Annotated in this window: 59 protein-coding genes and 13 pseudogenes (1 of these 72 only partly in view); 17 read left to right on the top strand and 55 right to left on the bottom strand. The window is 45.4% G+C overall.

All coding sequences use genetic code 11. The annotated features are described in order from the left end of the window. A protein-coding gene (locus AAC853_RS15930) for a LysR family transcriptional regulator (protein ID WP_340615132.1) crosses the window boundary here: on the top strand, window positions 1–634 show its 3' portion. 302 nt of this gene lie to the left of the window's left edge; 634 of the gene's 936 nt are visible here — the last part of the coding sequence; its start codon lies beyond the left edge, outside the window; the stop codon is at window positions 632–634. A 102-nt stretch (window positions 635–736) separates the two neighbouring features. Then, entirely contained in the window at window positions 737–1,381 is a 645-nt protein-coding gene (locus AAC853_RS15925; protein ID WP_340615131.1) for a LysE family translocator, read from the top strand. A gap of 111 nt (window positions 1,382–1,492) precedes the next feature. Here the strand turns inward: AAC853_RS15925 and AAC853_RS15920 are convergent, their stop codons facing one another. From AAC853_RS15920 to AAC853_RS15910, 3 genes are all read right to left on the bottom strand, one after another. Next, window positions 1,493–1,954: a hypothetical protein gene (locus AAC853_RS15920; protein ID WP_340615130.1), complete on the bottom strand. Its 462-nt coding sequence runs from the start codon at window positions 1,952–1,954 to the stop codon at window positions 1,493–1,495. Between the two features lie 217 nt (window positions 1,955–2,171). After that, window positions 2,172–2,471, bottom strand: a complete 300-nt coding sequence (locus AAC853_RS15915) for a hypothetical protein (RefSeq protein WP_340615129.1) — start codon at window positions 2,469–2,471, stop codon at window positions 2,172–2,174. Between the two features lie 10 nt (window positions 2,472–2,481). Then, entirely contained in the window at window positions 2,482–2,913 is a 432-nt protein-coding gene (locus tag AAC853_RS15910; protein ID WP_340615128.1) for a hypothetical protein, read from the bottom strand. A gap of 257 nt (window positions 2,914–3,170) precedes the next feature. Here AAC853_RS15910 and AAC853_RS15905 point away from each other — a divergent pair, with 257 nt between their 5' ends. Genes AAC853_RS15905 through AAC853_RS15895 form a run of 3 tightly spaced genes read left to right on the top strand, consistent with a single transcriptional unit; the run spans window position 3,171 to window position 5,432 of the window. Continuing rightward, a complete protein-coding gene (locus AAC853_RS15905; protein ID WP_340614201.1) occupies window positions 3,171–4,070 on the top strand; it encodes an IS982 family transposase in 900 nt (299 codons plus the stop codon). A gap of 55 nt (window positions 4,071–4,125) precedes the next feature. Beyond that, window positions 4,126–4,914, top strand: coding sequence for a PhzF family phenazine biosynthesis protein (locus AAC853_RS15900; protein ID WP_340615127.1), 789 nt, complete (start codon window positions 4,126–4,128; stop codon window positions 4,912–4,914). Window positions 4,915–4,925: 11 nt separating this feature from the next. After that, a complete protein-coding gene (locus AAC853_RS15895) occupies window positions 4,926–5,432 on the top strand; it encodes a DUF1543 domain-containing protein (RefSeq protein ID WP_338885194.1) in 507 nt (168 codons plus the stop codon). 60 nt (window positions 5,433–5,492) lie between these two features. On the opposite strand, the gene lldD is transcribed toward AAC853_RS15895, so the two are convergent. From lldD to AAC853_RS15860, 7 genes are all read right to left on the bottom strand, one after another. Then, window positions 5,493–6,635: an FMN-dependent L-lactate dehydrogenase LldD gene (lldD, locus tag AAC853_RS15890; protein WP_340615126.1), complete on the bottom strand. Its 1,143-nt coding sequence runs from the start codon at window positions 6,633–6,635 to the stop codon at window positions 5,493–5,495. A gap of 39 nt (window positions 6,636–6,674) precedes the next feature. Further along, complete coding sequence (locus AAC853_RS15885; protein ID WP_338885192.1) at window positions 6,675–8,258, bottom strand: L-lactate permease; 1,584 nt, start codon at window positions 8,256–8,258, stop codon at window positions 6,675–6,677. 315 nt (window positions 8,259–8,573) lie between these two features. Beyond that, window positions 8,574–9,494, bottom strand: a complete 921-nt coding sequence (locus AAC853_RS15880) for a LysR family transcriptional regulator (protein WP_340615125.1) — start codon at window positions 9,492–9,494, stop codon at window positions 8,574–8,576. 441 nt (window positions 9,495–9,935) lie between these two features. Further along, on the bottom strand, window positions 9,936–10,538 hold the full coding sequence (locus tag AAC853_RS15875; RefSeq protein ID WP_340615124.1) for an RBBP9/YdeN family alpha/beta hydrolase: 603 nt from the start codon (window positions 10,536–10,538) through the stop codon (window positions 9,936–9,938). A gap of 93 nt (window positions 10,539–10,631) precedes the next feature. After that, window positions 10,632–11,387: a thioesterase II family protein gene (locus AAC853_RS15870; protein WP_340615123.1), complete on the bottom strand. Its 756-nt coding sequence runs from the start codon at window positions 11,385–11,387 to the stop codon at window positions 10,632–10,634. A gap of 289 nt (window positions 11,388–11,676) precedes the next feature. Beyond that, complete coding sequence (locus AAC853_RS15865; RefSeq protein WP_338885188.1) at window positions 11,677–12,129, bottom strand: DUF2335 domain-containing protein; 453 nt, start codon at window positions 12,127–12,129, stop codon at window positions 11,677–11,679. A 122-nt stretch (window positions 12,130–12,251) separates the two neighbouring features. Beyond that, window positions 12,252–12,437 carry a Cro/CI family transcriptional regulator gene (locus tag AAC853_RS15860; protein ID WP_338885187.1) on the bottom strand — a complete coding sequence of 62 codons (186 nt, stop codon included), beginning with the start codon at window positions 12,435–12,437 and terminating at the stop codon, window positions 12,252–12,254. 97 nt (window positions 12,438–12,534) lie between these two features. Here AAC853_RS15860 and AAC853_RS15855 point away from each other — a divergent pair, with 97 nt between their 5' ends. After that, a complete protein-coding gene (locus AAC853_RS15855; RefSeq protein WP_338885186.1) occupies window positions 12,535–13,248 on the top strand; it encodes a LexA family protein in 714 nt (237 codons plus the stop codon). A gap of 224 nt (window positions 13,249–13,472) precedes the next feature. Here AAC853_RS15855 and AAC853_RS15850 read toward each other — a convergent pair whose 3' ends face one another. Further along, complete coding sequence (locus AAC853_RS15850) at window positions 13,473–13,691, bottom strand: hypothetical protein (RefSeq protein WP_340615122.1); 219 nt, start codon at window positions 13,689–13,691, stop codon at window positions 13,473–13,475. 90 nt (window positions 13,692–13,781) lie between these two features. Here AAC853_RS15850 and nqrE point away from each other — a divergent pair, with 90 nt between their 5' ends. After that, window positions 13,782–14,381, top strand: coding sequence for an NADH:ubiquinone reductase (Na(+)-transporting) subunit E (gene nqrE, locus AAC853_RS15845; RefSeq protein ID WP_340615121.1), 600 nt, complete (start codon window positions 13,782–13,784; stop codon window positions 14,379–14,381). Window positions 14,382–14,447: 66 nt separating this feature from the next. Here the strand turns inward: nqrE and cml are convergent, their stop codons facing one another. The 3 genes and pseudogenes from cml to AAC853_RS15830 form a co-directional block, all read right to left on the bottom strand. Then, window positions 14,448–15,662 carry a CmlA/FloR family chloramphenicol efflux MFS transporter gene (gene cml, locus AAC853_RS15840; RefSeq protein WP_422824233.1) on the bottom strand — a complete coding sequence of 405 codons (1,215 nt, stop codon included), beginning with the start codon at window positions 15,660–15,662 and terminating at the stop codon, window positions 14,448–14,450. Window positions 15,663–16,763: 1,101 nt separating this feature from the next. Beyond that, window positions 16,764–17,186 (bottom strand): fascin domain-containing protein, encoded by a 423-nt coding sequence (locus tag AAC853_RS15835; protein ID WP_340615120.1) that lies wholly within the window; start codon window positions 17,184–17,186, stop codon window positions 16,764–16,766. A 386-nt stretch (window positions 17,187–17,572) separates the two neighbouring features. Continuing rightward, window positions 17,573–17,887, bottom strand: a pseudogene (locus AAC853_RS15830) (IS630 family transposase); the annotation flags it as partial. Between the two features lie 65 nt (window positions 17,888–17,952). On the opposite strand from AAC853_RS15830, the gene AAC853_RS15825 reads away from it, so the two are divergent. Continuing rightward, window positions 17,953–18,719 (top strand): IS5 family transposase gene (locus AAC853_RS15825; RefSeq protein WP_340614504.1). Its coding sequence is split into 2 segments (ribosomal slippage): window positions 17,953–18,328 and window positions 18,328–18,719, totalling 768 coding nucleotides; the frame shifts between segments, so codons are not numbered across the junction. Here AAC853_RS15825 and AAC853_RS15820 read toward each other — a convergent pair. Further along, window positions 18,709–19,456 (bottom strand): annotated as a pseudogene (locus AAC853_RS15820) (IS630 family transposase); the annotation flags it as partial. The gene AAC853_RS15825 and the pseudogene AAC853_RS15820 sit on opposite strands and share 11 nt — an antisense overlap. A gap of 477 nt (window positions 19,457–19,933) precedes the next feature. On the opposite strand from AAC853_RS15820, the gene AAC853_RS15815 reads away from it, so the two are divergent. After that, window positions 19,934–20,632, top strand: a complete 699-nt coding sequence (locus tag AAC853_RS15815) for a gp53-like domain-containing protein (RefSeq protein ID WP_340615119.1) — start codon at window positions 19,934–19,936, stop codon at window positions 20,630–20,632. 2 nt (window positions 20,633–20,634) lie between these two features. Then, window positions 20,635–21,075 (top strand): tail fiber assembly protein, encoded by a 441-nt coding sequence (locus AAC853_RS15810; RefSeq protein WP_340615118.1) that lies wholly within the window; start codon window positions 20,635–20,637, stop codon window positions 21,073–21,075. Here the strand turns inward: AAC853_RS15810 and AAC853_RS15805 are convergent. Continuing rightward, window positions 20,972–21,753, bottom strand: a pseudogene (locus AAC853_RS15805) (IS5 family transposase). The gene AAC853_RS15810 and the pseudogene AAC853_RS15805 overlap by 104 nt on opposite strands. A gap of 81 nt (window positions 21,754–21,834) precedes the next feature. Next, window positions 21,835–22,289 (bottom strand): annotated as a pseudogene (locus AAC853_RS15800) (IS5 family transposase); the annotation flags it as partial. Here AAC853_RS15800 and AAC853_RS15795 point away from each other — a divergent pair. After that, window positions 22,261–22,464, top strand: coding sequence for a hypothetical protein (locus AAC853_RS15795; RefSeq protein ID WP_340615196.1), 204 nt, complete (start codon window positions 22,261–22,263; stop codon window positions 22,462–22,464). The pseudogene AAC853_RS15800 and the gene AAC853_RS15795 overlap by 29 nt on opposite strands. 422 nt (window positions 22,465–22,886) lie before the next feature. Here the strand turns inward: AAC853_RS15795 and AAC853_RS15790 are convergent. Further along, window positions 22,887–23,453, bottom strand: a pseudogene (locus tag AAC853_RS15790) (conjugative transfer ATPase); the annotation flags it as partial. An 11-nt stretch (window positions 23,454–23,464) separates the two neighbouring features. Between AAC853_RS15790 and AAC853_RS15785 the strand changes: the two are divergent. After that, window positions 23,465–23,716, top strand: a pseudogene (locus AAC853_RS15785) (integrase domain-containing protein); the annotation flags it as partial. 192 nt (window positions 23,717–23,908) lie between these two features. After that, window positions 23,909–24,202: pseudogene (locus tag AAC853_RS15780) on the top strand (transposase); the annotation flags it as partial. Between the two features lie 185 nt (window positions 24,203–24,387). Here the strand turns inward: AAC853_RS15780 and AAC853_RS15775 are convergent. The 5 genes from AAC853_RS15775 to AAC853_RS15755 all read right to left on the bottom strand — a co-directional run bounded on the left by AAC853_RS15775 (window position 24,388) and on the right by AAC853_RS15755 (window position 30,816). Continuing rightward, window positions 24,388–25,632, bottom strand: coding sequence for an aromatic amino acid transporter (locus tag AAC853_RS15775; RefSeq protein ID WP_340615116.1), 1,245 nt, complete (start codon window positions 25,630–25,632; stop codon window positions 24,388–24,390). A gap of 24 nt (window positions 25,633–25,656) precedes the next feature. Continuing rightward, complete coding sequence (locus tag AAC853_RS15770; RefSeq protein WP_340615115.1) at window positions 25,657–26,997, bottom strand: amidase family protein; 1,341 nt, start codon at window positions 26,995–26,997, stop codon at window positions 25,657–25,659. Between the two features lie 17 nt (window positions 26,998–27,014). Continuing rightward, window positions 27,015–28,715, bottom strand: a complete 1,701-nt coding sequence (locus AAC853_RS15765) for an NAD(P)/FAD-dependent oxidoreductase (protein ID WP_340615114.1) — start codon at window positions 28,713–28,715, stop codon at window positions 27,015–27,017. A 269-nt stretch (window positions 28,716–28,984) separates the two neighbouring features. Beyond that, window positions 28,985–29,377, bottom strand: a complete 393-nt coding sequence (locus tag AAC853_RS15760) for a DUF4440 domain-containing protein (RefSeq protein WP_340615113.1) — start codon at window positions 29,375–29,377, stop codon at window positions 28,985–28,987. After that, window positions 29,377–30,816, bottom strand: a complete 1,440-nt coding sequence (locus tag AAC853_RS15755) for an MFS transporter (protein ID WP_340615194.1) — start codon at window positions 30,814–30,816, stop codon at window positions 29,377–29,379. The genes AAC853_RS15760 and AAC853_RS15755 overlap by 1 nt, the downstream gene beginning before the upstream one ends. Before the next feature lie 64 nt (window positions 30,817–30,880). Here AAC853_RS15755 and AAC853_RS15750 point away from each other — a divergent pair, with 64 nt between their 5' ends. The 3 genes from AAC853_RS15750 (at window position 30,881) to AAC853_RS15740 (ending at window position 34,106) form a co-directional block, all read left to right on the top strand. Further along, window positions 30,881–31,795, top strand: coding sequence for a LysR family transcriptional regulator (locus tag AAC853_RS15750; RefSeq protein WP_340615193.1), 915 nt, complete (start codon window positions 30,881–30,883; stop codon window positions 31,793–31,795). Window positions 31,796–32,352: 557 nt separating this feature from the next. After that, a complete protein-coding gene (locus AAC853_RS15745) occupies window positions 32,353–33,531 on the top strand; it encodes an acyl-CoA dehydrogenase family protein (RefSeq protein ID WP_340615112.1) in 1,179 nt (392 codons plus the stop codon). A 62-nt stretch (window positions 33,532–33,593) separates the two neighbouring features. Next, window positions 33,594–34,106, top strand: coding sequence for a flavin reductase (locus AAC853_RS15740; RefSeq protein ID WP_340615111.1), 513 nt, complete (start codon window positions 33,594–33,596; stop codon window positions 34,104–34,106). Between the two features lie 48 nt (window positions 34,107–34,154). Here the strand turns inward: AAC853_RS15740 and AAC853_RS15735 are convergent, their stop codons facing one another. The 3 genes and pseudogenes from AAC853_RS15735 to AAC853_RS15725 form a co-directional block, all read right to left on the bottom strand. Beyond that, on the bottom strand, window positions 34,155–34,631 hold the full coding sequence (locus AAC853_RS15735) for a MarR family winged helix-turn-helix transcriptional regulator (RefSeq protein ID WP_340615110.1): 477 nt from the start codon (window positions 34,629–34,631) through the stop codon (window positions 34,155–34,157). A gap of 325 nt (window positions 34,632–34,956) precedes the next feature. Continuing rightward, window positions 34,957–36,513 (bottom strand): gp53 minor capsid family protein, encoded by a 1,557-nt coding sequence (locus AAC853_RS15730; protein WP_340615109.1) that lies wholly within the window; start codon window positions 36,511–36,513, stop codon window positions 34,957–34,959. After that, a pseudogene (locus AAC853_RS15725) lies at window positions 36,510–36,803 on the bottom strand (phage minor head protein); the annotation flags it as partial. The pseudogene AAC853_RS15725 and the gene AAC853_RS15730, both read right to left, overlap by 4 nt. A 112-nt stretch (window positions 36,804–36,915) precedes the next feature. Between AAC853_RS15725 and AAC853_RS15720 the strand changes: the two are divergent. Beyond that, a pseudogene (locus AAC853_RS15720) lies at window positions 36,916–38,247 on the top strand (IS4 family transposase). A gap of 79 nt (window positions 38,248–38,326) precedes the next feature. Here AAC853_RS15720 and AAC853_RS15715 read toward each other — a convergent pair. The 29 genes and pseudogenes from AAC853_RS15715 to AAC853_RS15575 form a co-directional block, all read right to left on the bottom strand. Further along, window positions 38,327–38,698, bottom strand: coding sequence for a hypothetical protein (locus AAC853_RS15715; protein WP_340615107.1), 372 nt, complete (start codon window positions 38,696–38,698; stop codon window positions 38,327–38,329). Window positions 38,699–38,708: 10 nt separating this feature from the next. Next, complete coding sequence (locus tag AAC853_RS15710) at window positions 38,709–39,110, bottom strand: hypothetical protein (RefSeq protein ID WP_340615106.1); 402 nt, start codon at window positions 39,108–39,110, stop codon at window positions 38,709–38,711. 36 nt (window positions 39,111–39,146) lie between these two features. Continuing rightward, window positions 39,147–39,278: an Rz1 family lipoprotein gene (locus tag AAC853_RS15705; protein WP_340615192.1), complete on the bottom strand. Its 132-nt coding sequence runs from the start codon at window positions 39,276–39,278 to the stop codon at window positions 39,147–39,149. Next, window positions 39,247–39,408 (bottom strand): annotated as a pseudogene (locus tag AAC853_RS15700) (lysis system i-spanin subunit Rz); the annotation flags it as partial. The pseudogene AAC853_RS15700 and the gene AAC853_RS15705, both read right to left, overlap by 32 nt. 17 nt (window positions 39,409–39,425) lie before the next feature. Next, a complete protein-coding gene (locus AAC853_RS15695; RefSeq protein ID WP_340615105.1) occupies window positions 39,426–39,578 on the bottom strand; it encodes a hypothetical protein in 153 nt (50 codons plus the stop codon). Next, window positions 39,575–40,114 carry a lysozyme gene (locus AAC853_RS15690; RefSeq protein WP_340615104.1) on the bottom strand — a complete coding sequence of 180 codons (540 nt, stop codon included), beginning with the start codon at window positions 40,112–40,114 and terminating at the stop codon, window positions 39,575–39,577. Before AAC853_RS15690 ends, AAC853_RS15695 begins: the two co-directional genes overlap by 4 nt. After that, window positions 40,095–40,279, bottom strand: a pseudogene (locus AAC853_RS15685) (phage holin family protein). The gene AAC853_RS15690 and the pseudogene AAC853_RS15685 overlap by 20 nt, the downstream one beginning before the upstream one ends. 255 nt (window positions 40,280–40,534) lie before the next feature. Continuing rightward, on the bottom strand, window positions 40,535–40,699 hold the full coding sequence (locus AAC853_RS15680; protein ID WP_340615103.1) for a hypothetical protein: 165 nt from the start codon (window positions 40,697–40,699) through the stop codon (window positions 40,535–40,537). A gap of 3 nt (window positions 40,700–40,702) precedes the next feature. Continuing rightward, window positions 40,703–41,464: an IS5 family transposase gene (locus tag AAC853_RS15675; protein WP_340615102.1), complete on the bottom strand. Its 762-nt coding sequence runs from the start codon at window positions 41,462–41,464 to the stop codon at window positions 40,703–40,705. Window positions 41,465–41,534: 70 nt separating this feature from the next. Then, a pseudogene (locus AAC853_RS15670) lies at window positions 41,535–42,266 on the bottom strand (ISAs1 family transposase); the annotation flags it as partial. Window positions 42,267–42,506: 240 nt separating this feature from the next. Continuing rightward, entirely contained in the window at window positions 42,507–43,088 is a 582-nt protein-coding gene (locus tag AAC853_RS15665) for a YmfQ family protein (RefSeq protein ID WP_074020625.1), read from the bottom strand. Then, window positions 43,079–44,152 (bottom strand): baseplate J/gp47 family protein, encoded by a 1,074-nt coding sequence (locus AAC853_RS15660; protein ID WP_340615101.1) that lies wholly within the window; start codon window positions 44,150–44,152, stop codon window positions 43,079–43,081. Before AAC853_RS15660 ends, AAC853_RS15665 begins: the two co-directional genes overlap by 10 nt. Beyond that, a complete protein-coding gene (locus AAC853_RS15655; RefSeq protein WP_340615100.1) occupies window positions 44,153–44,602 on the bottom strand; it encodes a phage GP46 family protein in 450 nt (149 codons plus the stop codon). Continuing rightward, window positions 44,599–45,150 carry a phage baseplate assembly protein V gene (locus tag AAC853_RS15650; protein ID WP_340615099.1) on the bottom strand — a complete coding sequence of 184 codons (552 nt, stop codon included), beginning with the start codon at window positions 45,148–45,150 and terminating at the stop codon, window positions 44,599–44,601. The genes AAC853_RS15655 and AAC853_RS15650 overlap by 4 nt, the downstream gene beginning before the upstream one ends. Then, complete coding sequence (locus AAC853_RS15645; protein WP_340615098.1) at window positions 45,147–46,238, bottom strand: phage baseplate assembly protein; 1,092 nt, start codon at window positions 46,236–46,238, stop codon at window positions 45,147–45,149. Before AAC853_RS15645 ends, AAC853_RS15650 begins: the two co-directional genes overlap by 4 nt. Beyond that, window positions 46,231–46,506: a hypothetical protein gene (locus tag AAC853_RS15640; RefSeq protein ID WP_340615097.1), complete on the bottom strand. Its 276-nt coding sequence runs from the start codon at window positions 46,504–46,506 to the stop codon at window positions 46,231–46,233. The genes AAC853_RS15645 and AAC853_RS15640 overlap by 8 nt, the downstream gene beginning before the upstream one ends. After that, window positions 46,497–47,750, bottom strand: a complete 1,254-nt coding sequence (locus AAC853_RS15635) for a DNA circularization protein (RefSeq protein WP_340615096.1) — start codon at window positions 47,748–47,750, stop codon at window positions 46,497–46,499. The genes AAC853_RS15640 and AAC853_RS15635 overlap by 10 nt, the downstream gene beginning before the upstream one ends. After that, a complete protein-coding gene (locus tag AAC853_RS15630) occupies window positions 47,750–49,831 on the bottom strand; it encodes a hypothetical protein (RefSeq protein ID WP_340615095.1) in 2,082 nt (693 codons plus the stop codon). Before AAC853_RS15630 ends, AAC853_RS15635 begins: the two co-directional genes overlap by 1 nt. Next, window positions 49,831–49,962 carry a hypothetical protein gene (locus AAC853_RS15625; protein WP_279625093.1) on the bottom strand — a complete coding sequence of 44 codons (132 nt, stop codon included), beginning with the start codon at window positions 49,960–49,962 and terminating at the stop codon, window positions 49,831–49,833. The genes AAC853_RS15630 and AAC853_RS15625 overlap by 1 nt, the downstream gene beginning before the upstream one ends. Before the next feature lies 1 nt (window position 49,963). Beyond that, window positions 49,964–50,317 carry a phage tail assembly protein gene (locus AAC853_RS15620; RefSeq protein ID WP_340615094.1) on the bottom strand — a complete coding sequence of 118 codons (354 nt, stop codon included), beginning with the start codon at window positions 50,315–50,317 and terminating at the stop codon, window positions 49,964–49,966. Window positions 50,318–50,320: 3 nt separating this feature from the next. Continuing rightward, window positions 50,321–50,680: a phage tail tube protein gene (locus tag AAC853_RS15615; RefSeq protein ID WP_074020617.1), complete on the bottom strand. Its 360-nt coding sequence runs from the start codon at window positions 50,678–50,680 to the stop codon at window positions 50,321–50,323. A gap of 14 nt (window positions 50,681–50,694) precedes the next feature. Continuing rightward, complete coding sequence (locus tag AAC853_RS15610) at window positions 50,695–52,167, bottom strand: phage tail sheath subtilisin-like domain-containing protein (RefSeq protein ID WP_340615093.1); 1,473 nt, start codon at window positions 52,165–52,167, stop codon at window positions 50,695–50,697. After that, window positions 52,167–52,343, bottom strand: a complete 177-nt coding sequence (locus AAC853_RS15605) for a DUF2635 domain-containing protein (protein WP_340615092.1) — start codon at window positions 52,341–52,343, stop codon at window positions 52,167–52,169. Before AAC853_RS15605 ends, AAC853_RS15610 begins: the two co-directional genes overlap by 1 nt. Next, window positions 52,336–52,887 (bottom strand): DUF1834 family protein, encoded by a 552-nt coding sequence (locus tag AAC853_RS15600; RefSeq protein ID WP_074020614.1) that lies wholly within the window; start codon window positions 52,885–52,887, stop codon window positions 52,336–52,338. Before AAC853_RS15600 ends, AAC853_RS15605 begins: the two co-directional genes overlap by 8 nt. Continuing rightward, window positions 52,887–53,339: a gp436 family protein gene (locus tag AAC853_RS15595; protein WP_340615091.1), complete on the bottom strand. Its 453-nt coding sequence runs from the start codon at window positions 53,337–53,339 to the stop codon at window positions 52,887–52,889. The genes AAC853_RS15600 and AAC853_RS15595 overlap by 1 nt, the downstream gene beginning before the upstream one ends. Beyond that, on the bottom strand, window positions 53,336–53,659 hold the full coding sequence (locus tag AAC853_RS15590) for an HI1506-related protein (RefSeq protein ID WP_340615090.1): 324 nt from the start codon (window positions 53,657–53,659) through the stop codon (window positions 53,336–53,338). Before AAC853_RS15590 ends, AAC853_RS15595 begins: the two co-directional genes overlap by 4 nt. A 57-nt stretch (window positions 53,660–53,716) precedes the next feature. Then, window positions 53,717–54,640, bottom strand: coding sequence for a Mu-like prophage major head subunit gpT family protein (locus AAC853_RS15585; protein WP_340615089.1), 924 nt, complete (start codon window positions 54,638–54,640; stop codon window positions 53,717–53,719). Then, entirely contained in the window at window positions 54,640–55,854 is a 1,215-nt protein-coding gene (locus AAC853_RS15580; protein ID WP_340615088.1) for a phage protease, read from the bottom strand. The genes AAC853_RS15585 and AAC853_RS15580 overlap by 1 nt, the downstream gene beginning before the upstream one ends. 386 nt (window positions 55,855–56,240) lie before the next feature. Next, window positions 56,241–56,420, bottom strand: a pseudogene (locus AAC853_RS15575) (phage virion morphogenesis family protein); the annotation flags it as partial. Window positions 56,421–56,571 lie beyond the last annotated feature (151 nt).

The following is a 56,571-nucleotide window of genomic DNA, read 5'->3' as shown; positions in this document are numbered from 1 at the left end:
TGTCGCCCAAGCCATCTTACCCTCTATAATTTCTAACATTGAAGTTGATGCGCCTAACGTGAGTATTGAATATAAATTGTGGCACAAAGACAAATTAAATAAGTTTGCTGAGCAACATATTGATTTAGTCGCAACCATTGCCGACACGATACCTGATAATTTATACGGTAAAATGATGGCTGAAGATCAGCTTGTTATCGCATTTAGAGATACACACTCCAAAGCTAATAGCGATATAACTATTAACGACTATATAGAAGGCCGACATATTCTGATTAGTGGTGGGGGAGATAAAGACAGTTCTGTCGATCACACGTTAGCAGAGATGAACCTAAATCGCCACATTTACGCTACAGTTCCCTTTTTCCAAGCGGCTATTGAATTATTGTTAAAAACAGACACCATGCTAACCATACCACTGCATATTGCGGCTGATTTTGCTCAAGACTATGATTTACAAATAAGACGCTTACCTATTGATATTAAAACACAACAATACTATTTGCTATGGCATGCAAAACATCACCAAGATCCAGAGCATAGATGGTTTAGGGATATCTGTTTTCCTCTGATCAAAACGCATCTTGAAAGAACTATCGAACATGGTATGAAATTAATTCATACCCGCAAGTAGATTTTTCGTCTTTTATAGATGACTTTGTTACAGTAATATAATCAACACTTTTTCATATAGATGGTAACATCAATTACTTTTGATTTTATAATGGCAATAAATATGCTTTCCATAGAAACACTTGTTACATTCATCAGTCTTTCAACCTTCCTATGCTTCTTGCCAGGCTCTGATAATCTGTTAGTTTTAAGTCAGTCTGCAATAAATGGATGCAAATATGGAATATTAATTACCATTGGTTTATGTATTGGATTAGTAATACATACCTTTTTAGTTTCATTAGGCATTGCAGCAATAATACAAGCCAATACGCTGGCCTTTGAAATTATCAGGCTATTGGGTGTATTTTATTTAACCTATCTGGCTTGGGGAGCCTTCAAGGCAAAGCCTATTCACCTCAAAAGCAACACCAAAAGTTTTAATGACACAAAAAAACTCATTAAGAAAGGTTTGTTTATGAATCTATCAAATCCAAAAGTAATTATTTTCTTTTTGGCTTTTCTGCCTCAGTTTACTACTGACAATACAATCGCTATTCCAGTATCGCTTCAATTATTATATCTAGGTTTAATATTTGTCGTAATTGCGTTTACTGTATTTACGTTCATATCCTATCTGTCCGGATTTTTAAATAAAATGATATCCAGTAAACCATCCGTACAAACTATTCTTAATAGGATCACCAGTTTGATATTTATAGCATTAGCCATCAACTTATGTATTGATCAGCGCCTGCCAATCGTTTAATACCTTTTGCTGCTAAATTTACGAATCCTTTCGCTATTTTTAGCATCCTTGCACACTATTTCTTAGTTTTTGTTACATTCAAGCCACAAGTTTAAGCCTGTGTTAACTCACTTAATAGTAAGAAGAGCAGGCGTCGGCAATATCAGCATAAGAATAGCCATTCCCCTGCTCTTTCTCTAATTTCTGCCTTGTTTCCCTATAGCAACGACGTTTACCCTGCTCTCTGAAATGATGCATAATGTCGTCTTGTGGCTTATGGGCAAATTTAAGCTGTTGATCATTCCAATCATAAGAAAGTTTCCAGCTTTCTTTATCAAGTCCACTGTGATGATTATGAAATTTATCATTATATTCTTTCTGTTCATTCTCCCGCTTCTCGGCTAAGGCATTATCTTTAGCCAGCTTATCGGTGTTCCAATTACCACTATCCAGTGTATCCCTCTTTTTCAAATATTCTTCGGAGGGTTTGTTATCCACGGGTATATCGCTTTTGTAGCTTAAATCTAATGCCAGAGCCTGAGAAAACCACACTGACAAAATAAAAAACAGGTAATGGGATCCTTTTATTTTCATATCATTCCTTATTAGAACTATAATAATTAATTATTATTAATAATCGTTATCATATTGTGCATCGTGGCTTCAGAGAAAGTTTAAGTTTTCGCTAACGGCAGCGGGCTCAATTAATAAAATCTCAAACCTCTTTTGGTTTGTTGTCCTATAGCAATAACGTTTAGTTTTCCCCCTGAATACGGTCAGTTTTGTTTCATAAAGCGTTCTATATCTCGCTTTAGATTTGCGTCTTGGGAGGATAATCCTTAAAGCTAAAGTTGTTCGAGCTATACCAACCAGAAGAGCGATGATTATACTCTTTCTGTTCATTTTCCTGCTTCTCTGCTAAGGTATTATCTTTAGCCAATTTCTCTCTGTCCCAATTTCCATCGTGCAATTTGTCCCTCTTATTCAGGTACGTTTTTGAGGGTTTGTTATCCGCGGGTATATCGCTTTTATAGCTTAAATCCAAAGCCAGAGCCTGAGAAAACCACACTGACAAAATAAAAAATAGGCAATAAGATCCTTTAATTTTCATATACTTTTCCTTAATGAGGATATGATAATGACGTTTGGCTTTCAGCCAAACGTTTAGCTTGAGCTTGCATACCAAAATCTTTGCATCTCTGGTCTAAGATGTTTCTGTTGCATACTAAAGCCCGGCATCTCCGGTCTAAGGTTTTGCTGTTGCATACTGGATAATCCTCAGAGTACTGCGCATACCAATCATGAGGAAGTCCCAGCCTCTTTTTCTCAAATTTATCATCATACTTATGCAGTTTCCTCTCCTGCTTCCCAGCTAAGGTATTACCTTTAGCTAGTTTCTCCATATTCCAATTTTCGTAGTCAGAACTGTCCAAACTGAACGTTTTTTTCAGGTATTCTTCTGAAGGTCTGTTAGCTGCGGGTATATCGCCCTGGTAGCTTAAATCCAAAGCCAGAGCCTGAGAAAACCACACTGACAAAATAAAAACAGGCAATAGTATCCTTTAATTTTCATATTCGTCCTTAGTGTAACTATAACAACTAATTATTATTTAATAACCATTATCACCTAAGGTCAACACTACAATTTCTGTGTACTTTGCAATCAAACAAAATAACTCTTTACAAATCAATAAGGTTTCAACATTCTATATTTGACGCGATGCTCGACTTTTATGGTGAGTTGAAATGACATAGCCGCTCCTTTATAACTTTAAGTCGCCAAACTGAGAGAAATAAAGGAACAAAGGCTATGTCACAGCAAGATTTTATCATTTGGGTGTTTTGTTGGGTAGACGATAATTTAACGGCGTTACAGCAAAGCTCTCGATTCAGAAGCCGGGGATACCCACCTAAGCTGAGCGATGCGGAAGCCATCACGATGGAAGTGGTAGGTGAATTCTTAGGCTTTTCAACGGATAAAGGAATTTGGACGTACTTTCGTGATCACTGGTGCGAGTGGTTTCCGGGACTGGGTTCACGCGCCAATTTTGCTAAACAGGTTGCGAATCTTTGGGCTGTTAAACAAAAGCTGCAAGAAAAGCTGGCGAGGTTATTGGGTGCGTTCGATAGGCCGGTACATATTGTCGACGGATTTCCGTTGCCCATCTGTGGATTCAAAAGAGCGAAAGGCAGTGCCAGCTTTAAAGGACAAGCTGATTATGGGTACTGCGCCGCCAAAAACGAAACTTACTACGGCTTTAAAGGGCATCTCATGATAGATGAAACTGGCGTAGTAACGGGATTCACATTGACGCCCGCCAATGTCAGTGAGCGTGAAGCGGTCTGGGACTTGACTAGCCCAATAAAAGGCTGTTTGCTCGGCGATAAAGGTTATTTAGGTTTTGAATTTCAAGAGGAAATGAAGCAGTCGGGTATTGAAATGATAGCCCCGGTGCGTGCCAATATGGATGACCCAGTCCCCAGAGAAACAAGAAAGCGCATTAATGCCAAACGGCGCTTAATTGAAACCGTCATTGGTCAACTCGCTGGGCAATTTGCTATCGAGAAGTGCTGGGCACGGGATTTGTGGCATTTGAGTAATCGAATAGCCAGAAAACTGCTTTCTCATACACTGGGTATTTTTGCCAATTTTAAACAAGGTAAAAGTCAACGCGACTGGCTTCAACAAGCCCATGTTATAGGGAGCTAAAGTTGAGCATCGCGTTATATTTGGCTTTTCATTATAAAAATTAAGAGAGATTCTGATGCATCCATATCCTATTTATCACGTCGATGCCTTTACAGAAAAATCGTTTTCTGGCAACCCTGCTGCGGTTGTTCTGCTGGATAAATGGCCAGCAGATGAAATACTAATTTCTATCGCTGCTGAAATTGGCCTGCCAGAGACCGCTTTTCTGGTAGAAAATCATCTACGTTGGTTTACACCTAAAGTCGAAGTCGATTTATGTGGTCATGCAACGCTGGCGACTGCGTTTGTCCTTATAACCCATCGCAACATTCAAGAAAAGTTGCTTACATTCAAAAGCCGCTCCGGTGAACTCCGAGTTTCTCACCAAGAGGGTGTTTTTACATTGGATTTTCCTATCGCCGATTGTCATGAAGAAAATGACCTCATCCCTGTCATACAAGACGCCCTGGGACAAAATGTTTCCGCAGTTTTGGCTTCACATGATCGTTATATTTGTGTTTTGGATTCCGCAGAACAAATCCTCAATACCCAACCCAATTTTGATAAAATTGCTTCCCTACCCTTGCCAGGACTTACCATTACCGCTCTCGGTGACTCATCTGCTGATTTTGTTTCTCGCTATTTTGCGCCAGCTAAAGGTGTCAATGAAGATCCTGTTACAGGTTCTAGCCATTGTGTTCTTGCCCCTTTTTGGGGAAAACGGCTCAATAAGACTGAACTTTATGCCCGTCAATTATCCGAACGAGGCGGTGAACTACTGTGTCGCATAAATGGGGATCGTGTTTATCTGACAGGTAAAGCGAAGCTCTTTTCACACGGTGAGATATTGCTAGAAAATATATAAGCAGGGAAAAAATGTCTCAATTATACATGTTCTATCTTGGTGGAAATGCTGGAAAATCCAATATTGAAGTTCACGATGTCCAATTTGCTGTAGTAGAAAAAATAGAAGAAGTTTACCCTCTGTTACGCGAAGTTTGGTTTGGTGATAAAGATAAACTTCATCTGGATGGTTACATGCCTTTAACGTGGGCTGACGGCTATGATATTGCAATCAATCATAATGAATATCACGGAGAAATGCGGCTCTACTTTGTAAACCTTGGTGGTTACCAAAAAGACTCACTCGCAGAAGCCCATGAATTCGGGTTCTTTGTCGCTCGTTCAGCAGAAGAAGCGAAAGAAAAAGCCAAAGAAAGTTTACTGCTTGGTTATGGTCAATTACATAAAGATAATCTGAAAGATGTTGATGATTGCCTGCTCCTTAGACAAGTCAGTGGCTATCATATCCATTTAACTGAAAATCCTCACGGTCAGCCAGATAAACCTGAATGGCAAGGATATCGTCCTATTGGTATTTAAAGGATTAATTAGATATGGTCAGCAAATAGACTTTGCTGACCCACATAGCATCGTCTCCCATTAGACTTGATTACGCACCAGTAAATCTGAATTAATCTCCGAAATCGATCTCGCTCCGGTTAAAGTCATCGCTACCCGCATCTCTTTGTCAATCAGATCCAACAAATTAGAAACACCCGCTTCACCTGCCGCAGCCAATGCATAAACAAAAGCACGCCCTAGCAAAATACTATCCGCGCCCAGGGCAATCATTCTCACCACATCCAATCCAGTCCGAATACCGGAATCAGTAAGAATAGTAATGTCGTTTTTGACTGCATCCGCAATCGCAGGCAAGGCCCGTGCCGTTGACAGAACACCATCAAGCTGACGTCCGCCATGATTTGAGACCACAATGCCATCAGCCCCAAAACGGACAGCATCTTTGGCATCTTCTGGATCAAGGATGCCTTTGATAATCATTGGCCCTTTCCAGAAATCACGGATCCATTCCAAATCTTTCCATGAGATTGAGGGATCAAAATTATTTCCCAACCAGCCAATATAGTCTTCCAATTTAGTCGGTTTGCCACGATACACAGAAATATTGCCCAGATCGTGTGGCTTGCCCCATAATCCGACATCCCATGCCCATTGAGGATGAGTCATCGCCTGCAAAATACGACGCATGGCCGCATTCGAGCCACTCATACCGGAATGTGCATCACGATAACGCGCCCCAGGTACTGGCATATCAACGGTAAATACCAGATTTTTGACTCCCGCAGCCTGTGCCCTTTCCAGTACATTGTGCATAAAACCACGATCTTTTAGTACATAGAGCTGAAACCAGATTGGGCGATCTATTGCAGGAGCGACTTCTTCAATCGGGCATACCGACACCGTCGACAACGTAAATGGGATCCCTTTTTTGGCCGCAGCACGTGCAGCTTGTACTTCGCCACGACGTGCATACATGCCTGTTAGCCCGACAGGAGCAAGTGCCACCGGCATTGACATCTTCTCTCCGAATAAGCTGGTCTCCAGGCTTAATTCGGACATATTCTTCAATACACGCTGGCGTAACTCAATATTGGATAAATCTGCTGTATTACGTTTAAGGGTATGTTCTGCGTAGGCTCCGCCATCAATATAGTGGAACAAAAAAGGCGGTAACTTAGCTTGTGCTGCACCCCGATAATCAGTTGAAGCGGAAATAATCATAATATTGACCCTAATGTTGAAAAGTTATTTGCACATTTTTCAAGATGCCAAAATCAAAGCCATGATAGCCGCAATTCCCCCATAGATTAGCATGGGTAAAATTGTCTTCTTCATAATCTGGCCTTCTGCGTTGGTGATCCCCAAAATAGAGCAAACAGCAATAATATTATTCAAACAAACCATGTTACCCATTGCCCCACCAACGGATTGCAGCGCCAACATCAAATTGACATTCATTCCATTGTTCAGCGCGATGGAATATTGTATCCCTCCAAATGTCAGATTAGAGACCGTATTAGAGCCTGAAAAAAATGACCCCAGCGCCCCTAAAAATGAAGAGAACAATAACCAGCTTTCTCCTGTAATAGCAGCCAATGCCTTACCAATAATAATTACAGGCGCATTTTCATCCCCTAACATCATCATGTTCACCATCACTAACGCACCAAATAACGCAATGAATGGCTTAAAAACACGAGCGCTTGTTTCACAGAACATTTGCTTCACTTGATGGCGGTTGAGTTGAAACAGTGGAATGCATACCAATACCACCAACAAAAATGGAATAATTGCCGGTACATATAACGTTTTGTAGCTGGCAGAAGCCGAGGTTCCCAATACTTGCTGCAAACTTATCACTAAGGACTTACTGATACTCAGATCACCCAACCATCCTAAATTCATTTGCCAATTGATCTCGGCATTATTCAACCATGCCTTGATACCTAGTTGATGAATACGGGTAATAATCAAGATCCCAATCAATAACAAGGTAGGCATCATGGCCTTGATCACTTTGCTGAAAGGCACAACCTGTAGCGAATCACGCTTTTTTTCGCAATGTCTTATGCCGATCCCCATGCGGGCAAACAATACCGATAAAGCCAACCCAATAGCGCCACCGATCAACGCTGGAAATTCATAATTCACTTGAGCCAGCAACAGGTAAGGCACGGTACAACTTAATATACTCAAAATGATAAACAAGATGTTTTGGCGGATTTCCTGCCATGACACAATAAAACGCAGAGCCAATAAAGGAATAACAAAACCAGCAATAAAGTGGATCAATGCACTCAATCGCCCAATTTCTAATAAATTGTCATCCTGTAATCCAAGATTGGCAAAACCAAACCAAGTCGGTGTTCCAACCGCCCCAAAAGAAACAGGGACTGAGTTCATCACTAAAGTCAACAAAGCGACCCGCAAAGGATTAAATCCCAGCCCTATCAATATAGGAGCAGCTATCGCTGCTGGCGTACCAAAACCACTGGCACCTTCAATCATAAATGCAAAAGCCCAACCAATAATCATTAATTGGGCTACAGGATTAGGACTGATATTTTCTAACCAATTGCGCACAATATCTTCAGCACCACTGACTTGCATCAATTTATTCAGTAATACTGCGCCTAAAATAATCGTGATAGGAGTAAAGACAGAAATCAGAGCTGTAATAATATTGGCATTCAATATTATAGGTTGGGCTTCAAACCAGAATAATTGTATGAAATAAACCATTACGGCTGTTAATGGCAAAGCAATAAAGGATGGAATACCATTACGTTTGGTCATCATCCAAATCAGCAGGACAATTGGAGCAATGCTGAAAAACAAGGGCATAAGTTCCTCAAATAATTATTTTTATAAGATAAGAAATGTAGCTGAAAAGTTAATTTCTATAACAACGCCATTATAATCACAACTTTTTCTAGACTCCTACACTGTGACTTTTTAACCATCGGAAATAATATGGATCCACAATAACGATCTCCACCTCACCAAAAAATTTAAATCATTAAAAATCAAATAGATATAAAATATCATTGGTACTAAAATAATAAGTAGTTCACATTAATTAAGCATGAATTTTCAATAGACTATATCTAAAAATAGCATAATCTCTGCCGATTATTTATACTCCGACAGAGAAAAATATTAGAAATAATGGCTGATATTTTTGCAAGAAATAATGATATGTTCAATTAACATTCGGATTTTTAGGGGTAAATTTCGGGTGTAAGGATAAACAGCATAAACACCTAATACTTTTCCACTACTTCCTTTAAGTATTTCCACCAGTTTTCCTGCCTGCAAATCTTCATACACCATGACACGTGGAACCATCGCAATACCAAACCCACCTAATACTGCTTTACGGATCGCCAATGCATTATTTGAAGAAAAATTACCGTTAACCAGTAATTCATAAATATCACCGCTTTCTGGCCTTTTCATTAACCAGTTGGCAGTGCCACTTTCCTGGTGGGTATAGGTCAGACAATTATGCTTAAGAAGATCTTCCGCTGATTGTGGTTGCAAATGTTTACCCAGATAACCGGGAGAACAGACAATTACCCAGCGCGAATTCAATATGGGTCTAGCAATCAAACTAGAATCCGGCATCGTGCCAGTGCGAATCGCTAAATCAATACCTTCATTGACCAAATCAACAAAATGATTTTCTAACCGTATTTCCACTTTTAATTTAGGATGGAGACTACAGAATTCAGCAACTTTTTCACTCAAAAGTAATTCACCTGATACCGTTGGCACAGACATCCGAATCACGCCTGTTAACTCATCACTTTTTTCACTGACAACATGCAATGCGTCTTGAATTCGTATACTGATTTCTTTGGCATGTTGATAAAGCGCTCGTCCATTCTCAGTTAAGGTGAGACTACGCGTAGTACGATATAATAGACGGGCTCCAAGAGATTTTTCCAAACGCCCAATACGCTTACTGATGACTGAACTTGTGATACCGGCACTTTCTGCCGCTTTACTGAAAGACCCACAGTCAACAATCAAGGCAAACAAGATCAGATCGTTTGCATATTCATGGGTAGATAACATAATTTTACGTACTTCAATTTATGTACTTTAATGTGTGCATTCGAGATGGACAGTTTAAACGCTGTAAGCAATAAATCAATAATATTTTTATAGGTATGTAAAAATATTAAATAGCTCACATACTTTGACATACAAGTCCCAAAAACATAAATCTATTGGATTTAAAATTTTTGATAGCGCATTGACCTATCTTGTGTGTAATATTCACGTTAATCAAATAATCATTATTTACATTAGATACAAGAGGAGAATGCACTGGTATCATAAACACCCCTTAGTAAATTATATTTACACATAAAACTCAAAATAGAATAAAAATCAAAAAAAATATATTTTTACATTGTCATTATTTAAAATAACTCATTGGTCTTTTATATTTAATATTTCCCTCCAGAATAAAATCAATAAACTGGAGGGTTAGAAGATACCATTTATCTACGCTTATTCTGATAGCATATTTTCCAGAATATCATAAACAGGTAACAAACAAGTAAATCCATCCCTACCCAGGAAATGCCCACCATTAGCAATATTAATTACTTCCGTTTGCAAAGAATGAGATAAATCCAGGGAAGAATGAGGAGAAACAATTTTATCATCAGAAGATATAAGTGAAAAACGGTGTTCGGTTACCTCACGCAAGAAAGCATAATCTAACGGTTCAACAGTAAAAGGATCCAATTCTGGTAAAGTAATTTGAGGAGAATCAAACCCGGAGACCAAAATATATCCACCAATATGAAGATGCTGAGAACGCATCGATTCTAAATGCCGCAATAGAGAGATACAACCGAGGCTATGACCAACAAAAATCGCGTCTTTATCTACTTCAGGTACTATATCCATCAACATCTTAGCCCAGGCTTCAGGTTTGGGTGATGATGTATCAGGCATTGTAGGTATGATAACCTCCGCACCTTGTTCAGTAAGTTTCTCTTTTAACCAAGGGAACCAATGTGATGACGGCGAAGCAGTATATCCATGAACAATAATTATTTTTTTGCCAGAAAACCGCCCTTGAACACTGATCTTTTCTGATATCACTCATTTTCTCCTATTTAATAACTTATCTATTTATGGAAATCATTAAGAACTTGAGACTGAGGTGAGTCAATAATAGTGTACATAACCTTAGTCTTATCCTGCTAGTTCTCTGGCCTGTTTTTCGATCCAAGAAATTACTGCATAATTATCGAACAAGTAAAAATGCCCTCCTGTGAAAATCTGTTGTTCTATTGGCGTAGGTAACACTCGCTGCCATTCCGCCAACAGAGAAACAGAAACTCTATTATCCCGATCTCCTCCTATTACATAAGTTGGGATATTCAACTCTACTTTCGGTAATAAAGACAACGAATCCAACAAAATGAGATCATTTCTCATTGTTTTGATCACATAATTACATAATTCAGGGTTAGCAAGAATATCTGTTGGTGTTCCTTCACATTGCTCAAGGATATTCAAAACATAAGAATCAGAATATTCCTCACATGGCATATTTTTAAACCCTTCGGGATCAATAAAACGACGGGCAGAGATAATGAGTGCTAATTGTTTTTCTGGTAATTCACTCTCCAGCCTACGAGCGACCTGATAAGCCAGTTCCGCTCCCAAACTATGACCAAACAGTAATAAAGGTTTATCTTCTCCTAACTTTAAACGCTTTATCGCGGCAAGTATATTGGATAAAATAGTTTCAACATCCACCTGAAAAGGCTCTGAAGCACGCATTCCCCTGCCTGCAAGCTCAAAACAATAAACTTCAATAAATTTCGATAACTTATGAGCCAACTTAATGTAGGGAAAAGAAGAGCCTCCGGCGTGATGAAAAAATATCAGTTGTGCTCCGGCCTCTGGCCTTTTAATCGCAGAAAATAAAACTGAATCAGACAAGATGAAGTTCCTTTAGCCAATAAGAAATATCCAATGAACTTTTTAAGCAATTTCTTTGTTATTTACAATAGTAAATTGAAATCGATTGATTATGGATGCATTTGAAAAATATTCATTAGGTATAGAATAATAACCATCCGTTTCTTTTTCTATAATAAAAACAATTAATTAGATTATAATTATTAATTAACTTATCACCAGTGTTCAATAAAAACTCAGCCAATAGCTTGTTTTAAGGCAAGTAAGAATAATCACCTATTTTTTAGAAAAAATTTATTTTACTCTGAAATTATTTAATTTTCAATTTACGGCCGATGGCAAATACAGAAACCAACCCCACTAAATCAATGGTGATCAAAGTACCAGCAAATAACATTTCTCCTCTAAAAGCAAAAACAGTCGCAATGATTAAGATAAATATGGTAATGGAAAAGCCCATCCATTGCCCTCGTTTATCTCGGTTTATCAATCCATCCAACGTCTTTTTCTGTTTTTCATGTTGAAAAACCTGCTCTTTTTCTCTGAAAGCAAATACTCTTTCAGCACAACCAGGTAAAATTGATTCATAACTCTTCAATACTTCAGGGGATGGAAATGAACTAAAACAATGAGACATCTCTTTATTTTCGAGTAAATATCCATTTGATGAATCAGCATCTAAACCATTGCGGTAATCATTTACGGGCATAATGTCAAGAATGCTCCCTATCGCTCTGAAGTAATAACCAATGTTAAAGTTCACGTTTTCTCCCCCAGCAATATACACAAAAAACATCTTAATAAAATCAGTGAGATAATTAAGTTCAACCTATAATAGAGATGAGTTAATCGTACTTCTGATATCTTCGTTATTCACAATACACCTTACTTTTGGCTAGGGAACGGGCGGCATTCTTCAGCTTTGTAGGTTCCATCTTCTTGACGAATCAAAAATATTTTCCGGCCCGAGCGCAACGCTTTACTGATCGCTGTTTGATGAACACCAACCAAACGAGCCGCTTTAACTTGGCCATTCAACTTTACATACTCTGATAATGGGATTTTTTCCATACGATTTCTCCTTCTCTCAAAATAATATCCAGAGTACTAAAAATTTCAATACTTTTAGTATTTATCATTTTAATAGCGTTGGTATTAAAATGAATCCATGAAAAAGAAACTCACAGCAGAACAACTTGCAGATGCAGCACGCTTAAAAGCGCTATTTGAGTCTAAGAAAAAACAACTCGGCATCTCTCAGGAAACGCTTGCAGAAGAAATTGGCAAGACACAAAGTGCAATTTCACACTATCTCAATGGGATAAATGCCCTTAACCTGGAGATGGCGGGCTATTTTGCCCAAAAACTGGAAATCAAAATTGCAGATTTCAGTCCATCGCTGGATAAACAAGCAAGAAAACTTGTCTCTGTCCTCGATGATGATAATGCTACATTTGCCAGTCATATGCTCCTGCACAAGCAATATCCATTACTTGACTGGGTAAACGCAGGTAATTGGTGCGAAGATCCCGCACCAAAATACCAAGCAAGCCGCTATGCAAAAGCATATGAAACCTGCGTTGAATGTTCACAACGTGCTTTTTGGCTGGAAGTAAAAGGTGATTCAATGGTATCGCCAAACGGACTCAGCATACCGCAAGGCATGATCATTTTAGTTGATCCAGAAATTAAGCCCACTCCCAACAACTTAGTCGTAGCAAAACTCGATGGAGAGAAAGAACTGACTTTCAAGCAACTGATCACAGAAGGATATGATAAGTTTTTAAAGCCATTAAACCCTCAATACAATATGATTCCTCTTAATAATCATGTACATATTGTTGGCGTAGTTGTAGAAGCGAAGATTGGAAAATTACCTTAAAAGTAGTAAGTTACCTGAAAATGATGAACTAGACTTACTCGTTATCAAATAACATCACTAGTCATAAAAACAGTATTACCGTAATGATCGGAGCGTTATCTGTTCTTTTGTTGCAAAATCAATTTAATATATTGGTTTAATAAACTATAGAATGTTATTGTTCCCGCTCGAGTGGTAAAACCAGAGTTTACTACTAATTGTAAAAATAAGTACCAACATTTTTGTTAGATTTCATCACTGATTCCGTGTATCAAGTACAAATTGTCAGTATCAGTTTCCCTATCAAATATGACATATCTTGGCAAAACTTCGCCTTTAATCCACATTCTTACTCTGCAATTCGCTTGAGTCACCTCAACATCATAATGATCAATTTTATGACGTAACTCAGGATAATGCTTATCAAGCGCTGATAATCCCCTTTCTTCCAAATTCATACTCATAATCTACCTCCCATTTTTTTAAAAGATAGCTTTAAGTAATTGACTGTTTTATTTAGACTATAAAAAGATTATCATACATAGGAGGAAATTATGGTTGAAAATCACTTAAATATACTCATTAAAGCAGCTTTTATTGAGAATATGGCCTTAAGTTTCTTCCTTGGAATGTGTACTTTTTTAGCTGTCTCTAAAGAGGTAAAAACCGCATTTAAACTAGGTATAACAGTTACAGCACTGCTTACATTAGCCAATCCAATCAATAACTTAATATATAATTACATACTCAAAGAAAATACTATCATTGGAGGAATAGATTTATCATTTCTTAATTTTATTACCTTTATCGGTGTTTTAGCTGCTCTTGTCCAAGTTTTGGAGATATTTCTCGATAAATTTATTCCCTCCCTTTACCACTCGCTAGGAATTTTCCTACCATTGCTCACTATTCACTGCGCGATTTTTGGCGCCACCATATTTATGGTTGAACGAAACTATAACTTTGCTGAATCTATTACTTATGGCGCAGGTTGTGGTATTGGCTGGATGCTCGCGATTATTGCCCTAGCCGGGTTACGAGAAAAAATGAAATATTCAAATATACCCAAAGGGTTAAAGGGATTAGGTATTACTTTTATCACTGTCGGCCTTATGTCACTTGGATTTATGTCATTCTCTGGGATATCAATTTAATAAAATTAAAAAGCCCCGCAAACGCGGGGTTTATAATCCTATCACGGTATTCGCAAATCAATCCACTTAACAACTTTTATCCGACTGTTTTTGCCTTCGATGGTCAATAAAACAGGACAGACAAAGTACGACTATTGCCAGAACCAGACAATAAGCAATAATCGGCCAGGTAGTAGCATTGGATAAAAGTGTAATGGTGAGCGTTCCACCTATTCCCAACAATACCCCACCCAAACAGGAGTAGAATGCCGTTGCTGTTCCGGCCATATGATCAAAATCTTGTAGTGCGCCATTAGGTGCTACTGAAATCGCCATAGAGATCCCAACACCAACAAGCCACATTGGAACAATAAAGCCAACCACCGACTCAGGTATGAACGTTTCCCCAACAGATAGCAGCAACGCTCCTGCCATCAGGCAAAACATTCCTACCCGCAACGTACTTAGAAGCCCCCAGCGGGTAATCAAACTCCCCACACTTCGCGCAGTCACCATCATTGCGATAGCCACAGTTGCAAATAGCAAACTGAAAGTAATTTGTGATAATCCTTGTCGATTCATCATTATCCAAGGGGCCGTTGAAAAGAAGACGAAGAAGCTTCCCAGCCCTGCACTATAGCAGAGTGTATACATCCAGAAATTCCGGCATCTTACAGGAAGAAGTAATTGCGACCACTGTAAGTCTGCTGTCGGTTGCCATCTGGTTTCTGGACAGAGTTTCCAGACCACAATAACCGTAACCGCCATCGCACAACCTAATAGAGCAAAGATTGCGCGCCACCCAAACCAAATATCAATCATCGTTCCGAGCAAAGGAGCTACTGCCGGAACCATAGCAAGCATAGAACCGAGCAAGCCATAGATTACGTTGATTTCTTTACGGCCTGAATAGATATCGCGTACAGCCGCGAACATGGCTACGAGACATGCCGAAGCTCCACAGGCTTGAATAATGCGAAAGCCCAAAAAAACTTCTGGTGATGAAGTAATGGCAAGGCCGAATGAAGCAACCGTATAAGCAATTCCACCGCTAAGCAAAACAGGACGGCGACCTAACCGATCTGACAGCGGGCCAAATAGAAGCTGGCCGACGCCTAACAGGATCATATATACAGTCAGCGTTAGCTGGATCGCTCCCGCTCCAGCCCCGAGTTCATCAGCGATGAAAGGCATTACGGGCAGATACATATCCATAGCCAGTGATGCCAATAAGTTGAATGGGGATAACAATAATATTGTGACGGTAAGCGAATATTGCCAGAAAAAATCTTTTGAGTGCACGAATCCATCTCCTAAAGTTAAGGATTTGGCGACATGCTCATAGAATTAAATACGTCTTGAGAATGCCGCAACAACCGAAAAAACTGTGATTGCTGCGGCTTATCTATCTGTTGTGTGCATTTTGAGGGTACTCATATATGGGTTATCCTGTAGTCTTAAGTTATGGGGGGACTTTATAGAGAGTTTTTCATTAACTAAAACGACATTCCTTTTAACCCCCCGTGTTACCTGTGTATATTAGCAGGGAAATCAAGTATTACTGTATTTCCCACTTTTATCAAACTGATTTTATAGCTGACTTTCTTTCAACACAGTGTAACACCCGAATTATCTGGTCAGGGTACAATGCTGCGAACAATGGGTTTTCACTCAATAAAAATAAAATGAACTTTAACATCGCTATCTTCCTTCACATAATAAACCCGTTCCATAAGAATTATCTATGGCGCACAACCAGTTACCATTAACCAATTTAAATACATATGTTGCTTTTCTTATTTTATCAAATGAAGCTTCGTTTTCTAATTTAGGAGATAAAATAGTTTCTGCTAATACCAGAGCACAATCTTCACCAAAAATGACTTTAATTTTATCCTGATATAATTTTAATTAGTTATTAACATATTGTGCAATAACCAAAAATGTTTTATGTAAAGCGGGCTTTCTAGATACGGTGAAACCGTCTCGAACAACTAACGAACCATTTTCTGTATAAAAATCCATTATAAAATCAAAATATTACTCAGTAATAGCTTTATCAGCCTTTGCTATCAAACTTATTAATATTTCAGTATGCTGTTTACATTCATTCTCTGAATACATATTTACTCCTTGGAGAGAAACCAGCTAAGAAACAATAAAAACCCGCTTAACTGAAATAAACTTCGAAATTTACACATTATCAGAACTGTTAAAAGTATTAAATAGTATTACTGTATATATTTTGTTGCGCTTTTTTTATAAATTTTCGTTTTTTTCTAATGAACAGCATCTGACAAATTTGTCTGCTTCGCTGGATAAACAGAAAAGTGGCCCCATTATGCGGCCACTATATATAAATTCATTCGTTCCAGTTAACAAGAAAAATAATAATTATCTTCACTATTCAACCAAAGTTACTACCCGAAATTGACAATAGACATCCAAAACAACTTTATCAGGTTTGATATAATCAACATTATTTATTGTAATTCGGCTAAGATAGTTACCCGTGTCAGCTTTCAATGCAATTATATTACAACCGACATCCACGACAGTGAAAACAGAGTAAGTATCCGCCGTTGGTTTAATAGCTTCGATAAAATTACCATTTGATTCAGCTATTCGGCTGAGATAAAGCTTGTTATCTCCATAAAGTGCTATTTTATTAGGATTAGCTGGATCAAGATAGACAACAGTAAAACGACAATATTCATCTATACCAGATTTTGCCGCTTCAATATATTGAATCCCATTCCTATTAATTCGACTTAAATAAAGACCATTATCTGCTTGTAATGCAATAGTTACTCTTCTAAGTCCCATAATGAACCCCTAATTAATTATAAAATCTATTCATTATTAAATTACCACTCCATCCGGTTATCATATCTATAATTTCAAACCATAAAATAAATATGACGTTCCTGCTGGGCAGGATACTCTTTTGCTTAAAAATACAAATAATAAAAAACATTTATTTCATATTAAATAGCATTTCAAAATCGTAAGAAACTTACTTACTCCTTGCGACATAAGGAGTAAGTGTTCTTCTCAGACTTAGTATCTGTTAGATTCACATATTTAGTTGCCCATTCCATTTTTATGATAGCACTATTAAATCTTTCATCCAGCATGTTTATTGCTTCACCTGTAATTTATTTTTTCTTCCTCAGTAAATACATATAATTGGTTTAGTGTTAAATAAACTTTCATAATAACGATACACTCATTTTTTTCATTCCCGGTTGTTGCCCGAATGAAAATGCAATCATAAATTCTTCAACGCACGCTAAGAGTTGCCACATATACTGACAGCAATGATTTCGGGTGACGGTTTCATGCAAGGATTGCCACAAGCGTTCAATCTTATTTAGCCATGGCGAATAGACCGGTAAAAATAACAGGTTAAATTGAGGATTTTGTTTTAGCCATTCCCTGACCTTATGGCTTTTGTGAATACCATAATTATCCAAAATCAACGTGATACTTTTGGCTTGACGATACTGACGATTAATTTTCTCTAGATAGTGTCGTCATAAATAAATTCATGTAATAATCACCCTATATTACATGAATGGATGACTTAACCATGAGCACACCCGCACACCGCCGTCACGATATTTCCGATCATATTTGGAGTTTGCTTGAACCTCACCTACCGGGGCGTAAGGGGGCCTGGGGGCGTGTTGCTTATGATAATCGATTATTTATTAATGCCGTGTTCTGGATTTTACGGACAGGCGCACCCTGGCGAGATTTACCGCCCGATTATGGCGACTGGAAAAATACGCATCGCCGTTTTTGTCGGTGGCGGGACAAAGGCGTATGGGAAGGACTGCTTGAAGAACTCATCTTTGAACCCGATTTCGAATGGCTGATGATTGACGCCAGTCATATTAAGGTTCATCCCCATGCCGCAGGAGCGGCAGGAGGCAATCAGGATATGGGGTGCACAAAAGGGGGCTCAATACAAAGAGACATCTGGCCGTGGATGCGCATGGTATGCCGATCAGAGCGCTTATTACAAGCGGTCCCACAGCGGATTGCTCACAAGCTGAGGCCTTGATTGACGGAATAGAGGCAGAACATTTATTAGCGGATCGGGGCTATGACAGTAATACCGTTGTTGAACAAGCAAAAAAACAAGGCATGGCAGCGCAAATTCCCGGCCGAAAAAATCGCAAAGTGAAACGCGAATATGATCGAGACCTCTATCGACTCAGGCATTTAGTTGAAAATGCGTTTCTTCATCTTAAACGCTGGCGTGGCATAGCAACCCGCTATGCCAAAAATAGTGCATCGTTTCTTGCCGCGGTCCAAATCCGTTGCCTTGCTCTTTGGTTAAGTATCTCATGACGACACTATCTAACATATTGATAAATAAATCAGCGTTTTTCTTTATACCACCGACATAAGTCACTTGACCTGTTCGGGCATCAAGGCAGCCTGCAAGGTAGTGCTTTCGTTTTCCCCGGTGTCATCACGCGTTTTTGTTGTCCTTTTAGACACCAGTCTGCCCCGATTTTAGGATTCAGATCGATATCGACTTCATCTTCATAAAAAACAAGATGTTGCTCTGATGCGTTGGCTAAGGCTTCGGTGATTTTTGCCATTTTTTCATCATACTCCGGATCAGGCTTTTTGACAGTAGGCGCCGCTCTTCGCCAGACAATACCCACCTGACAAAAGTAACGATAAAGCGTACTTTTCGACAGTGATACCCCTAATAATTCATTGATTATCTGAGTGATAAGTTCAATACTCCAGCGTGAACGCAAACAGTCAAAATCCTGCGGGGAGTGTGATAATAAGAACGACAACAAGCTAAAAATCGGGGCTAAATTCCATCGAGTAGGCCTTCCTCTCGGTAAGCTTTTTAATCCTTCCAGCCCATATAACGTTAACCAATTTATCCAACGATGGACGGAAGAACGTGAACAATGAAGGGTTTTGGCGATGTAAGAAACGGTCTGACCTTCATGTAACATCAAGAGTGCCATGAGTCGGCGGGCGTAATCTTTATCTCGGGTTTTATGAATAAATTTTTTCATCTGACGTCGTTCATTTCGGGGTATTGGTGCTATGATTCGCATCACTCAGTCCATTTTGGGATTTTTTTGATTTGGCGATTAATCAGATCGCAAAAATTGGACTGAGTTCCCTTCAAGTGATCTACTATTTTGAAAGCTTATTTAACATTGTTTTATCTGAGATATAGTTGAAATTCTTATCATCTTAAAGAGATGAGACTCTAGGATTGAGAACTCCTTAAGAATCCCTAGGGTTAATTCACTCTCCCCGTTTCAAACGGAGGCATGCTAAATTAAAGACGGAAAAACCCACTCTTACTGTACTAAGTTTCATCAGCCACCTGATAAATTTGATTAATTTCACACCTGTTATTTTATGTCATTCTGCCATTCAAAATATGTATCTCACCCATTGAAATTAAATCAAGATGTACTCTCCAGTATTGATGAACCAATTTTATTGATGTTCACAGGCGGAGCAGTATCTCACCGCCTTCATGTTACTTAGCAATGTATTGTTGATTAAATGAGGGAATAAATATGCAAGATAAAAAGCCCGAGTCAAAAACCTTAGAAGATAACGTTATAATAGTACCAACACCACAATATATTAAATATTCAATCAAAGAAGCAATTAATGAGCACGCAAAAAGCCGTAATCACCCATATGCAACTCAGACAGAGCCAGGATTTGTCACACTAAGTAATGAAATCGATAGCGATAATGAGTTAACCGTCGCAACCTCTCAAGCGGTTAAGAAAGCCTACGATCTAGCCAATACCGCCAATCAAAATGCTCTCAACAATAATTCCAACCTCTATTTGGAAAAGAAACAAAACGGTGCTGATATTCCTGATAAATCTGCGTTTGTGAATAATATCGGTTTAGCGGATTCGGTCTATAGAACCATCGGAAACGGGCCAAATCAGATTCCAGACATGAATAGTTTCCGTAATATCCTGGGTACAAGCGGCGTTCAGTATTTCCCTGGGGGATTAATCATTCAATGGGGGCGGTTTGATATTTCGAGTACATTCGGAATAGTTGAAACGATTGAAATATCATTTCCCGTTGCATTCCCGACTGCATTCGGAATTGTTCAAGCGAATATTCCAACTCGAGACCCATCTCAACGTTCGATTGGGGTTGATATAGCAAATTCCAACCGGGTGAAAGTGCGGTTTTCCTACATTTCACCGACATCGAACCTCGTTTTCTGGTTTGCTATAGGATATTAATTATGTACATTTACAGCGCAAAAAATAATGCATTTCATCCGATTGAATTGAAACAACGTTATATTGATGCCGGATCGTGGCCAGATGATGGTGTTGAAATCAGTGATGAGGATTATTACCGTTTTATTAATGCCGTCAACAAACGATGGGTAGCCGGTGATAACGGATATCCAAAACTGGTCGATATTCCCCCTCCATCCCCAGCGAAATTGCAGCAACAGGCGAAACAGCAAAAATTATCATTGCGACAACGGGCAGATATTGCTATTGCCCCGTTGCAATATGCTGTTGACCTCGATATGGCAACGGATGTGGAACTATCAATGCTAGATAGTGTCGTCATGAGATACTTAACCAAAGAGCAAGGCAACGGATTTGGACCGCGGCAAGAAACGATGCACTATTTTTGGCATAGCGGGTTGCTATGCCACGCCAGCGTTTAAGATGAAGAAACGCATTTTCAACTAAATGCCTGAGTCGATAGAGGTCTCGATCATATTCGCGTTTCACTTTGCGATTTTTTCGGCCGGGAATTTGCGCTGCCATGCCTTGTTTTTTTGCTTGTTCAACAACGGTATTACTGTCATAGCCCCGCTCCGCTAATAAATGTTCTGCCTCTATTCCGTCAATCAAGGCCTCAGCTTGTGAGCAATCCGCTGTGGGACCGCTTGTAATAAGCGCTCTGATCGGCATACCATGCGCATCCACGGCCAGATGTCTCTTTGTATTGAGCCCCCTTTTGTGCACCCCATATCCTGATTGCCTCCTGCCGCTCCTGCGGCATGGGGATGAACCTTAATATGACTGGCGTCAATCATCAGCCATTCGAAATCGGGTTCAAAGATGAGTTCTTCAAGCAGTCCTTCCCATACGCCTTTGTCCCGCCACCGACAAAAACGGCGATGCGTATTTTTCCAGTCGCCATAATCGGGCGGTAAATCTCGCCAGGGTGCGCCTGTCCGTAAAATCCAGAACACGGCATTAATAAATAATCGATTATCATAAGCAACACGCCCCCAGGCCCCCTTACGCCCCGGTAGGTGAGGTTCAAGCAAACTCCAAATATGATCGGAAATATCGTGACGGCGGTGTGCGGGTGTGCTCATGGTTAAGTCATCCATTCATGTAATATAGGGTGATTATTACATGAATTTATTTATGACGACACTATCTAGGGCGTGTTGACGTTTAGTGTCTATGATTCAATCAACCCACATCGGTAGCCATATCATGATCAACGCCAGCGCTAACATGCTGGCGTAATTTCGCGCTAATTTAGCGTATCTTGTTGCAATTGCTCGAAAATGCTTTATTCGAGCAAACACATTTTCGACCAAATGGCGATAATGATATAAAACATCATCGATGTTCTTATCGGGTTTTCGGCTATTTCTTCGATAAGGAATGACTGCTGTTGTACCTTGTTTTTCAATGAAATCTCGGAAAGTTCTGCTATCGTAACCTTTATCCGCTATCACAAAATCAGATGCCGATGAATTTGCGACCAAACTTTCTGCATGTACAATGTCATGTGTTTGTCCCCCTGACAGCTCAACATGGACAGGAAAACCATAACTGTCTACCGCCAAATGAATTTTAGTTGAACGTCCACCCCGGCTTTTACCCCGATGGCTTCATCTTCCGTTGAAGCTGCCCCCTATGACTGGGAAGTAGAAACCGATAATTGGAAGTATTGGTTTGAAACTCATTTTGCTGCATACAAAGAAGATAATTATTGCTTAGCAGTGATAACTGATACAGGGACAGAACAGGCAGAATTTGGTTTGAGGTTTAAAATGAACGCTGACCATTTTGGCGGACAAAAAAACTAAACGCTTATACCAATACCATTGCTCAGGAATATCGTGATCAACTCATAAATATAGGATTTGATGATCACGGAAAAGGCAATTTTTTCCTACCTATTAGGTTGAATGCAAATCAACTTGCTGAATGCTGGCAAGAATATGGCTCCTTTCCTGATGATAATGATGTATTTTCTCCATTAAGAGACGCCCTTGAAAAGTTACGCCAATCAGTCATTATTTTTGATGCGATTTTTTCATCCTATAATGAAGAAAATACGGATTAATTAATTGCTACAATTATTGGCAACTTTGATATTAGGGTGCATAAATTTTGTTTTGAGCTATAGCACCCTACATCTCACAGACTGTATATGGTGTCCTGCCTTAGAATAAAACACGCGCATTAGTCTGGAGTACCTAAACTAAATATAACCAACCTGCCACACTTATGGTTCGGTCATTCCCGCAATCAGTTTCAATCCCCGCGCAATAATATCCATTTTTCTGGCCACTGACATCTCCGCTCCCAGTTCACTACACTGATGCTCGCGCATTAATGCCCACTGTTCGGCCTTTTCTTCTTTTTCCGTCATCCCCAATGCCAGATACAAGCTCGGTGGCACCACCCTAAACAACGCTTCGATTTTCTTTGCCAGTACCACGTCTTCGGTATAACAACGAGGCAATTTACTGGCGGAGAGCAACACAGCTTTTTGTTCTTCCGTCAGTTTTTTAAAGCGGGCGATTTATTCGACTTCATCCGACGGCATGGTCAAACACAGCCATCATTTAGCCATATTCAGCATATTTTCGGCCGTATCCAGGTAATCGGCGAGGTTTAGTGTGGCGAACCACAGCCAGGCCCCCAGTTTATGCCACATTTTCATCACTTTGGTCATATAGGGGGAGAGCAGCGGGTTGGTGGTAATGATATGCCTTTCATCGATCACCAGTTGCAGTTCGCGATCCTGATACTGGCTGCGTTCGGCCAAGTTATTTACGGTATTGATGAGTAACAGGTAGAAAACTGATTGATAAACCGACGATCACGCAGGCCATAACCGTCACCGATATATTGTCAGACGCTCAGGACTGGGGGTAAGAATACCCCGCACAGTATGCGCTACCATTTTAGCCAGCAATCCGGTGAATATTACACAGCGCAGGGATTCAGTGAGCGGGAAGCCTGGCACTGGAATCAATGGATTTGGGGCACGGTGATGGATGTGGGCGCTATATCCGGCAGGTGTATTACCAGAAAGGTAAGGCAGAATAACACTATTTTCCCTGATAAAAGATAATTATCTATACCAATTTAACTTCAAGATGCAGGTTTGCCATGATATTTAACACTGTAAAATCAGTATCATATGAGTTTTACGTCATGCATCCTCAAGTTTTTTAGTATAGATTAATCGCTACCCTACCTGACCGTCAGCTATGAGCGATAAACAGACCAACCTGCCCTATCGATGATTGTGGTGAGCTGTTATCTGTTAAATTGACACTGGAAAATATTGACGATCGCTAGCCGGTTAAAGCATTGGTAAAAGACCTCAGAAGGCATATTTATGGTGACAAAGGCTATTTATCGCAAGTGTTATGCGATGAGCTGAAGGAGGAATGGATCATGCTGATTACAAATGTTCGCCGTAATATGAAAGCCAAATTTTTATCACTTTGGAATAAGACCATGTTAAGAAAAAATTTTTTGATAGAGCGCGTGAATGATCAATTGAAAAATATTTCTCAGATAGAACATATATGGACACCGGAGCATACGATGCTTAAACAAAACTGAGGTTATAAATACTCCGTAAAGAGCAACTTCAGTATCCAGCCGGCGACGGATTGTCACCGGCAGAACGGTTTTATCTGTTGACTACCTAAAAAAGTGGCAACATAACTTTTGCTAACCTGTCTACGTTAATGCGACAGAGCCTCGGCTTATTTAAATACGGGGAGAACCTGTAACTTATTCAGCAACCATGAAGCGATATTGGACAGGGCAAATAGCGTAATAATCACCAACATGACTTTGTCGCGGAAACAGAGGCCATTGGCTGGCGATGATTTTACTTTTAACTGATAAAACAATAGGCCAGGCACAATTACCGCCCAAAGTGTTGCAAATAATCCCGCGTAACCAATGGCGCCGACGAAGCCATCAGGTATCCATAAGGAAGTGCTCAGCGGCGGCAGGAACGTTAAGCAGACAGCTTTCAGACGGCCCGTTGGCGTTTTTTCAAAGTTGAGTCGATCGGCAATGTAATCCACTAAACCGGCAGATACGCCAATAAATGAACATATAATGGCAAAATGGGAAAATAGGGAGAGTATTAATGACAGGTTGGCGGTATGAAGGGTTTGATTCAACGCCTGCATCAACACTTCTATATCCCCCCCTTGCCGGACGATATTCGGGAAAGTCTCGCGCGGTAAATTCCCCATCGTCCCCGTGATCCAGAACAGATAAACGACAAACGCCATTCCTGTGCCAGTAAACAGCACCTTTCTGACGCGCTGATGATCGCCGGCATAATATCCGATCAATCCCGATATATTGCCATGATAGCCGAACGAAGTCAGACAGAATGGCAGAATACCCAAGACATATGGCCAATATGATTGTTCCGTCCCCTGTTCATTCAGCAAAAGATTAACGTTGGCGCTTTTCAGCAAACCGCCGAAGAAGATGGCCATCAGCATCATCTTGGCGATTAATAACACCGTCATCAATTTCCCTATCCCGCTGGTTCCCAACCAAACCACCAGGGCAACAAACAGGGTAAGAAGCATTTTTGATTCCGCAGAAGAAACGTTAATCCCCACGCTATTTAGCGAGTGCTGATAAACCGGTCCACTGGCAGAGATGTAGGCATAGGTCAACACACCCAAGACAAACACCAGACTTAACCCGTTGATGGCCGCCCACACATTGCCCAGAAGATCCCGTGTAATGGTGTCATAGCCGGCCTCAATAGGATAATGATAACTAACGCGCTGAAACATCAGGCCGCTTAACAGCATACAGCTCCAGCTAATAATAAGAATCAGTGTTGACCAGCTGTACCATGCACCAGCCATAACGACAGGCAACGTAAACATCCCTGCACCCACCACGGTGCCGCAAATGATCATGGCCCCCCACCACAGTGAGGGTTGCCGGCGTGTTAAAGCGATTTCGGTCATCGTGTTTTCCTGAGAATAAGAGAATCAGTCCTGAAGCAAAATAGCAGAAATCGCCATCGCCTGGCTCAGTAGCAGACGGTCCTCACCAGGCAGCCCGTCAAGCGAGAGACCGACAGACAACTGACCGCTCAAACCCACAGGCAGGGTCAGACTGGGGGCACCGATGCTGCTTGCAATATCGGTATTGCGGACCAGTTTCTCAAATACTGCAGGATCGTCAGCTTCTGCAATACGAGGCACAGAACAACTGACTGTAGGATAGACGATTGCTGTAATCTTATACTTTGCGAAAGTTTCCTGCCAAAGAGCGCGCATATCGCCGATAGCGTGCATTCCGACCAAATAATCATCCCAAGAGACGCGCCCTTGCCGGATCTGCGTCTGCAAAATCTGGCTAACCGCCTGATCGCTGATCTGCTCGAGTATGGCGTTGAAACTCTGCCTGATCCCTTCTTTGAGCAGAAAACGAGGAAAATCGACAAAAAACTCATAAAAGGGAACTGGGAACTGAACGGATTGATTCAGTTCACCAATCAACGAGTCATCAAACCGGATAATTTCAACGCCGGCACACTCCAGTCGGCTCACTGCATCATCGCATACCATACGTACATCATCGGCTAGATCGCACCACATAAATTCAGCGGGTAGACCGAGCCGCACAGGCTTTTCGGGCACAATAGGTGCTTCATTCATTAGCACAGCATCCAGCAGCGCTATATCCTCAGCCGTCGGCGCGATAAATCCTGGCGTATCCTTGGTGCCGGAAACCGGGATGATCCCGGAACAAGGGTAACGCCCGGTGGTAGGACGAAATCCGCTCACGCCGCATAGCGCAGCGGGTATACGGGCAGAGCCGCCCGTATCGGTGCCCACGGCAAAGGTGCTCACGCCGGCTGCCACTGCCGCTGCGCTGCCGCCGCTACTGCCGCCAGCGATGTGACCAGGATGAACAGGGTTTTCCACCGCACCCCATGCATCGTTCAGCGAGGTCACGCCAAACGAAAGTTCATGCATATTGTTCTTGCCACACAACATAGCCCCAAGATCCTTTAACCTTGCAATGATAGCGGCGTCACTGTCCGGCCAATAATCTTTCAGACCTTTCGTGCCCGCCGTCGTCGCAAACCCCCGGGCATTGATATTGTCTTTACAGGAAAACGGCAGCCCGAAAAGCGGCTGACTTGAGGAATTTTTTAATGTATCTCCCGTTAACAATGGAGATTCATCAAATGCAATAAAAGCATTGTTGCTGCAAGTCTGATGATACCGGGAAAGATGGTAGTGATTATTTTCCTGCAACCCTCCGGGTTGCAGATTTCTAGCCACGATTTCAGCCAATGATAATTGACGTTTCGTATCCATTTATAAAAACCGGTTGATTAGTGATGGTAGTGGTAGTGGTGAGACATGTTGTGCAGCGGATTATCAGCCATCAACGCACCGCCGAGGCTATGCACCACCGCACAGGCTGCGTTAATCCCTGTCTGGATAGCCCCTTCCGCCCATCCACCGGTAAATGAACAGCTGCAGCCAGCGAGATACAATCCCGGATCGTTCTGCGTATCAACAGCCATCTGGAACTGGAAAAACAGCGCTTCTGAATAGCGGTCATCCCCCGGGTAATTGAGCTTAAATGCCCCCATAGCATTAGTATCCGTCAGCCAATCGTATTCTTGGATATATTTAGGGTTATCATTCAGCGGCACCAGATATTTGGCAAATTCTGGCGCGGTCTGACGCAGTTCATCAACCAGGCGATCTAGTCGAGCGCGCTTATTACTCAATGTCACCAGTTTGTGAGAATCATCCTCCCAGGTATAGCTGATCAAAACGACACCATACCCGTCAGGGTTTTCAGGCTGATAGTCCAAGCAGTAAATCCCTTTAGCCAGAGTATCGGTCAAAATAGTCCGTGGCAGCCGTTCTTTCAACCAGAATTTCGTCTGCGTCAAGATAAATAGTTTCGACGAGCCAATCAGGTGTGTTTCATTAATTGCGCGTGAAACGTCTGCACCCAGCCACTCATTGTGTTGTGAAAGTTTTAATGAAACCTGCATGGCGCGTGTTGAAACCGTCACGATTACCCGGTCAAATTCTGCCTGTGCACCGTCATCGGTGTTGATAATAAAGCGTCCATCGTCCTGTTGGGAAATATCAGTGACTTTCTGATAGATAATGCGGTCGGCTAACGGCTTATCCGCGAGTATTTCACTGCCCATGCGGTCAGTTAACGTGCCAATACCATCCGGTACCAGACGCTGATCCTCCTCCAATCCATTGACAACAAGACGCATTATCTCAATAAATGCCGCCCTGAATACCGGCTGGAAACCGCCGGAGCCGATGCCAAGCGAACCAAACAGTGCAAAATCGTTAGGTTTCTCCCAATGTTCTCCGCCTGGCGGATTGGGACTAGTGAAAATTCTTACTAATGAAGAGTAAAAACAGCTATCGCTAAAAACATCAATATAGGTTTGCCATGCTTCTTTGGCATCAGCCAACCGGCCTTCTCGTAACGCCTGGGTAATATCCAATGGCGCAATTAGCTGCTTACCATCCAGTATCACCCCTTCTTTTAAAAAGCTTTTCCAGCCACGGTCAACACGGTGAAACAAGGATGGCGGCGGTGAACCTGCTTGCCATGTAAAGGCGTCACCTTGGAAATGAATTTCGGTATCAACAACCCCAGGATCGGGGAAAACGGATGCGGTATCAATATTGAAGTTATCCAAATAATGGAATAACCCAACTTCAGAAGGCGGGAAACGCATCGCTCCCATCTCAGCAATATATTCAGGCATCTCAGCATCAAATTGCTGGCTTAACAGCCTGCCGCCGTGCCGGTTTGTTTCGGCTTCGAACAGAGTTACATGGCTTACCCCGGCTTTTAGCAACTCGCGGGCGGCAACCATACCGCTTAGCCCTGCCCCGATAATAGCCACACGCTCGTTACAGGGGGCGTTAAATTGTCCAATTGCCCCTTTGGCCTTTACTCGGTCAAGATAGGTGCCGTAATCGAATAATGAATCAATATATGGAAAAGCACGCGTTTTTTCGGTGTTGATGTTTTTATTTAACATAGACTATCTATTTTAATCTGTTTTTAGTTTATATGAAGTTATCTAACTTAATTTCTTAATTAATCAGTTAAAGAAAGTGCTCCCACACGCTTTCTAACGAATTGCGCTTAATTATAACAATGCCTCCCAGAGAAAATACACTCGTTAATATTGATACGACTTAATTCTACGTCCTTACATAAAACAACATGGGTTGTATTTCGTAACACGGCTGAATGCCCGTTCCCGAACATCCAGCCGATTTAAGAAAATTAATCCAATAAGAGTGCTTATAAAGGAAGTGCTGTCTCATGCAGATGACGCCATATCACCTGATTATCTGCTCCCAATTCGAACACCACGGTCGAAAAGCGCAGCGTTGCGTCTTGGCCTGGCAGCAGCTGCCGCTCCTGATAAGTCACGGTAGCCCCTGTAGCACTTTCTGCAATCAATTGCATATTGTCGATTTCAATCTCCAGCCCCGATTTTGCGCCACATTGCATACGGAAAAACGAAGTTAGCGACGTATAATCAAGCTGGCCTCCACCTGGCGTCACCATGGAATAGGCCGGGCTGAAACGCGCCAACAAATCTTCACACACCTCGGCGGGGCTAGTGGCATCGCCGAGCCAACGACGGATCAGCACGTGAGCATCTAAGACTTCCTGAAAGTAGCGATTCATCATTTCTCCTGATTAAGCATAAGAATGACTCTGCTATTAGCTATCCGTAAGCAGAGTAAGACGGGAATGACAGCACTGATGGCCGCCAGTGCAAAGCACAGATGGTAAGCCTGGATTTTCTGAATGCCTGACATGTTGAGTAACACGTTCAGTAATAAGCTGATTAACGTCACGCCAAAACAGAAACTGAGCTGACGGTTGATGTTCCACAGTGCGCTGGCATCTGCCAGCTCGGCATCGTGTACCTGAATAAACGCCGAACTCTGCGCGGTGCTGCTGCACAGACTACCCCCGAACCCCATCAGCGCATAAGCGACAACCGCTAAAATCACGTCATCGGTACTGCCAATCAGAGGTAATAATCCAATACCAATCCCCTGCACAAGGCAACCAATGATAAACAGCGGGCGCGGCCCGATCTTATTAAACTTTTTACCAGTGAGGGCGATAGCGACAAATGAGGCTATAGCCCAGGGAAGCATCATCGCGCCCACTAAGGTGGCATGCATCCCCAGCTGATCCTGCAAATACAGCATTGCAATCAGGCTGACGCCGGTAAAAACTCCCGGAATAAACTGATAGATCAACATCGCAGTTTGTAACATCGGATCCTGGATCAAACGCAGATTGAGCAACGGTTGCGTTTTACGTAACGAAACGCGTACATACCAGCCCATCAGCGCAATACCTGAGACCAGTAACGACGCCCCCAAGCTCAGGCGACCGGATTCCCCCATGTAAGTCAGGCCTAGCAGAATCAGAGTCAGCGCCAGGCAGCCCGAGATAAGACCGCTGAAATCCAGCCGTTCGGCACTGGTGGCACGCACATCACTCTTCAGCCAGCAAGCGGCAAGAACCAATGCGATGAGCGCCAGGGGTAAACTGGCTAAAAATACCCAGCGCCAGCTGACGTTGTCCACCAGCACGCCGCCAATGGCCGGAGAGAGCGCCGGCGCCATTAAGGCGACCAGCATAACGACCGAAGAGAGTTTTGCCCGTTCATGACTGCGATAAAGGGCATAGGTCATTGTCTGACCAACAGGGATCAGCAGCCCCCCTCCCAGCCCTTGTACCACACGCCAGGCAATGAGTTGTTCAATCTGAGAGGCGCCGGCCACACCACAGGTGCCGATGATGAAAATAATCAGTGAGAGGATAAACAGGCGCTTTGAGCCTATTCGTTTTGCCAGCCAACTACTCAGAGGAATAACCAAAGTTAATCCCAGAATATAGCCATTACTCACCCACGCCAGCTGGCTGACCGGTGCATTAAGCTGCCGGCCAATATCAGGATAGGCGACATTGGCGATAAACATATTGACCAGATCGATGAAAAAACCCAGCAGATAGACGCTGGCGACACGCACCCGATAATTCATAGATTTCTCATGAAAAACAGCATAATGGGCGTAGTATACAGTTAGAAAAAAAAGATAAATCGACGTTTTGTAGTTATACTGTCAAAATTATTTTGACAATAATCTAAGTTCATAAGGAAGCTCCATTCTGAATATACAACATCTGGAGATATTTGTAGCGGTGGTGGAAGCCGGCAGTTTTACTGGCGCGGCGCATACGCTAGGGCTGACCAAAGCGGTAGTGAGTTTTAATATCAAGCAACTTGAGGATAAATTAGGTGTTTCCGTGCTCACCCGCAGTACCCGGCAGATGGCCGTCACCGATGCCGGCGAGCGTTTTTATCTGCACTGTCTGCAACTGTTGCAGGATGTGGAAAAAATCCTGGACGATGTCCGCAGCGATCATACCAGTCTGAGAGGCATGCTGCGTATCACCACCACGCCGGAATATGGGGCCAGAGTCGTGGTTCCCGTGCTCTCAGCATTTGCCGCTCTGCATCCGCAACTTCGCATCCAGCACGTTTCTTCATCAAAAAATGATGATCTGATCTCCGAACGTTTTGATGTGGCGATACGTCTTGGCCAACTAGCGGACTCCACTCATCATGCGAAGCTGATCGATTGGTTCGATATTTTACCTGTCGCTTCAAAAGAATATTTAACGACGCATCATGACAATACCATCACTGACTTGAAACAACTGCAAAGCGCGCGCTGGATCGCACATAGCCGCCTTGCCACACCGTTAAACTGGCAAGTTCTGACGCCTGCAGGCAACAATGTGCTGTTCAGGGCAGACACTCCTCCCATGATCATGGCTGACAGCGCAGCTTCACTGCGGGCATTTGCCTGCTGCGGCGCAGGCGTGGCGTTACTGCCCGCCTGGCTAGTGCAAGAAGATATTGCCAACGGATGTTTAACCCAATTACTGCCTGACCACCGCTTTCCCAGACAAGGTATCTACGCACTCTATCCCAATACCCGTCATGTCTCCGAGAACGTCCGGACCTTTATCGATTTCTTGCAAATCCATATCGAAAAGCTCAACAGCAAACAATAACAAAATCTAAATAGCCAATCTCAAACACATTAGCAAAACTCGCGATGAGTGACTCAAGAGTAAAATGGAGTAACAACAAACTTATCGCGAGAGCCCTTTTAAAGATTAACAACCTTCTAGCTTAGAAAATGCCAAAACGAATTGTGTAATTTTACATCAAACGCGCTAAAAAAATTTTTGCAGTTCTGATCCGACGAGCTAGAAAAATTCCACCTCACGCGTTCCCGTGGAATAGCAACGTAACCAACATAAAAAATTTATTATTTATCAAAAAAATAAATAATCAATACACTCGCAACATATCGATTAGCGATGGTAAAATTGTCTATTTTTACTACAATCCGGTACCACCACGATCCCGGTTCCCTGTATAAAATCAGTAACAACATCGACCTCATATGATTACATTTGGTTTATTATTTAGTTGACATGGAAACTAAATATCACCAAGCTATACAGCTAAATGTAAATTTGTGTCAGCGTATTTTATTGAGATTATCTTATGTTTTATACACTGATTGGCAGGCAACGGTATTTAGAAAAATAGGAAGGTTTTAATGAGTTCGCTGGTATCAGACGTTATAAAATCAGGCATCCTATCACTGGATAAAACCGATTTGGAGCAACTGCTGGGCGAGATAAAACAATGTGCTTTAAAGGGCGAGTTTGACGAACAGAAACAGATCTCTCCAGACATCATCGAGCGTCTGCGTCAGGCAGGTTTATACCGCTCCCTGGTGCCGAAACGCTTCGGCGGAACAGAGTCCACCCCCGCTGATTTTTGCCGGCTGATTGAATGTATTGCCGAGGCAGATGGTTCTGCTGGTTGGGTGGCAAGTTTCGGTATGAGCCCCGTCTACCTTTCAGCATTGCCGCTGCAAACACTTTCCACGCTTTATAACACGGATCGAGGCGCAGATTTGATCTTTGCCGGCGGTATTTTCCCCCCTCAGCCGGCCTCCGTCGTTGACGGCGGCATGAGATTCAGCGGTCGCTGGAAATATTCCAGCGGATGTCTTGGCGCGGATATTATTGGCGTCGGCATAGAACCAACGACCGAAGGCAAAAAAGATCTGCCAAGAATCGCGGTCATACCGCGTTCAGCAGTGAACATCGATCTCACCTGGAACACCGTTGGTCTCACAGGAACAGGCAGTCACGACTTGGTGGTCGACGATGCCTTCGTGCCTGAAGACTGGACGTTTATCCGGGGCGGTAAATCCAACCTTGATGAACCATTGTTTCATTATCCCTCTTTGTCTTTCGCTACCCAGGTACTTTCCGTAGTTGCAATTGGTATCGCCCGGCGGGCCATCAATGAGGTCAGAGGATTATCAGGCCACAACACTTCAATAACCGGCTCCCCCCCTACCTATCAACGACCAAGCGCAAAAATTGATATCGCCAAAGCGGAGGCCAGCCTGCAATCACTAAAGGCTTATTTCTATGATTCCATTGACAATGCATGGGCATACGTATTACGCGGCGAGCCGGTTCCGGCGGATAAAATCAATATGCTCAGGCTTTCCAGCACGCATGCTGTGCGCGAGGCAGCAAAGATCTGTCGTAACATGCAGATGCTTATGGGCATGTCCGGTATTGTCAAAAACAATGCCGTGGCCAGATGCGTCAATGATTCACTGGTTATTACACAACACGCTTTTATGGGGGAAATGACCTATTTAAATGCGGGTTCGATGCTTTGCGGTCAGGAACCCTCACCTGGCTATTTATAACTCACGCAACAACACTTTTTTCTAAAATTCATTTGAGATTATATTTTCCGGAAGGCCCTTACATGTTTGATGTTAACGAATTCCGCAACGGCATGTCGATGCTCGGGGGAGCGGTATCTGTAGTAACGACGATACATGAACAAATAAAGTATGGTATGACTGTTTCTGCGGTCTGCAGCGTTACCGACTCTCCGCCCTCATTGCTGGTATGCATTAATCAAAACGCCTGGTCGCATGATTACTTTAAGTCCAGCGGTATTCTCTGCGTGAATGTGCTGTCATCTGCACATAAAACGTTGTCATGCCGTTTTGCTGACAAACGTATTTCAATGGCGGAGAGATTTAACACTCACTCATGGAGTGTATTAAACACTGGCGCGCCGGCTCTGGATGATGCCCTGGTGAACTTTGACTGTAAAATCAGCGCAGTAAACCAATGCGGCAGCCACAGTGTATTCTTCGCGGAGATCAAGGCGATTCGTATCGGTGATAGTAAGGCTGCGCTTATGTACTTCGATAGAAATTATCATGACCTGCCCATACTTGCTAAAGCAGTGGATGGATTAACGGCCTAACCGCCTGCATTAATTGTCTAAAACGGCTGCCATATATAAAAAAAACCATTATGGTTCTGGTAAATTGTGATACATCGTTTTAAGTAGTGAATTAACCTTCACTATCTGGTTTTCACTCATGCCAGAAAAACTTTGTGCAAACAAGACAGCCGTTTCTTCCTCAACCAAATGAATCAGCTCTTCGCCTTTAGGAGTCAGGGAAACAATGGTCACTCGTCCATCATTTTCCATCGGCCTAGTGTCTAAAAAGCCGGTGTCTTTCATGCGATAGATAATTTTAGTCGCCGTAGGCAATTTACACAGAGCGTGAGACGCAATGTCGCTGATGCTAATGTGATCCTCTTCCTTTAAGGAAAATAAGATACGGTAGCGGTTTAAATCAAGATCGAGCTTTTTTAAGATTTTTTCCATCGCCTGACTATAACGGTGCGACGTCATTGCGAGCCAATAAAAGGGGAAATTCTCTTTCTGAAACTCGCTGCTGGCAGGATGATATTTCTCAATCGATTTTTTTACCTTGATCATGATTTACACTACGCTCCAACGACAAGTCTCTATGCCATTAAATTTTTTCTGATTAATCATAGCACAGCCTTCCATGCTAAAAAATCATAAGCTTCAACGCCCTAATCGGTCTCGTCAGCAAAAATCATGCTCCCTGTCATAGTATTCTGTTCCACCTATTCAACAATTGGAATTGAATGCGCGCGAGTATGACATTGGTGCGGTCGCCTCAGACCCAAGTAATTTCTGTACTAAACTATATTGATTTCCGGCAATTCTTTTTCTTGCAGTTGTGTGTCGCGTTCTGTCAGCGATTCCTGCAAAACTTCCTCAAAATATGCGGCTTCTACAGGCATTTGTTACTCTCCCGTTTTCTGTACGTTTTGAATATAACCAAGGGTGATAGCAACGCAGTGATTACCTGCGCTAACTTCCTCAACCTAGTAACCCAAGTCAATATTGCCTTTGGCTGTTTTCGTGACTTTGCCCGCGTCTTTACCTGTTGCGACAATGTACGTTTGTCACCACGAGCAAAAGCATCACCTGCAACCGCTGAGACAGCTACACAATCACCGTGAGAAAAGTGCCCCACGTTAACCTGTTTACTGTGAGGGGCTTTGTCGCCATAGATATCGCGAACGATAATGCCGTGGATCTGGTCGGTAGCTTTTTCAATCCCTTTGATACCGCCATCAGGATTGACCGCCGCGAATGTGCCGTACAGCAGATCTGTATCGGTGAGGTTTTCTTCACCCCATATTTTATCATTAGAGCTTGATGCAACAGGGGCGGAGTCAACCAGTAGATGGCCAATATTGCTACGCGGCTTGGATGTCGCCTGAATAGCCGTATAGGTCGCGCCGATCTCTTCATCTGTCATAGCCTTAACCTGCGCATCGGTGAATACTTGCGTGCTCAATAGCACCTGGGTACGTACATCACGCGCTGATTTAGCATCGTTAAAATTGACTTTCGGGAAGCGTGATTTTTCATCGTTCAGCGTAGAACTCGCCTCGCTTTCTCCCTTGAGTTTTTCCAGCTCTTCTTTGAGTGCTGTGTTTTCAGTTTTTAGTTGTTCGTTTTCAGCTTCCAGAGCTGCTATACAAGCCTCCTTATCGTCTGTGCCACCTGCATCACCCTTGTTAGGATCGGCATCAGTTGGAGGTGGCGCTGTGCTACCTTTTGAGGCTTCCAGTTGCGCTTTTAACTCCGCTAGCTGTGTAACTATTTCCTGCGCTTTTGCCGTGGCCTCCGGCGTTGCATTGCCTTCCAGTTCTTGCAGTGTTTTTTCCAGTACCGCAATCATGCCAATCAATTCGTCTTCGGTTAGCGGCTGCCCCTCCGCATCCTTGACTCGCTTACCTTTAAGTAAGGTTATGATATCTTTTAATGTTTTACTCATTGGGTTACCTTTTTTGTCATTTAATCGACAGGAATCACCTAAGCGCCCTTCCGCTACAACGGCAACATGATTGCCGCGAATGTTGATTTGATACAGTTCACCATTGCGCTCTATGAGTTCAGCAGGCTCATAACCAACCAACAGCTCTCTAATGCCTTTTTCTTCCAGCACCTGAATGGCATTGGCATCTTTCAGGTAGGCATCGCAAACCAGATAATTACCATCAGCCCTGATATTTTGAATGTGACCGATAGTCTTATCTTTCCACTCATCAGCATTTACCTCGCCACTGTCCGGATGAGTCAGTGTCAGGGTGAGGCCGTCAAAGGATTTCAGGGTTTCAGGTTTGGAGAGTTCTTCAAGAGTGCGGTGAATAGTGATTTTTTTATTGATGTCTTTTCCGGTTAACCCGATTTCATGCCCGTAATATTGCACGGGGCCAGCACGGGTTATCCGCGCAGTGGTCACAACGTAACCCTGCGATGTTCGTTTCCACGTCATAATTGATCCCATGAAACTTTAGGTAACGCCACGCAGCGGCATTGATAATCAGTGCCCGGAGTGCCTTCATAGCCTTTAATGCTTGCCCGTTTTTTCCATGTGTTGCCGCCATCGTCTGAGTAGACAGTCGGATCGGAATACTTGCAGGTTTTCCCATTCAGCACAGAATGACTGTTACGTTCTCTCTCATCTCCCGCACCACCCCATTCGTACAAGTCTAAACCTAACGCCTGACTGCGTGTTTCTGTCAAAGCCGAGTTGAGTTTTGCTGTCTGGTCACGGGCAATGAATTTCGCCCGGCTTTAAGTTAACACCATTCAGTTAAAGAATTACCTGCTTAGATCAATTGACTGATCCTCAGGTTAATTCAAAATACCCTCATCACTATTAGGTCATGAGGGTATTTTTTGGCTTAATCATTGGTTACTCGATACGGAGACATTTGCTGCACCTGAGTCATTATCGACGTTTCAGCAATCTATACCGCTTGAATGGATTGAACAGGCCCTTGAATCCACACAAAAATTCAGCGTTCGACGACGTAAGTTACCGGCTGAACTCGTGGTTTGGCTTGTCGTTGCCATGAGCCTTTTTCGTGACCGTTCCATCACCGAAGTGGTCACGAAATTGGATCTCAGTGTACAAAATAGCGCCGGTGAAACCGTCGCGCCCAGCGCAATCCCTCAGGCGAGCCAGAGACTGACTCACGAACCCTTAGCTAAACTGTTTGACATCACGGGCTCGCACTGGGTTAAGCAGGAAGACAGTCACGATATTTGGCACGGTTTAAGGCTGTATGCTGTCGATGGGACTCAGTTCAGAACCGCCGATACAGGCGAGCTTGACCACCATTTTGGTCGGATTAAATACAGTGCAACAAAAACAACGGAATACCCGATTGTCCGATGATGTGCACTCAGCTCATTACGTAGCCGGCTGGTCCGGGATGTGGCGTTTGGCCCCAGTTTTCAGGGGGAAGTCACGTATGCTAAACAGTTATCCACCCGGCTCACGGATAACTCACTGACGCTCTTTGACCGATGCTATTTGAGTGCTGAACTGTTGATAAACTGGCAGAGGACACACCCTACCAACCACTGGCTGGTGCCGATAAAACGCAATACAAAATACACGGTCATAGACACCCTCGGTGCTAATGATTTTTGGATTGAGATGGCGGTTTCTGCTCATGCCCGTAAACTTGACCCCAGCTTGCCGACACATTGGCGTGCCCGGCTCGTGCTCTATCCGGAGCCGGTTGGAAAGGATCATATTCTCAGTGTGCTGTGTTCACTCACTGAGCCGGAAGCGTATCCCGCCCAGGATATTCTGGATGTTTACTTTGAGCGATGGGAAATCGAAAACAGCTATGGCGAAATCAAGCATCAGATGTTAGAAGACCACATTCTGCTGCGCAGCCAGTCAGTGAACGGGGTTATTCAGGAAATATGGGGAATTCTTCTGGCTTACAATTTGGTGCGAGTCGAAATAAGCCGTATAGCCGCAGAGGCTGGCGTCTCTCCATTGCGTATCAGTTTTATTATGGCATTACGGGATATTCAGGATGAAATTTTATGGTGTGCGATTGCAGCTCCCGGAACTATTCCCAAAAAACTCAGGGCACTGAGGGAAAGAGTGATACGGTATATTTTGCCTGAAAAAAGAAAACGGCCCAAAAGTTGGACCGTTCGTATGTCGAAGACTCTCTACTCTATTCGATCAAAACATTCTTAACTGAATGGTGTTAATCTTTACGGTGGCTTTTCAATTTCCCGTATCACCCGTTTATCCAGATTGCATTGCTCAACTACCGTTACCCTTTCTTCTCTTTAAAATAATAACCAATGATAAAACCAAGCGATGTGCCAAGGGCGCCAATGATCACAGATAACACTTTATCCAGCTCCAGTAACTTTATAGAGGCTGCCATTTCCATCATTCCTTGTTCATTTAGTGTCTCAATCCACTTTATTGCCAGATGGTTGTACCCCAGCACAAATATAAAACACCCAACGATTAAAGCAAAAAATCCCCATAAAAAATGAAAGGTCAAATTAATTCTGGCCTTATCATCTCGATAAGTTTTATCTCTTAACCCTTCTTCTTCGGTGCTGATATCATTTTTACTTTCTTGAGATTTTTCTTTTGCATTAGAAATAATGTTATTAAGATCTGCAACTGTCATAATTTCGCCTTTAACTATCAGAGCTATTGCCTATTTTTCTTATTGCTGATCTATAATCCTTCATCAATGAAGTTGAATACTCATTGACATGGCCTATACTCGTTAAAACCACCTTACCGTATTTTTGCACTTTAGCTATGAATTCTTGGTGTTTCTCATCATGTCCTAACAGTCTTTCAATCTCAGCCATTATTTCTAGTGATTTATCTGACAATAAAAATATATCATCCATCAGTTGATCGCTCTTTTCTCTGTATCGAGACAAATCATCCAGTATCTCTTTTTTACTCACCATATGTAATTTCCAGAGCCGCCAAATTGCAAACAAAGGAAAAAATATAACATGCAAAATCCCTATGCTCAGATCTTTTATGCTGGAACGATAACTTAATCTAATTTCTGGGTTGTTCATCATTTACCTCAATAGTCTTTTTACTGATACTGACTCCTAATATAATCCTGCAAATATCTCAGTTTTGTCCGCCGCTGATGATGCCCTCTTGGATATCGAGAACAGTTGATCCAGTTTCTCTACTGAGTTCGACGGTGGTTGCATCGCCCACGCCGCCGGAGGTAACAGTTTTAGGCTCGGGGCAGACGGCCTTGGTGCGCAACCTACGACGGCCAGCGGCAACATCAGCCCGAAGAGTGTCAATTTCAGTCTTGACATGGGCAAGTTCCTGAGTGTGTTTGGTGTCCAGTTCGTGCACATGTTAATGTACGTGTTCTAGTAGGTGATAGTGTCGGTTAATTGCTGAATTTCAGTTAGCTGACGTTCATTGATCTGTTTCTGTTCGGTGTACTCAGTACAGTAATAACCCCCAATATACAGCGTTATCCCCAGAGCCACTCCCATACCGCAGATAACGTAAAATCTCATTCATCCAGTCCCCAGCACGTTATTTCTGATTCCTGAACACGCCGCTCTACCTGACCGTAATAGCCGTTCGCTTGGCCTTTGGTCTGCCTGCAATCTTTACCGCCGTCAAATATCCAGCGCTGGATTTCAGCACAGGCACCTTGCTTATCCCCACTGTTCAGCTTCCGGTAGAATGTGGAAGAGAAACATTTGCCGGGGCCAATGTTGTACGGGCAAAAACTGGCAATGCCTGCGATTTGAGGTTCGGTTAGTGGAACTTTGATATTGGCTTTTACCCATTCAATAGCCCGCTGAGCCTCAATCCGGTTTAATTCATCGCACTGCTGAGTCGTCAGCGTCATGCCACGACGAACGGGAACGCCCTCTATCCGAGTGATACCACGACAAATTGTCCAAACACCGCCAGCGTCCCGATATGCCGATAGCCTATTACCCTCCTTCTCATCGAGGAAATGAGAGAGGATTGCTGAGGCACCCGCACCGGAAATAATCAGACCAATGACCGCAGCCGTTAATTTAGTCTTGGTCTTTGCCATTACGGTTAAACTCCTTGTGTTTGTAGTACCAGTTCACGGCAAATGTACCGACCGTGCAGATAATACCGACGATAATTGCCCAATCGTTCAACGATAGAGCTCCCAGCATTGCAGTAAATGCGCCCCATCCGTAGGCAGAGGGCTAGTGTATTTATCCATACGCATATTCCACCCCATCTGAACAATGGGCGTCCGTGGGGTGAACGATGGTTACCCCTGTGAGTTGATGTAAATGGGATGCCAGCCGCAATAGCGATACTGAGGTTATGGGAGTGATTGCGGTGGCAAATTCGATTAATACATTGATGGTCACTTCTTGTTTTCGCCCCTCAAATGAGGAAGGAAAAACGGAAAGTGGCGATAAAAAAAGCTACGCCGAAGCACAGCCTTGAGTTTGGTTTGCGAAATCGAATAACTGATTTAATCAATCCATTTAATATAAACAGTTTTAGTCGGATCGCCTTGCTTCAATATGGTGCCTAACTTTTTGCCAACAGAGTTGCCTGTATAATCGTGAATAAAATATTCTCTATTTCCATCATCTGTTTTTCTTCCTTCTAGGGGCTGTTGACGTTTTGAGTTCACCATTTACTCAACCCACATCGGTAACCATATAATGACAAACGCCAGTGCCAACATACTGGCGTAATTTCGCGCCAATTTATCGTATCTTGTCGCAATAGCTCGAAAATGTTTTATTCTGGCAAACGCATTTTCGACCAAATGCCGATAACAGTATAAAACTTCATCAATACTTTTATCGGGTTTTCGGCTATTTTTTCGATAGGGAATGACCGTTTTTGAACCTTGTTTTTCAACGAAATCTCTGAAAGTACCGCTATCGTAACCTTTATCCGCGATCACAAAATCGGATGCGGGTGAATGGGTGACCAAACTTTCTGCATGTACAATGTCGTGCGTTTGACCCCCTGACAGCTCAAAATGGACAGGCAAACCATAACTGTCTACGGCCAAATGAATTTTAGTCGAACGTCCACCTCGACTTTTACCGATGGCTTTATCTTCTGTTGAAGCTGCCCCTGAGCTATGTTGATGAGCGCGGATAATACTCCCATCAATGAATAACCATTCGGTGTCTGTATTTTCAGATAACAATTTGAATAATAATTCAAAAACACCTTTCTTTGACCAGGCGTTAAAGCGCTTAAAAAGCGTATTCCATTTGCCAAATTCATCGGGTAAATCCCGCCACGGACATCCCGTTCTCATTCGATAAAGGATCCCTTCGAAAGTCAGGTAATGCGCGTCTTTGTGGTAAATACATCCATATTGTTGCATTAATACAGCTAGCGTATTCCATAAAGATTTTGATAACATTGTTCTTGGCATGATGAGCTGGGGTAATGGTTTTTTCGCGAAGACAATGATACCAGATCATCCAGGGCAAGAGCGTGAATGCTCACTTCTTGCCCAATACCGTAAATCCTGCGACTAATACCTTGTCCAGATAGTTAATATCCATGCTCGCAAGCCGTTGTTTTCGGCGAATACTCGCTTTTTTGGTTGTTTCTGCCCGCAACATATTGACACTGATATGACGCATACATCCCAATATTTCAGCCGATTCTCCCCGATGGATAAGGCAAGCATCTTCTCCCATAGTGACATCAAGAACCCAATGTAATCGTGTTTCGATCCCCCAATGGCTCCTGACAGCGGTCGCAAATTTATCCGTGTTTAGCTCCGCTGAACTGATGTAATAACGATAATCGAGCGACTCTTTTCCTTTATTATTAATTCGATACCCGATTGCTACGCCGATGCTTTTTAAGTTTTTCCATTCAGGAAATGGTTGAGATAACGCTTGTGCAGACAATACATGATATTCACGCGCTTCTATACGACCATGCCCTTGTTCTATCGTGATATTTTCGGCATGACTCACTGCTGAGACTTGCGCAGACAACGCCTTCTTGACGGCGTGATACAGCGTTTCCTGATTGCCTTTCACCGCCAGAAGATAGTCACCTTCTTGCTGCACAATTTGTTCCGCAATCTTCGTTTGACATCCCATCGCATCAATCGTTATCAGGCAGCCTTTGATATCCAGCAAACGGAGGTTTTTCACAAACTCGTTTTTATTTGGAATATCCGCGCCATTCTTGGATTTTTCCAGCCAGCCTTTGGCAACAATTGCCTTTATCGCTACCGATAATTGATTTAGCTTGCTTTTATCTGGTGTAACACCAGCTTCTTTCAGCACATTCAGCAATTCCGCCTGAATCTGGTTAAACCATTCTTGCCCTGGATAACTGGCACTTAATCCAGCGCCCCCTTCAGTAAACCACTGGGGTGTGGAATTATTGGTTGGGGTGATGGCAGGCATCACGCTGATACCTGACGGGTTATCAAGTCCGAACATCGTTATTCCTCACTCATAAATAAAAACAAATTCAGTTTCGGCTGGCGCATAACGCTCCAATAGACATTCCAGATCGGCAGCGTCAGCAATGCGCAGGCGTTGCTGGCAGTTGTCCAGAACGGTCGCAAAATGTGTCTGCCGATCGGCTACATGGACAAACACGCGAAACCAGTTGATATCGGGGTAAATAGGATAATTACAGTCGCGCAGACAGTGATGGGGGTAACGTTCTTCCAGTTTGACACGATAGCCACGGTCGGCGGCTAGTCGTTCATAGAACTGATTACACAAGCTGCCGGACATAATTAGCTTAGCTTTGACGGCCTGGCGGCGGCTGTTAATTGATGATTCTTTGTCAATGCTACAGTCAGGCAACCCGGCAAACTCTTCCCAGTCTTCCAGTAACATAAACGCCCGGTCGGCGTAGATCTCTTCTAACAACGCGGCATTAATGGCGTCCACCCGGGCAAACTCTTCCCCGGTTGCCAGCATCAGCTTGGCCAGATTGCCGTCAGGGTCTTTTGACCAGGCTAAACCGTTCGGTAGCAATTGCAGCCCGGCGCGTTGGTAATCTTTGGCTGTCATCGCCATGTGATCTCTCCCAACACGAAAATCTCATTTTCTACCGCATGAATATCGCTGGCCGGGCTGATTACCGTGTTATCAATCTCACCCGGTGTGTTAGAAACCGTTGCACGGATTTCAGACAAGAAGGAAAGACCACCGGGACGCAGGCTTTCCAGATAGATTTTTAAGTTCGCCTTAACAGCATTACGCACTTCTTCCGTATTGGGGGATAAACGAATAACAAAGTTAATGACTTTTGCAATGGGACTCATCACGATAAGTTCTGCGCCTGTGGTCTTTCCTTCCACCTGGTTGGTCACCGGATTGATATGTCCGGTCAGATAGTCGTTGACTCTGTTTAGATCGTCTGCACCGGGGAAGATATTAGGCTCTTCATCCATGACGAACATCACACCGACCGTACCATGCCCACGATAGCGGGGAATACACCAGGCACGGGTGACACCCGGTATTTCCAGCGCCCAGCGTTCATAGTCATACTGGTTACCCCCTGACGGCGGATATTGCACCCGGAACAACAGTCGGGAACGTAGCGAATCAATAGACTCTTGTTCAGCACCGCCGCCGATATATCGACAGATAGCCTGCGTTTGCACATTCACCACAGGCGAAATTAATTCCAGTGGCACGCTTTCAGCCGTGTTCCCCTGGCGACCTGCCTCAATAGCGCTCACAGAGACGGCGTTATCACCGGTCACAGCATAAACAATCTCAGTAGATTCAAACGTGATACCATCGGGACGCTGCCAGCGTGTCCCGTCGGGAATTAACGTATCCGCCGAAACGGTTACAGTTAATGTGCCGTTGGCATTCGTGGCCGCTTTGCGCCAGACGCCCCAGAACTCGCAGTGTTCCAGCAACTTATCATCATCGGCAAGATGCGGAACCACCTGACGGCTGGTCCAGGCTAAGTGGTCATGCAATCCGGCAGCATTGCCGGCATTGGCATACGCGATAGCATTGGTTGCCCTGAATGCGGTACGGGCATACGTTCCCCGCAACCGGCTTTCAATATCAGCCTGATTTCGGGCAATCAATTTTGACAGTGAGGGGGCGTTATACGGCATTTAAATCCTGCTTAAATGGGTTTTAAAGGGAATCGGCAGCACGCTGCCATCGAATAACGTGAGAGTGACGGTCAATAGCAAAACACCCGATTCAGGTGCCGTCGCCTTAACGTCAATTTTTTTCACGTGACCATCCTCAATCAGCCAGGCCAGTGCCTCGTCAGCATAGGATTTGGCACGGTGCAGAACGGCAGCCAGTTGCTTTTCACGGGCGAGCAGCCAAAGCCGGCTGCCAATGGGACGGTCGTTAAAGGTATCGCCCCACCAACCGCGCCTGTCAGTGCCTGCACCTGTGGGTAGTTCGTCTGAGTCCAGCGCCCGACGGTCAGTGAATAATGAAATGATGACCGCCGTGCTGAATGTGGTATCCAGGGCAATATCCGCATTATCGATAACAATATCTGCACCGTTGATTTGCCACTGTAATGCGATATCATTGGTTGCATTCATCGGGGTTTGCTCGTACTGTATCCGTCATGTTCAGTATGGGTATGGTTTTTACCACTCGTTTGGCCTGACCCTGACAGATGATCTTTAGCCTGACTGACGCCGACTATATCCACATTGCCCGTAAATTGGGTTTGTGGCGTATCAAACACAATATGCTCTTCAGCCACCACCTCCAGCCGTTTGCACTGAACGCGAATAACGCCATTTTCGGTCAGCAGAATGTGATGCCCTTCCAGATGATAGACGGCACTGTCCCCACTCTGAAGGTTCCCCAGACGGCAACTGCGGTTATCTACGGCAATGGCAACCAGGTGCTGGCGAACGCCGCCCACCGACACCACAATGGCTTCGCTACCCGCGGGCGGAACACTGGTCTGCCCGTAGTTCTGGAACCGCTCGACATCATCCGCCGTCTCTTCAGCCAATAACGATACCTGAATATTTTGTTGCTTGAGGGCATCATTAACGACGTTCACTACGCCACGTGATATCAGCAGTCGGATACGGCGGGACAGGCTCGCGGTAAATTTATTGAATTGCGCTATCATGGTTTCCACCTGACATCTTGTTGAACTTTCTTTTCTGGGTCGGCGGGTTCGGTGAATCCATCGCGGGGCATCAATTCCAGCCGGGTTATCGTACCGTTATCGCTATCCAGCAGGTAATTAACGGCAACGATCAACAATGGATCATCGGGAAATCCTGCTTGAGGAGCCTGTAATTGCACCATTTCATTGGGTTGCCAGAGTTGGCCATCCGGTTTAAACCAGCCCCGAACACCCACGGTTGCAGTTGTGGAATGCGCCATTGCCCGCTTTTGTTCCCACGCTGCGCGGGCGGTGCCTTTGGCTTTCGTCATGTTGTCATCGGCCAAAAAAATAGTCGGGCGGTAACGGGTAATGGCAGGATCTCGCGCATCCATATAAATGGCCGTTGATTGTACCGGGGTTTGGGTTTCACCCCAGCGACCACCCGCCGCCGATGCCCCTTTGACGCGGTAGAGACTAAACCGCTCCTGCCAGGATAATGACGTATCCAGGGTTTTGATTTTGACGCCAGTATGCTGGGTATTGCCCAAGACTAACGCGGCTACGGACTGACTGCCTGCGGTGGTAAAAACCAGTTCGCCTGCGGCATTGCTGGTGACTATCACGCCCCGATGCCGAGCCGCTCGGGACAGGTTGTCAAAAACGGTTTCACCCGGTTCGATCTGCCACTGACGAAATGCGGTAGCGGCGGCGGCATCCTTAACCAGCCAGCGAACGGTAACCCCGAACGGCTGGCACAGATCTTTGGCGATGGTTTCCAGACTGACATTGCGCCACTGGCCCTTGCCATGCATGGCGGCACAGTCAACCAGGTCGCCGGTCTTGTCCCGGCCGGATAATGTAATCGTGCGTTCATCCGTATTAATACCGACGTCAACCGCGTCAACATAACCCGTCACCACCCGCTGGCCGTTGATTGCCAACTGGCAGGCATGACCGGGCGTCAGTACCAGCGGTGAATCAGTGTTTCTGACGGTAATGCCCAGACTAAACTGGCCGGACATGTCTTCCAGACTGCGGGTGACATCCAACGTTTTCCAGCCGGAATAGATTTTATTGCCCAGAATCAACTCGATGGTATTAGCCATAGATCACCTCAACATCTACCCCACCCGAGACGAACGCGGGGTGACGAATGCCATTGCGGCGGATAAATCGGTTAATTTGCGCGACACTGCCTGTCTCGCGGTGTAGTGTGACCAGGGCAGGTTCAGTGCCCATCACCTGAACAGATCGGGCGGTGGGTAAGGCACTGGCCGTCACCTGTACTTGTTGCATCCAGACAATACGAAAATCACGTAACTGGTCTGATGTACGGAACCAGCCTAAATCCCCGGTTTCGACTATCAGTTGCATGAAGGTGTCTCCAGTTCGGCAATGGTCTGGCGAACATCCGCCACGGTTTCTATCAAAGGAATGAGGGTATTTTGAGCCAATTCTGGGATAAAAGGCGTGATACCGGAAGTCATTGCAGCGACACCTGGAGTAACTGTTGTACCTGGGGTAACTGTTGTGCCTGGAGTAACTGTTGTGCCTGGAGTAACTGTTGAGCCTGGAGTAATCGTTGTACCCGGAATAACCGTTGTGCCAGGAATACCAGGAATAAATGTACCCCGTGCTTGTAACACACCATTAACAGATTGCAGTGGTATGAAACCCCGTTGAGACAGTGCCCGCGTTAACGCAGGCGCCAGTTGCTGACTCCGTGCAGTCGCGGCGGCCGCATTCAAATTTAAGATGGCTAACTCTTTTGCAATAAAAATGCTTGTCGTGGTATTTATCACATGCTGAAGCTGGGCCACTGCGGGCACATTGGAGCGAAATTGTGACTGAATACCACTGGACGTTTTACGTAATGCCCGATGGGCAATGTCGGGTGTGGCAACCTCGGCCATGCCGGAAATCAGGTCGCTGATAGTGCCAAACAACTGTGCAGGCGCATTGATCAAATTTTTCAGGGCACCTTTCAATCCCAGCGCCGCACCCAACAATTGATTCATACCCGAGTTAGCGGGCAGACTGCGAATGCCGTTAACAATGGTATTGATGGTATTTTCAATGGCGTTCAGACGTTCAGTGGCCTGATTAACCGTATCCTTAAATGTTTCCCAGTTCGCCGTAATATCCGCCAGTATGCTGTCGGTCAACGATTCACCGTTCAGTTCCGGTTGTTGTGCGACGATGGGCGCTGTATTATCGAGTGCCGGAACAAACGTCACGGAAAACAACGCAACCCCGCCGGTGTAACAAGATTCACGGACGGTGTAGGTTTCAATTTGCACCTGCTGTTTGCCGTAATACGGATGATCAATTTCACCGGGTTCGGCTTTTTCCAATGCAGTAATCAGGGCATCACGCTGCTCAAAATAGTTGTCACCGAATACGACTGCGGTGAATGAGTATTCCCGCGTACTCAAGCCCATATCTTCTGTTTCGCCATCATCCCGCAGCGGGTACTCATGACGAACGACCCGACGCCCACCGGACACGGTGGCATCATCAATGATATAAAATGGCACATTACGAAAGGTGCCTTTGCCCGTGCCGATGCGGCTGCGCCATGAGGTGTCATCAAACAACGTCATAAATTGATCAAACATTAATACGTTCTCCCATAGCTGTAGCCGGTGTTGACCCGTAAATCGATATTCTCCGCCTGAACGGATTGAGTTCTGACCCGTAAATCGTCAGCGGATTCAACTACGACGGTGATTTTACCCTCCGCAGGTTTAGCCGGCGGAGGCTCAGGTTGCTGCTGTGACACCGCCAGACGATCAACCAGATAATCCGGCCAGTTTCCGAAGGCGTTTGGCCGTTCGTTCGTTAGATACGGTGGAGGTTTAACTCCCTCTGTATTGGCGTTCTTATCGAGGTCATCCCACCAATTGTTCGGAGGAACAGGCCAATCCGGTTGTTTTTCGGTAGGAGCGGGTTTTTCATCCGGCCAGTTCCCGGGTAAGTTTGGTTGTTCTCCCGTTAAATACGGTGGAAGTTTTACGCCCTCTGTATTGATCTTCTTATTGAGATCATCATCCCAGCTTCCCGTGAGGTAAGGTGATGGCTTAACGCCCTCTGTTTTGATCTTCTCATCGCGTTCATACCACCAATTAGTCAGGGGGGCAGGTAACCAGCCCGGTCCTTTTTCGGCATGGGGATATTCTTCATTGAGTTTGTCTAGATGTTTTTGTAATTTTTCTGTGCCTTCTTTATCAGATAAGAAGGGTAATGCATCAACAATTGCTGCGCCCCGTAGCATGTTTTGTCTACTGTTATTACGTCGATTGCCTGGTCCCCTATCACCATCATTACCACCGTTATTGTTGTTGCCATTGCTTTGGTCTTGCCAATTAGTCACATAGACAGGGACAACCTCAGTGCCATCACTACCAAGACCTCCACCACCATTACCACCAGCCCCTCCGGCACCCGGACCATTTTTGATGTACTGGGCATAGTTAAAGATTTTTTGTCCTGCCCGCCAGGCATAGCGGGCTGCCACCGCAGTGCCAATGGCCATCGCGGCTTTCTCAATCGTCGCGGCGTATTTGTCCAGCTCTTCAGGCGTCAGATCATTGATGGCATCCGCCAGTTCCTGAACAGGCTGAGCCAATCTGAGCTGTGCAAACCGCTCTCCCGCATTGGCAAGCGAAATTAAGGCGGCATTCAGGGTCTGGACGTTTTGGGTAGCTTTCTCTTCCAGCAATCCCGCCTGGATATTGGTCGGGTTGGCAATCGTTTTTGCCAAATCCCGCTTCTTAGCGTCAACAAACACCATTGCTAATTTCAGCGTATCGCCATCAAAAATTTCTTTTAGGTTACCTTCTTTTTGATAGGCGCGTTTGCCAATGTCAAACAGCAGATCAGCGGGTTGTTTCAGTTGCCCATTTTTATCTGTGGGTTTAATCCTGCCACGTTGCCAGAGTGTTTTTAATTTTTCCGGATCTTTAATGACGTCGAAATATCCCTGCACGGCAGCGGCGGCCTGACCTGGGTCATTAAATTCCGCATTGGCAACCCGGATTAAGGCCAGCATCTGCTGCTGGTCTGTCTGTGATTTCCACTGGGTATCTTTACCCAGTCCCCGTAAGGCACTGAGCTGGTCGGTAATATTGCCGGTGCCGTATTGGCTGGCTGATGCAATCCCATCCAGCCAGTGCTGCATTTTTTCCGGCGACTGGTAGCCAACATTAAACATTGCCCCCAGTTCTGTCCCGGCGGCGGTGGCTTCCATTTTGATGCCGTTGATACCCAGGGCCAGGTTATCCAGATGTGCCAGTGTCGCATCCAGATTGTTGGTCTGTTCCAGAAAGGCCGAGGCCGCCGTGGTTAAATCGTCGGTGGTCAGCTTACGGCGACCCGCTACTTTGGTGATGGCGTCATCCAGCGCATTGACCTGGTCAGCCGTCAGGTTATAACGTGTGCCCAGTTCGGTCATCTGCTGCTGGCTGTCGGCCACTTTCTTGGCGGCCATCGCCAGACCACCCCCGGTCACAAATCCCATCAGGCGGTTATCAAATTTATCCAGCAGTCCATTGGCCCCCGTGACCGCACTGGAAAACAACCGCATAGAGCGGCTGCCTTCAGCACCAAACCGGCGGATACTGGCCCCAAACTGGCGGGCGCGTTGGGCAACATTGCCCACCAAATCCACAATAAACTGGGTACGGTTACGTGTGGTCATTAACGTTTCTCCAGCCAGGATGAATACAGCCGCAGTTTCGGCAGGGATAACGCCAACGCCCAGGCAGGACCACCCCGCAGGCGCTGGCCAACATACAATGCAGTGCGTTCAACGGCACGAACGCACTGCAAACTATCGCCCCTCGGCGGCCATCCGTGCCGCCGTCTCCAGGGCTGCGGTGCGGTGCAGGTCAGCGTGGGAAGCGATCCGTTCCAAATCATCCTGATGCAGGGTTTTCAGCATATCTAACGGGATCGGGCCGTTAATTTTACCGATACGGGCAATGGTACGGCGCAGCAGTTCGTATCCCATCCGGGAGGGACTGGACAGCAGGGTGGGGCCATTGGCCGTGACCACCACCCGCTCGCTGGCCGCTTCGGCATCAATCAGGTCACCGGCGGTCAATGGGCGCAGCTCAACCTCAAATTGCAGTTCAGTCTCATCCCCCTTGCCATAAGCCAGGCCGTGTTTTAATTCAAAGTGCATTGCTTAGATCTCCTTACATTCCACGGCGATAAATTCGGCGGAAATTTCGCCCTTGCTGGTCAGCGTGGTATTGCCATCACACCAGGCATTGGCCAGCATGAATTTTTCACCCGTATCACATTCAAATGAAATGGTGGCATCAACGGCGTTCTTAATGGTAAACAAGCTGACACCCGGCCCCTGAGGGATAGTACAACTCAGCCGGGCTTCTTTGGGGGTCTGCTGCCAGCCGTAAACGCGGGCACCAATCACTGGATCACGGCTGACGCCACCCGGTGTTAATGTAGCGCCCTCTTTGGACGGCAACTCTTTTCCGTTGAGGTGAATATAGGCAATGCCCGTATACTGATATGGACCGGCCATAGGTGATATCCTCTTTATAAAATAAACTGGATGGCATGGGCATAAATGCGGAACTGGTTAACCAGGTCTGGATTGCTGCGCACGTTCAGGCGGTTACGGTCGTTTTTGTCCCGCTCCACAATCAGCGTTTGCTTGAACAGATCAAAATCTTCAACGAGTCCCGCAAATTCATGTTCGGTGAACAACGCCAGCAATTCCGTGCGAATGACTGACGGCGTCACCACCGCCTGCCCGGCACTGATACGGGTGCCGTCGTTCGCCAGTTTGTGGCGCGGGTATTTCTGGGTGATCCGCACCCGGGTGGCATAACGCAGATAGGACAGGGTCGCGATGGTTTCCACATCCAGATAACTGGGGTCAGGGTCGCCAAACGCATTCTGGCGGTACATGGTGATCATGCGTTCAATCTGCACATTACCGCCGGTATCCACCGTGAACGTGGAAATACCGTCATACAGCAATAAGTTGCGTTCGTTCAGCGCCCAACGGTCACCGCGTGCCGGGGGAAGAATGCCCGGCAATTGCAGCGTTTGCAGGGGACGCGCCGGATCAATACTCAGTGACCCGACAGCCACCCCGGCCAGCGTGGCGGCCCACAGGTACGGTGGCTGCGGCGAAATGCCCGTTGCCAGGGTGGAAAACAGATAATCATTGCGAGCCGTACCAAAGGTTGACGTTTGCGCCAGCGTGCCACGCTTCGCTATCCAGCACAGGCCGTCAATCATTTTCAGTGGCCCCCAACGGTGCTTCAGTTCGTCACGCAGCAGGTTTAAATTGAAAGTATCCGTAAACGGGTTAACGATATAGTTCCACCAGGTATCGCCAAAGGCGGTAATCGCCGGTGTCAAATCCGGGTTGCCCGTCGCGCCACTCAACGGGGTGATGCCGACATTGATCCCCGCAGGCAGCATCTCACCGTCGTAGTAGTTCACCCTGACATCAATATCATTGCCCGTGGCACCGGACCATTTGGCAGTTAACAGCACGGTATCAGAGAGTGACTCACTGCGGGCGGTCACCGACAACTTATCATTGGCGTTAATGGCATCCCGCACCTGGCCCGCCATCGCGCCGGCATCATCGCCCGTGTTGACCGTAACACGGACCGGCATACCTGCCACCATCAGGGCAATCTGGCCAGTCTGGGCAACCTTGCCCACCAACTGAATTTTGCCCGTGGCCTTCACCCCGTTGGCATCATCGTCAATTGCCAATCCCCACAGATCGGCGAAGGCGTTGCCCCGAATAAAGGCGCCGGCCATTTCAGCCAGCATAGAACCCCGGCCAAACGCCGCTTCAGCCGCACTGATGGAGGTAATACGGAACGGTTGCCCGGCAGGCACCTGGCCAGACGCCGTGCGCAAGCCTAACAACAAGGTCTTATGCAACGTGGGCGGGGTGCCGGTGACGGCGGCCGAATTATCGAATTCGATATAGCACAGTGGCACACGGATATTGGACGGGATGTCATTAAATGAGATCGTCATTATTGTGCTCCTTTCTTCAGTTTAAGCGGAACAACTTCAGTCACGTCGCCATCTTTCAGGCGACGCAGCCAATACGCGGTGCGGGGCTTGGGTTCCCCGTCAGCAGACAATGGCTGGTACGTATCGGGGTCACGGACAATCAGTCCGCTCACGGGTTTCAGATGCAGTTCAGTCATGGTGTTTCCTGTCCTGAATAGGTAATGAAATCAGGGCTTCCTGTTCGGGCGTGCCATCGGGTTGTGCCCATTGCTGGTCATGGGTGGCATAGTCATCCAGTTCGCTGGGATCAATGGGGTCAGGCAAGGGCTGCGGCGCATCAAAATAGAGGCCATAGACGGCAACCCCCGCCTGGCTCTGTGTATCGCTCCACAAATTGGCCACCTGCGTCAGGGTGAACGTGCCCGCCGGTGCCATCCGCCGGTTATTCAGCCAGCCTGTCAGTCGCTCGACGATTTGGTAAATCCCCGGGACATCGGTTTGCCTGCCGTTCAGGACCCGGGCGCTAACAAAGAGACCCCAACTGGAAATCGCGGTATTGCGGATCTCCCCCTGACGGCTGCCCAGCCAGGCGACATAGACCGCCGGTGCCGTATTAATGATGAGTTTGACGGCGGAATCACTCCATTGCCCCGGGTGGGTGTCCACCCGGCGCAGGGTGTTGCCAAACAACGCGGTGATGCCCGTTATCAGGCTGTCTGAAATATCACTGGTGATGGCCATCAGATAAATCCCCGCGATTTGGGGCGGCTCCAGACGCTACCGCTGCTGGTGATGATAGCGACATCCCCGCTGGCCGGACGTTCGGCTTCTTTGCTCAGCCCCAGACTGACATCACCCGCCGCCACTTTCTCCAGCAACCGGATAGCATCTTCCTGATCTTTGGTCGCTTTGTCTGTGGCTTCCCCCTCTTCCAGCGTGAAGCGGGCCAATACGCAGGCAATTCTGATCAACACAACCGGCACCGTTTTTAACGGCAATGTCGCGCGGCCATCGATATAACCATCAATGGTGGCGGCGGCATCATCCAGCGCAATCTGGATCAAATGCTCACGGGTACGCTGCAATGCTGCCGGTGACAGACTGTGAAAATCATCAATCTTGCTGTCGGTCAGGGTATTGAGTGCATCACGGCTATAACGGGCATGCATGTCGCTCAGTGTGGCGTAGCTCATTTATTGCCTCGTTTATCCTGCGTTGGCGATTGCTGTTCGGGGGATGATGAGTCCTTTACCGCATCTTCAATGTCTTGATTATCCAGCCCCCCTTTCGGGTCATCATCAGGATCTGCCGTGATAACCGTAACAGACAAACGGGGGTCAGCTTCTAGCGCCTGAAGGGTTTCCCGCGTAACGAACGGCAGGCTGTTTTCCCCGGGTTGCAGAACCAACCCCGCACGCCGGTAGCCATCATGCGCGGTATTGACAACCTTGATCCCCACCCTTTCAAGGGGCGAAAGGGTATCCAGCGGCGCAATATTCGTTTCATCAGACATAACATTTCAACTCCTGTTAGACCGGATTTAAACGGGGTGTAAACCCCGTTTAACACGTTACAGATAATCGCCGACAATCAGTTCCAGACGACCCTTCATTTCGTTGCTGACGGTGCCCCCCTGGCTGTCCACGGTCAGTTCACGCTCCAGTAACTGCGTGGCCTGTTTTTCCATAGACGGTGGCACCACCAGATGGGTCGGACGAATAGCCAGCGGGCGTCCGCCATCGGCTTTAAACCCACGCATAGCGGAAATCACTGACCAGACGTTATCCGCCGTCAAAGGGGCTTTAGCTGCATAAGCCAGTTGCCAGAAGGAATACCCCGCTTCGCAGCGCGTATCGACGCCATAACGAATCAACTTGCGCATGAAGTTCTGTTCGTCATCCACCTTGTCCATTGCCACCATTTCCGGTGCCTTACGCTGCTGGAAGATCACCGGCTTGATGGCACGGGAGCAGTCGAGCACAAACCACGGCTGCCCTTTGTAGCCGTCTTCCGCCAGGATATTGCTGACGTGTTTTGCGTCGCCTGTGCCATCCACTGTCGGATAAACCGGATGATCGGTGTCAAAGAAGTTTTGCTTGTCATAGCAGAACGTTTTGAAACCATTAGTGAGCGCACTGAAGCAAAGCTCATCCGGCTGAACACCCGCCGCACGCCCCATTTCGGTAAACAACGGGGCATAAATTCCCACGTTGTCATCTTCAATATCGTCGCGATCAACCCCGACCGTGCTTTCAAACGGGCGGTTAATCAACTGGTAGCCATGTGCCTGCATGTCATTGATAACGCGGTCACCGATCCATTCCCGCATCCCCGGGAATTTACCCAGCCAGCCATAGGTATTGGATTTGGTGGTACTGGGCACCACCGTGGCAATTTTTTCATACTGGCTCGGGGCATCGTCCAGGCCGTTCTGAAAGTCACCGTTCCAGCCCGTGAACAGGCTCTTGATTAACGCAGGAGTTACGATAGCCATTATTTTTTGGCTCCTTTTTGTTTACGTTTCAGGAATTCCGCTGTCGTCAGCCCTTGCAGGCGAGCGGCTTCTTTATCGGCGGCGGACAACACAGCTACGCGGTTAGGCTGGCGGTGTTGGGTGGTCTGGCGGTGGGTCAGGGCCGTGATACTGCGACGGCCGGAAATGGCGGCATTGAGTGCGGCGACGCCATGCTGACGATAGACACTGCGTAGGTATGGCACTTCCGCTGCGACAACCCGTCCGCTTCGGCGGGCAGCCGCAATAATGCTTTCTGCGCTGCCGCCTTTAGCATTGGCATTTAACACCGCCGCCTGACGGGCCAGCAGGTTATACGCACGGGCGGGCACAAATTGAGTTAAATCAACACCGTTCAGCGCTGCCTCTTCCAAAATTTGCTCCACTTCAGTGAGTTCAGCAGTGTTGTCATCAATCAGATTGGTGACTTCCGTGGAGATCGCGTCAGCGTCCGGGGTGGTTTCAATCACGGCCTGCGTATCCAGGGCGACCTGGGCGGACGCTTTCAGTGCCTCCAGCGCGGCCAGTGCCTGTGTCAGCAAATCGCTGACCGCTTCGTCGGTCAGTTCGGTGGTGTCTTCAGGCAAGGGGATGCCTAATAGCTCCAGCACCTGCAACAACATGTCATTCATGGGAAAGTCCTCTGTGATAGGGGATGGGGAAATCAGGGTATCCCGTTGCGCACTCAGGGCCGCGATGGATTGCATACCCGTCAGACCGGGATCATTGGTTAATGCGCCCATCCGCAGGTAGAGCGGATGGCCGGATTCGTTATACGGAAATACGGCCGACAGGTAGGCCCACTCGCGGTTATCCACGGCCTGCTGTGCTGCCGGTGTCAGTGACAGCCGGACGAATAGCCCAACGCCCTCGCGCCATTGCATATTATTGCGTGGGTCACGCAACCAGCCCGCCGCCCGCGCTTCCGCGCACGCCGTGGCATCACTATCCTGTTTCAGCGTTACGTGGTTATAGTCAAACAGCACGGGCTGGCCAATCGCCACCGTCGCCGCAATAAATTGTTCGGCAATGTGGGCATCGATAAACCACTGCCCGCCGGGCACATCGTCCGGGCGACCATCCCGGGCGCTGAAATACCCGGCAGGCAGCAGTTGATACCAGCCATCGGTACTGGCTGAGATCGCCGCACTTAAAATGGCGACACGGTTTTTTGGGGTTGGGATTCGGGTTTTCATACCGCCATTGTGAACGGCAAGGCAGTCAGGGTGGGTTTGTGGTAAATCACACCTTCACAGGGCAGGAAAAAGAAGAGGAATGAGACAAGTAACACTATAGCGCGTTTAAAACCCGTTTAAAAATGTCAGGAACCGTTTAAACGGGTTAAAGGCGAATCATTCCCTGTCAGCGGGGCTGTAGTGCCTCTGCGTGTTGCTGGTTAATGATATCCACGATATCGGCAATTCCCTGTCTGGACAGTCCCATATAAGGACGGGCAGGCACCGCCGCAGGACCGGGGGACATGGTTGGCAGGCCGCCCATTGATGGATCGGGGCGTAGATCTTATTGAACCCATCGCCGCACTCACGGCATCATAGGTGGTAGACAGCGACAATGCCAGCCCGCCCTGCGTGCGTTGCAGCATAGGTCCCGTGTGCCCGCGGGCGTCCAATTTTGCTTTATAGCGGGGTGTCAACGGTGTCCACGGCTGCCCGGTGGACGGGTCAGCCTGACGGGCAAAGGCGTCTTCACTCTCACTCGCCAATACCGCCGCCACTGCGCGGGTAATGGGGGTTGAATCCATTCCCAATTGCATCACGCGCTGAAAGGCCTGCTGAATATCCCGGTCATCAAACCGGACATCGAGTCTCATAACTGTCCCTCCAATAACGCATAACGCCCATTTTGTAAGCCCGTGCGTAATACCGCCAGCGGGATCGCATTAACTTCAACCA

Source organism: Xenorhabdus thailandensis (assembly GCF_037996785.1).
Classification (GTDB): domain Bacteria; phylum Pseudomonadota; class Gammaproteobacteria; order Enterobacterales; family Enterobacteriaceae; genus Xenorhabdus; species Xenorhabdus griffiniae.
This window is presented reverse-complemented; position numbering and strand designations above follow the sequence as displayed.

Excerpts from the sequence above, each read along its gene's own strand:
- AAC853_RS15925 (WP_340615131.1), top strand. The coding sequence starts at position 737 with ATGCTTTCCATAGAAACACTTGTTACATTCATCAGTCTTTCAACCTTC.
- AAC853_RS15920 (WP_340615130.1), bottom strand. The coding sequence starts at position 1,954 with ATGAAAATAAAAGGATCCCATTACCTGTTTTTTATTTTGTCAGTGTGG.
- AAC853_RS15915 (WP_340615129.1), bottom strand. The coding sequence starts at position 2,471 with ATGAAAATTAAAGGATCTTATTGCCTATTTTTTATTTTGTCAGTGTGG.
- AAC853_RS15905 (WP_340614201.1), top strand. The coding sequence starts at position 3,171 with ATGTCACAGCAAGATTTTATCATTTGGGTGTTTTGTTGGGTAGACGAT.
- AAC853_RS15900 (WP_340615127.1), top strand. The coding sequence starts at position 4,126 with ATGCATCCATATCCTATTTATCACGTCGATGCCTTTACAGAAAAATCG.
- AAC853_RS15895 (WP_338885194.1), top strand. The coding sequence starts at position 4,926 with ATGTCTCAATTATACATGTTCTATCTTGGTGGAAATGCTGGAAAATCC.
- lldD (WP_340615126.1), bottom strand. The coding sequence starts at position 6,635 with ATGATTATTTCCGCTTCAACTGATTATCGGGGTGCAGCACAAGCTAAG.
- AAC853_RS15885 (WP_338885192.1), bottom strand. The coding sequence starts at position 8,258 with ATGCCCTTGTTTTTCAGCATTGCTCCAATTGTCCTGCTGATTTGGATG.
- AAC853_RS15880 (WP_340615125.1), bottom strand. The coding sequence starts at position 9,494 with ATGTTATCTACCCATGAATATGCAAACGATCTGATCTTGTTTGCCTTG.
- AAC853_RS15860 (WP_338885187.1), bottom strand. The coding sequence starts at position 12,437 with ATGGAAAAAATCCCATTATCAGAGTATGTAAAGTTGAATGGCCAAGTT.
- AAC853_RS15855 (WP_338885186.1), top strand. The coding sequence starts at position 12,535 with ATGAAAAAGAAACTCACAGCAGAACAACTTGCAGATGCAGCACGCTTA.
- AAC853_RS15850 (WP_340615122.1), bottom strand. The coding sequence starts at position 13,691 with ATGAGTATGAATTTGGAAGAAAGGGGATTATCAGCGCTTGATAAGCAT.
- nqrE (WP_340615121.1), top strand. The coding sequence starts at position 13,782 with ATGGTTGAAAATCACTTAAATATACTCATTAAAGCAGCTTTTATTGAG.
- AAC853_RS15835 (WP_340615120.1), bottom strand. The coding sequence starts at position 17,186 with ATGGGACTTAGAAGAGTAACTATTGCATTACAAGCAGATAATGGTCTT.
- AAC853_RS15815 (WP_340615119.1), top strand. The coding sequence starts at position 19,934 with ATGCAAGATAAAAAGCCCGAGTCAAAAACCTTAGAAGATAACGTTATA.
- AAC853_RS15810 (WP_340615118.1), top strand. The coding sequence starts at position 20,635 with ATGTACATTTACAGCGCAAAAAATAATGCATTTCATCCGATTGAATTG.
- AAC853_RS15795 (WP_340615196.1), top strand. The coding sequence starts at position 22,261 with ATGGCTTCATCTTCCGTTGAAGCTGCCCCCTATGACTGGGAAGTAGAA.
- AAC853_RS15775 (WP_340615116.1), bottom strand. The coding sequence starts at position 25,632 with ATGACCGAAATCGCTTTAACACGCCGGCAACCCTCACTGTGGTGGGGG.
- AAC853_RS15770 (WP_340615115.1), bottom strand. The coding sequence starts at position 26,997 with ATGGATACGAAACGTCAATTATCATTGGCTGAAATCGTGGCTAGAAAT.
- AAC853_RS15765 (WP_340615114.1), bottom strand. The coding sequence starts at position 28,715 with ATGTTAAATAAAAACATCAACACCGAAAAAACGCGTGCTTTTCCATAT.
- AAC853_RS15760 (WP_340615113.1), bottom strand. The coding sequence starts at position 29,377 with ATGAATCGCTACTTTCAGGAAGTCTTAGATGCTCACGTGCTGATCCGT.
- AAC853_RS15745 (WP_340615112.1), top strand. The coding sequence starts at position 32,353 with ATGAGTTCGCTGGTATCAGACGTTATAAAATCAGGCATCCTATCACTG.
- AAC853_RS15740 (WP_340615111.1), top strand. The coding sequence starts at position 33,594 with ATGTTTGATGTTAACGAATTCCGCAACGGCATGTCGATGCTCGGGGGA.
- AAC853_RS15735 (WP_340615110.1), bottom strand. The coding sequence starts at position 34,631 with ATGATCAAGGTAAAAAAATCGATTGAGAAATATCATCCTGCCAGCAGC.
- AAC853_RS15730 (WP_340615109.1), bottom strand. The coding sequence starts at position 36,513 with ATGACGTGGAAACGAACATCGCAGGGTTACGTTGTGACCACTGCGCGG.
- AAC853_RS15715 (WP_340615107.1), bottom strand. The coding sequence starts at position 38,698 with ATGACAGTTGCAGATCTTAATAACATTATTTCTAATGCAAAAGAAAAA.
- AAC853_RS15710 (WP_340615106.1), bottom strand. The coding sequence starts at position 39,110 with ATGAACAACCCAGAAATTAGATTAAGTTATCGTTCCAGCATAAAAGAT.
- AAC853_RS15695 (WP_340615105.1), bottom strand. The coding sequence starts at position 39,578 with ATGAGATTTTACGTTATCTGCGGTATGGGAGTGGCTCTGGGGATAACG.
- AAC853_RS15690 (WP_340615104.1), bottom strand. The coding sequence starts at position 40,114 with ATGGCAAAGACCAAGACTAAATTAACGGCTGCGGTCATTGGTCTGATT.
- AAC853_RS15675 (WP_340615102.1), bottom strand. The coding sequence starts at position 41,464 with ATGCCAAGAACAATGTTATCAAAATCTTTATGGAATACGCTAGCTGTA.
- AAC853_RS15665 (WP_074020625.1), bottom strand. The coding sequence starts at position 43,088 with ATGGCGATGACAGCCAAAGATTACCAACGCGCCGGGCTGCAATTGCTA.
- AAC853_RS15660 (WP_340615101.1), bottom strand. The coding sequence starts at position 44,152 with ATGCCGTATAACGCCCCCTCACTGTCAAAATTGATTGCCCGAAATCAG.
- AAC853_RS15655 (WP_340615100.1), bottom strand. The coding sequence starts at position 44,602 with ATGAATGCAACCAATGATATCGCATTACAGTGGCAAATCAACGGTGCA.
- AAC853_RS15650 (WP_340615099.1), bottom strand. The coding sequence starts at position 45,150 with ATGATAGCGCAATTCAATAAATTTACCGCGAGCCTGTCCCGCCGTATC.
- AAC853_RS15645 (WP_340615098.1), bottom strand. The coding sequence starts at position 46,238 with ATGGCTAATACCATCGAGTTGATTCTGGGCAATAAAATCTATTCCGGC.
- AAC853_RS15640 (WP_340615097.1), bottom strand. The coding sequence starts at position 46,506 with ATGCAACTGATAGTCGAAACCGGGGATTTAGGCTGGTTCCGTACATCA.
- AAC853_RS15635 (WP_340615096.1), bottom strand. The coding sequence starts at position 47,750 with ATGTTTGATCAATTTATGACGTTGTTTGATGACACCTCATGGCGCAGC.
- AAC853_RS15630 (WP_340615095.1), bottom strand. The coding sequence starts at position 49,831 with ATGACCACACGTAACCGTACCCAGTTTATTGTGGATTTGGTGGGCAAT.
- AAC853_RS15620 (WP_340615094.1), bottom strand. The coding sequence starts at position 50,317 with ATGCACTTTGAATTAAAACACGGCCTGGCTTATGGCAAGGGGGATGAG.
- AAC853_RS15615 (WP_074020617.1), bottom strand. The coding sequence starts at position 50,680 with ATGGCCGGTCCATATCAGTATACGGGCATTGCCTATATTCACCTCAAC.
- AAC853_RS15610 (WP_340615093.1), bottom strand. The coding sequence starts at position 52,167 with ATGACGATCTCATTTAATGACATCCCGTCCAATATCCGTGTGCCACTG.
- AAC853_RS15605 (WP_340615092.1), bottom strand. The coding sequence starts at position 52,343 with ATGACTGAACTGCATCTGAAACCCGTGAGCGGACTGATTGTCCGTGAC.
- AAC853_RS15600 (WP_074020614.1), bottom strand. The coding sequence starts at position 52,887 with ATGGCCATCACCAGTGATATTTCAGACAGCCTGATAACGGGCATCACC.
- AAC853_RS15595 (WP_340615091.1), bottom strand. The coding sequence starts at position 53,339 with ATGAGCTACGCCACACTGAGCGACATGCATGCCCGTTATAGCCGTGAT.
- AAC853_RS15590 (WP_340615090.1), bottom strand. The coding sequence starts at position 53,659 with ATGTCTGATGAAACGAATATTGCGCCGCTGGATACCCTTTCGCCCCTT.
- AAC853_RS15585 (WP_340615089.1), bottom strand. The coding sequence starts at position 54,640 with ATGGCTATCGTAACTCCTGCGTTAATCAAGAGCCTGTTCACGGGCTGG.
- AAC853_RS15580 (WP_340615088.1), bottom strand. The coding sequence starts at position 55,854 with ATGAAAACCCGAATCCCAACCCCAAAAAACCGTGTCGCCATTTTAAGT.